Below are 57,671 nucleotides of genomic sequence, written 5' to 3'. Positions count from 1 at the left end.
AGATAGCATCTTTTGTAAGGTTGTAAACAGAGGATAACGTGTTTAAACCTAATTTCATTTTTATTAAGCAGCAGAAGAGAATTTCATCTCTTTTAAGTTCGGGAAAGGATTTAGCCAGGCGGACAGAAAAATGGTCGAAAGCTGCATCTGTATTCTTAACAATTGCCTCCCAATCTTCTTGTGTTAACCTGATATATCCTTCTTTTCCTTCCTGAACTGAAAGGAAAGGAAAAGTAATATTATTAAGTCTGCTAAAAAAGTCAGTGCGGAGTTCCATTTCTTTTTCCAACAACTCTTTTTCTTTTCGTATTCTTACCAGTTCGCTCTCTTGCAATCTGGCTTTTGCTATTTGTGACTCTTCTTTTTCTTTCTGAACTACTAATTCCAATTCACGAGTCTGTCGTTCTTTACGACTCCTGTATAATAAAAGGATACTAGCCAACAAAGACAAAATACCTAAAGAGATGGCACTAATTAAATAAAGAACCATCTTTTGCTGATTTTTCTCCAAAGTAAGGTATTGTATTTTCTCAACAGACTTTTTATGTTGATAAATATTTTGCATCTTTATAATCATATCAGCATGTAATTTGCTTTCTATAGAGTCTCTATAATTTAAATAAGAATCATTATAAAACAACGCCTTATTTATATCTCCACGATTTCTTTCTAGTTTAGATAGTTTATTATAGCTTTCAGTTTTTGTATAAAGGTCTAGGCTATGTGTCGTTTTATTATAAAAATAAGAAGCTGAATCATATTGATGCGTATTAGAATAAATCTCTGCTTTAACAAAATAGTTATATAGCAATTTAGCACTATCCTGATTTATACTAATAGCTTTATTAACCGTTTTAAGCGCAAGAGAATAGTCCTTTAAATGATTATATTGGATACCCATTTCATTAAACAATATAGCAAGCGCACTAACATCCGATTTTGGAAGGATATTTAATACTTTAAAATAATATTTTAAAGCATTGCGATGTTCTTTTTTACCTGAATATGCGAAAGCAATACTTCTAAGAGCATAGGCCATATAGCCTTTATTATTAAGAAGTTGTGAATAATAAAAGGCCTGACGATTCGATTTCAAAGCAGAATCAAAAAGTCCTTCATTTAAATAAAGATCCCCTAAATAATAATAAATCAGATACTTTAATTTATAATCTTTACTATCTTCTAAGAAATCCGCTGCTTTTAGAAAATATTCCATCGCTTGCTTAGCATTCTGCATATCCTGATTTACGCGACCTGCATAAAAATAAGTTTTTGCTTTGGTATCAAGATCTTTTTTATCATTAAAGTATTCAACGGCAACGCTGATCAACGAATCTGAAGTCAACGGCAGGCCATTTTTGTCTCTCGCCTGAGTCATGAGTAGACAATAACGTGCATATTCTCCAGTTGACAAATCTTTTGGAGTTATTTTATTCAGAAAAATTAAAGCGCTGTCTGGATATTGATCCAACAAAGATTCTGCATGCTCCAAATAATCATCCGACTGTCGATCTGAACGGCAGGAAGAAAGGATGCAAGCAATAAATAACATAAAAACGATATAATGAATGATGCTTCTCATACAATGATTTCACTAGTTTGGCAAATTTAACCATTAATATCAAAATCAAAAAGAATTTAGTGTTTATAATTAGCTATTTTTAGAAACAAGAACAAATATTTAAAGTAAATACAATAACGCATCAATTTTTATCATAACAAATTTAAAAGTTTTTGAAATGAGTATCAATAAACATTATATTTCATATTAATCATTTATGATACTTTTTTCGTTATTTGAGCAATTAATCCCTAATTTTGCATCAGTTTTTAATAGGATACATTATGATACGTCAGTGCTTTATTTTGTTTGGTTGCTTGGCATTAGGTGAATTAACCGTCTATCTCACAGAGATAAAACTCCCATCAAGTATAATTGGGATGTTGTTACTTACACTTTTTCTAAAACTAGGCTGGGTAAAATTGAAATGGGTAAAAGGAATGTCTGATTTCCTGGTTGCTAATTTAGGATTCTTTTTTGTGCCCCCCGGGGTTGCATTAATGCTTTACTTTGATATTATATCAGCTCAGTTCTGGCCGATTGCCATTGCATCAATAATCAGTACTATTCTGGTACTTGTAGTCACAGGATGGGTTCACCAATTAATGAGAAAAATAAAATGAATTATCTAGAAAACCCCTTATTCCTTTTAGCAATAACATTTGGAATCTATTTCTTTTCCAAATATATTCAGCAGAAGACTGGTTGGGTTTTGCTCAACCCCATATTACTTACAATTGCTGCATTAATTTTATTCTTAAGGTTGTGCAATATCAGTTACGAAACATACCATTTTGGTGGTCAATTTATTGAATTCTGGCTAAAGCCGGCAGTTGTAGCACTTGGAGTTCCTTTATATCTCCAACTGGAGAAAATAAAAAAGCAACTGTGGCCTATTTTATTCTCGCAACTAGCCGGTTGCATAATTGGAGTAATTTCAGTAGTTTTAATTGCTAAGTTACTAGGTGGCAGTAAAGAAGTCATTTTGTCGCTTGCTGCCAAATCTGTCACAACTCCAATTGCTATGGAAGTGACAAAAACAATTGGAGGAATACCATCGTTAACTGCAGCAGTAGTGGTATGCGTTGGATTATTCGGAGCCATATTCGGATTTCAGATATTGTCTCTTTTAAAAATAGAAAGTCCCATAGCACAAGGGCTTTCAATGGGAACCGCAGCACATGCCGTTGGCACATCAACGGCTATGGACGTAAGCGGGAAGTATGGTGCATATGCAAGTTTAGGACTTACTTTAAACGGTATTTTCACAGCACTTTTCACTCCTACTATATTGAGATTGTTAGACTTATTATAAAATGGCAAATAATTTGTTGGTGATATCATATGATAAAATTCAAAGATATAACACTCGAAGATAAAGAGGCTATTACCTCTATTACAATGAATAGCGAAAGAAAGAATTGCGATCTTTCGTTCTCTAATTTATGTAGCTGGCGATTTATGTATGATACAAAGTTTGCCATAGTTGATGGATTCTTGTTATTCAAATTCCACATGAATAATGAGCTAGCCTATATGATGCCGGTTGGCGAAGGAGATTTAAAAAAGATTCTTGAGGCTATTATAGATGATGCCGCAAGTGAGGGAAAATCTTTTTTGATGTATGGCGTTTGCAATAATATGAAAGATGAAATAGAAAAACTAATGCCTGGCAAGTTCGACTTTTCATCAAACAGAGATTATGTAGATTACATTTACCTCCGCACCGATTTAGCCGAATTAAAAGGGAAAAAATTTCAGCCGAAACGAAATCATGCAAATAAGTTCTATAAAACATATACCGATTATGAATATGTGTCTATTACAGCCGATCGTATAAGTGAATGTTTGAGGTTGGAAGAAGAATGGTGCAAGGCTAACGACTGTGGGCAACAAAATGGATTAGGCAATGAACGTAAATCTCTGACTTATGCATTAAATCACTTTGACGAATTAGGTTTAACCGGAGGTATACTTTACGTTAACGGCAAAATTGCTGCATTCACTTTTGGGATGCCTATTAATCATGAAACTTTTGGAGTTCATGTGGAAAAAGCTGACACAGAGATTGAAGGAGCATATAATGTTATAAACCAAGAATTCGCCAAACATATACCAGAACAGTTTGTTTACTTGAACCGTGAGGAAGATTTGGGCATAGAAGGATTGAGAAAAGCTAAGCTGTCTTATCAGCCAGCCATACTTTTAGAGAAAAATATAGCCCGATTAAAAGGATAAAATGCAATGAAGGAGGAAGTCAAAAAGCTATGGAATCTTTGTTTCGGAGATGACGAAGCATTTACTGAACTGTATTTTTCTAAAAGATACAGTGACGAGGTAAATCTTGCCATAGAGGAAAATGGAAACGTTATTTCTGCTTTACAGCTTCTTCCTTATCCGATGACTTTCTGTGGGGAAATAATCTCTACTGGATACATATCCGGAGCTTGCACACATCCTGATCATAGAGAAAAAGGAGCGATGAAAAGGCTCCTTTTGAAGTCATTTACCCGAATGCAAGATAATGAAGTCCCTTTAACAACGCTCATTCCTGCAGAAGATTGGCTTTTTAGCTATTATTCAAAAATGGGGTATACTCCTATTTTTGAATATTCAAATAAAACCTTCAGAGTTGAAGAATTAAAACCTTCTTCTGAATTCACTGTATCCAAATATATTTCACAGTCTTTTTCAGAAAAAGAAGTTTACTCTTTCTTCGATGAAAAGATGAAAAAACGTCCATGCTGCATACAACATTCTTATGATGATTTTTTAGTTATCATGGACGATCTAAAACTCGGAAGTGGAGAATTACTAATAGTCAAGTCAAAAGAAGAAATCAAAGGGCTTTTATTTTGTTATGTAAAAGATAATACCCTTCATGTACCCGAGCTATTCTTTGATGACAATTCGGTAAGAGACACACTTCTGTTTACTGCTGCAGAACAATTTCAAGTTAAAGACATATCTTGTATTATACCTCCAAACGATGAAATGGGGAATATTCTAGGAATGGCACGAATTATTGATGCAGAAAAGCTGCTTAAGATTTATGCGATTCAGCACCCTGAACTTGAAGTCTCCTTTAATATAAGTGATGAGTCTATTGAAAAGAACAATGCTTTTTATTCGATAAAATCGGGCAAATTAGAGATAGCAGAAATAAATAAGGATTTCAAATCTTTCAGTATTCAGGAACTCACACAAGCTTTAATGGGATATAAAACAGAATTATTACCAAAAGAGTTTCAAATATTTGAGCGTCAGAAACCTTACATGAGTCTGATGCTAAATTAATCTTCTTTGGTTAATATACTCTCCAATTCCTCTGCACTAAGCCTTAAATAGAATTGTCCATGATATGCAACCGAAATAAAACCGGTTTCTTCGCTGACAATCACAGCATGAGCATCCGTTATCTGTGAAATTCCCATAGCTGCACGATGGCGAAGCCCCAATTCCTTCGGGATATCCAGATTATGTGATACAGGCAAAATACAACCGGCAGCTTTTATACGTTTTTTGCTGATTACCATTGCGCCATCATGCAAAGGACTGTTCTTGAAAAAAATATTCTCTATTAATCGTTGATTTACATTTGCATCAATAATCTCGCCCGTACGAATAGTATCATAAAGAGGAACATTTTTTTCTACTACAATTAATGCACCAATTCGCTGTTTACTCATATTAAGGCATGCCAAAACAATAGGAACAATATCACTTTTATCCATTTGTTCTTTCTTGCTTCCAGAGAGGAACCTTGCCAGGATGCTAGTTCGTTGATGCGAACCCAAAGTAAGTAAAAAATGCCGGATCTCATCCTGGAAAAGAACAATTAAAGCAAGCACACCCACGCTTACCAGTTTATCAAAAATAGATCCCAGCAAACGCATTTCCAGAATCTGCGATACAACAAGCCATATAAGAATAAAAACAAGTATACCAATAAACACATTAATAGAACCTGACGCTTTCATCAGCTTATATGTGTAGTATAGCAAGAATGCTACTAACAGTATATCAATAAAGTCTTTTACTCCAAATTCTATAGGCATGCTACTATTCTTTATAGATTTCTACATTTCTGAACAATCTTAACGGCTTGAACGGTCTCCTTTACATCGTGAACTCGAATAATGTCCGCACCTTTCATGAGAGCTATTGTATTGGTAACAGTAGTTCCATTTAATGCTTCAGTTGTAGGAATATCCAATAATTTGGTAATCATCGATTTCCGCGACAATCCAACGAGTATAGGGAGTTCAAATATTTTAAATTCTTCCAAATGACTAAGTAATTCATAATTATGATCCAACGTTTTGCCAAAACCAAAGCCGGGATCAAGGATAATATCATTAAGTCCTCTATCATGCAGCATCTGGATTTTTTCAGAGAAATAAAGGAAAGTCTCCCTCATCAGATTATCATAATGAGGAGAATCTTGCATATTCTGAGGAGTGCCTTGCATGTGTTGCATAATATATGGAACCTGTAAATCTATAACGGTATCGAACATATTTTTATCCATTTCACCGCCTGAAATATCATTTATAATAGCAACTCCATATTCTTTCACGCAGACTTCTGCCACGCTTGCACGAAATGTATCGACAGATATAATCGCATCGGGATGAACTTCATTCAAAATCTTCAATGCATATCGCAACCTGTTCAATTCTTCCTCGGGAGATATATCTACACAATTGGGACGCGATGAGTAGGCTCCGATATCTATAATAGAAGCGCCCTCCTCCAAAATCTGTCGGGCACGGTCAGCAATAGCTTCATCTGTTTGCGCACGGCATCCTGAATAAAAAGAGTCGGGAGTTACATTAAGAACGCCCATCACTTGCGGAGTTGAAAGATCTAAAAGTCTTCCATTCACATTTATATATTTCGAAAGAGACTGACTAATCATTGTTGTTTACTACAATTTGTTTATGGCAAAAATACATAATATTTTTCATTCTTCTTTTTAAATCGTTATATCTTTTCCACAATAATAAGTTTATACTATCTAGCATTCCCTGATAAACTAATCATTTAATCAAGAAGTCTTTTGCCAATCATGTACATGTTCGCCTCCAATCATGTACATGTTTGAGTTCAATCTTGTACATGTTTGAACCAAAAGCTGGTCAATAAATTACTAGTTCATCCTCAAGGCTATAATAGTTTATAAGCAAAGAAAAGGTAAATTGAAGTATTTTTTATTGCTCGCACTTATTAATAACAATATTTTGTCTAATTTTGCATACAGAAATTTCCAAATATTATTGATATGACAATAGCTGCTCTTTACCAAATTTATCTGCAATACCCGGTTGTGACAACCGATAGTCGCAACTGCCCTGACGATTCTATTTTTTTCGCTCTGAAAGGCGACAATTTCAATGGTAATTCTTTTGCAAAAAAGGCTTTAACAGAAGGCTGTGCTTATGCAGTTGTGGACGAAGCTGAATATGCTGATCCGGATAACAATCATATTATCTTAGTTGACGATTGTTTGAAAACTCTTCAGCAACTTGCCAACTATCACCGTAAGAAACTAGGAACTAAAGTTATAGGGATTACCGGAACCAACGGTAAAACAACGACTAAAGAGTTGATAGCTGCCGTACTTTCCGAAGTTCACAATGTACTTTATACTCAGGGAAATCTGAACAATCATATCGGAGTGCCAATTACTCTATTAAAACTCCGCGGTCATCATGATTTGGCTGTTATTGAAATGGGAGCTAATCACCCCGGTGAGATAAAGACTTTAGTTGATATTGCTGAACCTGATTATGGCATTATTACTAATGTGGGCAAGGCTCATTTGGAAGGTTTTGGTTCTTTTGAAGGCGTAATTAAAACAAAAGGAGAACTTTACGATTTCTTACGTCAAAAAGAGAATTCGATTGTATTTATTCAGAATGAGAATCCTTTCCTGATGGATATTGCTGAAGGATTAAATCTTATCAATTACGGAACAACAGAGAATCTTTATGTGAACGGAAAGGTCACTTCATGCTCTCCGTACCTTGCTTTTGACTGGAAAGCAGGAAAAGATGGAAATATTCATCACATTCAAACCAAGCTAATTGGTGAATATAATTTTGATAATGCATTGGCAGCAGTGGCTATTGGTCGCTTCTTCGGCGTTGAACCTGCCAAGATTGATCATGCATTAACAAACTATACACCTCAAAACAACCGCTCGCAGTTAAAAGAAACTGAGGACAACAAACTTATCATTGATGCTTACAATGCTAATCCTACAAGTATGATGGCGGCCTTGAAGAATTTCAAAAAAATGGAAGCTAAGCACAAGATCGTTATCCTTGGAGATATGAAAGAATTAGGAGACACAAGCATTGAAGAACACCAAAAAATAGTCGATTTCATCGATACTTGCGAGTTTGAAAAGGTTATTCTTGTGGGAGATCAGTTCGAACAGACAACGCACTCCTATGATTGCTTTACAAACATTTCGGATGTAGTAAAAGTTATCAAGGATGATAAGCCTAAAGGATGCTATATTCTTATCAAAGGCTCTAACAGCATGAAGATGGGACAAATTGTTGAAGACTTATAGCAGAGCAAACTTTTTATAAAAAGTATCTCGGTCTGACAAAGAAATATGCAATAACTCCTGCAAGAATAACGCCAACAGAATTAGCTGTAAAGTCCAGCCAATCGCCTCCTCTATACGAGGTGCAATATTCTTGCAGGAGTTCAATACAACCACTAAATACTATTGGAAAAATCACAGCACTTATAAAAATATGCATGAATTTAAACCGACTTCGATGGCTTCTCATGTATTCAAGCCAAAACACACCAGACATACCAAAATACATGCAGACATGAACTACCTTATCAATATTAGAAATCTGATCTAAAGGAGTGCTTGGCGGCTTAAAAAATGACAGATAGACTACGGTCAGCACAATGAATATAGATAATGGATATTTCCGAATAAGATTTATCATAATCAATTGATTTTGAAGACATGCAAAATTACAAAACATTTTATATTTCTCATTATTCGGGAAAATAAATCTAACTAAAAACCCTCTAAGAAAAACGCAAGATGTGGAAAGACTTTTTCTACTTTACAAAGACAGAACGTATTGGATTCTATACACTTATCATTTTAATTTTTGTAGCATTACTAGTTTATTGGTCAGTTCCATATATTAATCCATCAGCACAGATTAACGGTGAAATGGATGAAGAAGCATATAATAGATTTATCACATCAGTACATCAAAGAGAGAAAAACTGGGATTTCAATGACTATTACATACATAGGAAAAAAGAAATAATTCTTGCCCCATTCGACCCTAATACAGCCGATTCTGTTACATTTACCCGTTTAGGATTGCAACCTTATATTGCAAGAAACATTCTTCGTTACAGAGCTAAGGGTGGCAAGTTTCGAACTCTGGAATCTTTTGCTAAAGTTTATGGTCTTTCGCCCGACCAGTACAAATTGCTCGCACCATATATTTATATTGGCAATAACTTTTTAAAGAAGAAGGACTCTCTTCAGCAATTCTCTGCTAAAGCAGATCGTGATACGCTGAAATTTTATAAATATCCCGAAGGTACAGTTATTAGTCTGGATGAAGCAGATACTACTGAACTCAAAAAAATTCCTGGAATCGGGATTGGAACTGCCAAACGAATTATTGCTTACCGGGAACTTTTAGGAGGTTTCTACAAGGTAAGTCAGCTGCAAGAAATATCGCATATTACGCCCGAACTAAACAAATGGTTTACTATCAGAAAAGGGCCAATCCATCGATTAAACTTAAACAAGTTTAGCATTGAGCGTTTAACTGCTCATCCTTATATCAACTTCTATCAGGCAAAAGTAATAACAGAGTATAGAAAGAAAAAAGGAGCTATAAAAAGTCTAAAGGATTTATCTTTATATGAAGAATTCAGTTCAAAAGACTTTGAGCGATTAGCCCCTTATATCTGTTTCTAAATAATCTGTCCGTCTATCATGTGAATAGTTCTATCGGTAATCTTAGCAAGTCCTTCGTCATGAGTAACGATTACAAATGTTTGCTCAAACTTATCGCGAAGATCAAAAAACAGTTGATGCAATTCGTCTTTGTTGTGTGTATCCAGACTTCCGGAAGGCTCATCGGCTAAAATTACGGAAGGATTATTAATCAAGGCACGAGCAACAGCCACACGCTGCTTCTCTCCTCCTGAAAGTTCGTTTGGTTTGTGAGACGAACGTTCAGTCAGCCCCATGAAGTTTAAAATTTCTTTTGCTCTTTTTGTTGCTTCTTTAGTAGAAGTTCCGGCAATAAATGCGGGAATCATCACATTTTCAAGAGCTGTAAACTCAGGTAACAACTGATGAAACTGAAAAACAAATCCTATATGCTTATTACGGAAAACAGCAAGATCTCTATCTTTCATCCGGTTTATCTCCTGACCATTCATATTGATCGTTCCCGCATCCGGTTTATCCAAAGTTCCCATAATCTGAAGCAGAGTTGTTTTTCCCGCCCCACTTGGTCCAACAATACTTACTACCTCACCTTTGGAAATCTCGAGGTCAATTCCTTTTAAGACCTGCAAATCGCCAAAACTTTTTGTAATTCCTTCTAATTTTATCATCGTTTAAATTCGTTTAATTACGTATTCAGCCAGATAACACCCAAAAACGGCTGGCATATAACTTACAATTCCAGTTGTAGACTTTTTATTCTGCTCGGTATCAGTTAAGAGAATTGCATTGGAATCGGCTTGTTCCGTACTGAAAACAACAGGCAGTTTCCGTTTCATACCCATTTTTTGTAACCGTTTCCTAACAGCCTTACTTAAACCACAATGGTAAGTATTCCAAAGATCGGCAAAACAAACTTTAGTGATATCGCTTTTTGCTCCTGCTCCCATACTGGAAACAATTTTCAGTCCACGCTTCATTGAATTGAATATCAAAAAGCACTTTGGACTAATCGTATCAATGGCATCCACTACAAAATCAAACTTTGCAGAATCTAATAGTTCAGGTATATTTTCATCCTTAAGATATATGGGATATACCGTGAGCTTTAAGTCGGGATTGATATCTTTCAATCTGGCAGCCATAACATCCGCTTTTAGTTTCCCTATTGTGGAATTTAAAGCTGGAAGTTGACGATTAATATTCGACGGTTGAATAACATCAGCATCAACAATAGTCATTTGTCCCACACCCGCACGACAAATCATTTCTGCAGCATAAGCACCAACACCACCTAATCCAACAACCAATACATGGGCATTGCGCAAACGATTCATTTTATCCTCGCCCAGTAAGAGCTGAGTTCGCTGTTCTCTTTCTTCCATCAATTCTTCTTAAACCATTTATAAAACCACTGCCCCATTTTGTCATAATTCAAAGACTCATTATGTCCACGAGGATCAGAGAATGTAACATTATCCTGAGGTTCTCCATACTGATCAGGATAAACAACCAGTAAACTATTATTCGAAAAATATTTAGAGAGTTGAGATGGTAATCTTTCAAATGAAGTATCATAAGATATTGAACCCTTACGGGCACTTATAATAACTAGTAGATGGTCGAAGTTAACCTGTCCGGTTAACAATAGTAAATCATCCCAATCAACCAGTTCCGAAAACTCACTTCTCAAACCTTTAAACTTCTTGCTGATTAGAACTTTTAGGCGATCCAGTGTCTCGGGATGCGCAAAGAAATGCACTCTACACCCCAACTGCTCTCCCATTCGACACAACTGATTTACCCATTTAGTAAATCCCGCTTCATATTCAGCCTTCTGAGGAACAGCTACTATAATCCGGCGAAGTGTATTAACAGGCATTAAGCATTTTGCGATCATAATCTGACGATGAGTACCTTTTAGCAAGCTTTCTGCAGTTCCACCCCAGAAAGAATCCACTAAGTTTATCTTCCGATGAAGACCTATCACCACATCAGAAACATTATATTCTTTAATTGTATGGATTATTCCCGCAGCTATATTTAAATCATACCGGCTTACAGTGTGCATTTCTACATCAGCGGCAGCAGATATCATTGCCGATTTCTCAAGATATTTCTCGCCTTGAGCCTGCTTTACAGTAGACCCATGATCGTCATTCACAACATTTAGAGAAACCAATCCGTCTTTCCTTTTTGGATTCTTAATAATCAAAGCAAGATTCACCAGATTTACAATATTATCCGGATTAGATATTGGAATCAATATATTTTCTTCACCTTTTGTTTCTCCAACTTTTTCTTGTGCCTCATTATTGATCGCTATTTTCCTTGATGCACGTTCGGTTACAAATGAACTGACAATAGTCGTTATTAGAATCATCAATATGGTTCCATTCAAAACATCATCATTTAGCAAACGTTCTCCATTATTCATAATAATATCATGCCCAATCAGAACTGCAGCTAGAGATGCTGCAACCTTTGCACTACTCAATCCGAATATGATTCTTCTTTCGTTAGAGTTCATTCTATAAAGCTTCTGAGTAATAAAAGCTGCAATCCACTTGCTTACTAAAGGAACCAAAGTCATAACAATTGCCACTTCAAATGCTTTGCCTTCCATGAAGAAGCTTTTCACATCAATAATCATCCCCACTCCAATAAGGAAATAAGGTATAAAGAGAGCATTACCTACAAATTCCACATGATTCATTAGCGGAGAAACATGAGGAATCAAGCGATTGAACACTAATCCAACCAGGAATGCACCCAAAATTCCTTCCAATCCGGCTAATTCCATAATACCAGCACCGAGAAAAAGCATGGCAAGAACAAAAACGAACTGCATCACATTATCCTGATACTGTCGAAAAAACCATCGACCTATGCGAGGGAAGAAGAAAATAATAACAAAACAAGCCAAGGCTATTTTAGCAATAAGTAAGAACCAAAAAAGCTGATCTACTTCGGTTTTAAACATTCCGGCTATTATTACCAACACAAATAATGCAAGAATTACAGTTATAGCAGTTCCACCAACCGTAATATTTACGCTCTTTTGCCGGCTAAGTCCATAACGACTGATAATTGGATATGAAACCAAAGTATGTGAAGCAAACATACTGGCCAATAATATGGAAGTTACTATTCCATAATTCAATATCGTCATATTGCTAAATATTCCCAATACAGTTGGTATGGTAAAAGATATTAAGCCAAAAATAAATGCTTTTTTCTTATTTTTCTTAAAATCAGCCATGTCCATTTCAAGACCGGCAAGGAACATAATATAATATAGACCAACTTTTCCAAACAACTCAAAACTGCTATCACGTTCCAAAATATTAAAACCGTGTCCTCCAATTAATACTCCAGCCAAAATCATGCCAATAATATGTGGTATATGCAATCTATCCAGTAATATTGGGGCAAAAAGGATTATTGCCAGTACTAAAAAGAAGATCCAGGTGGGGTCTGTTATGGGTAATTGTAAGCTAAAGTCAAACAAATACATAAGGTAGATATTATTAAATTCACAATCCTCGCACAAAAAAACAAAAAAAAGAGGAGATTACAAAAAAGAGTTAGTAAAAAGAATCACACATGCCTATTTCTGATGATAAGAGCAATGCGCTTTATCTTACCACAGCGAAAGGAAGTTTATACTTTCTTATAGCGCCAGCTAAACTATGCATCTCAACGTACGCAATATATAAACCTACCCGGCAAGTGCTTTTATCTTCTTGTTTTCCGTCCCATTCAATCATTCCTTCAGCTGAGAGTTCTATATTTTTGCCTAAAGAACAAACCTCACGACCTGATGCTTCAAAAATTTTAATATTAGCAACAGTTCTCTCTTCAGAAAGCAGATAGCGAATCTGCAATTTATTGCTTTCACTACTTTCTGGTGAAAAAGATTTCTTTTCTAGCCAAAACTCAGCATCAGTCTTATCATTGTTACTTATAGTACATTTATTCGGAGCACCAGGAGTTCCATATCCAGAAGAAAAAGAAGCAGACATCCAGTTTGAAGGTTCGGAAGAAAGTAATTCCGGACTTTTCTTTTCCAGAGCAACACCACTTCTATCCGTCAATGATGTAGTGTGCATTGATTCAGAATAAGTCATTTCATCGAGAAAATCTCCTTTTGCTGAAATCAAAAACAATTTTCCTTCTTTGTTGGGTAAATCTGGCAGATTTGCTATTTGTATACCTTTAGAGATATCACATTTATATTGAGATGAAACCTTATCAATCTTATTAGTAAAGAAGATTTCTGTATGTGGGATGAAACTTTCAGATGTACAATTCAAAGAGATCGGTTCAGAACGAGTTCCATCCTCTTTTTGGTAAGAAAGAAACAACTGATTAAAAGGCAACACTTTTTCTGAGACATTGCTCAATTCAATATATGGAACACCTCCTGAGCGAGGATTAAAAAGCACCTCATTAAAGAACACATCACCTGTTTCAATTTGTTCAGGAATAGAAAGTTTAAATGTAATAGGAGACGTAAGAGTATTACCTGAAACATCAATCAAATTATGCAACTTAATTTCTACTTTTTCACCGGCTTTTAAAGAACTGTTTAGAATCAATTTCACATTCCTTCCGCAAGGATAATCAGGAATAACTTTATTAAAAGAAATGGCAGAGTTTAAACTAGTATAATTATCTAGTCGACCAAGTGAGATAACATTCATTGGTTTACTAAAATTTATCACTAGTGTATCTGACGATTGAATAAAAGAAGAAAGAACATCTATCTTTGCTTTATCAGGCAAACTCTTTTTTAGAGAATTAGCCTTCCCAGGAGTTCCCCCTTTAAAATCATTTGTTGCACACCAGTTTGCTGCATCATTAGAAAGATTATCGGGATCAATACATTCTAAAGAATATCCCCCATCCTTCTTTTCATTATCCTTATACCAGGAATCTGTATATTCCACCCAGGAGATAAGATTATCATATTCATCTTCCAGCCAAAGAAGCTTACCCGTATTTAACAAAGCTGGGAATGAAGATACTCCGGTAACTGAAATTCCTTTTGCAGTCCATAAATCCTTGTACTTTTGATTACAAAGAACAATATAGTTTTTAGCATCAATTGTTATATCCGGCAAAAGATATTTTTTGCCTCCATAATTCAGAGTGCATTTTTTAAGAGAAATAACATTATCTGTTCTGTTGTACAGCTCAATATATTCCGATTCGGGTAGTCCGCTTATTCCCTTTGGATTAGCCATTATTTCATTGAAGATAATAGAACCAAATTCTATAGTATTTGCCTCACAAACAGCGGTTTTATTTAAAATTTCATTAAAAAAAAGCTTGTTCGCGAATACAAAACAACAAAAAGAGTATAAAAAACAAATAATAAATGCAATTCTTTTCATTTTATCTCATCTAATATTGCAAAATGTTATATTTTTGCAGCTGAATTCATACCAGCTGTAAAGGTATGATAAAAAAGGTATTAATTACAACTAAAGAAAAGAAAAGATGAAAGTAGCTATCGTTGGTGTAAGCGGCGCAGTAGGTCAAGAGTTCCTACGAGTCCTCGATGAAAGAAATTTCCCTATGGATGAGTTAGTATTGTTCGGTTCCAAACGTAGTGCCGGAAGTAAATACACTTTCCGCGGTAAACAGATCGAGGTCAAACTATTACAACACAACGACGACTTTAAAGGTGTAGATATAGCCTTTACTTCTGCCGGTGGGGGTACTTCATTAGAATTTGCAGAAACTATAACTAAATATGGTGCTGTGATGATTGATAACTCCAGCGCTTTCCGTATGGAAAAAGATGTTCCTTTAGTAGTTCCTGAAGTGAATCCGGAAGATGCAAAAGATCGTCCACGTGGCATTATTGCAAATCCAAACTGTACAACAATTCAGATGGTAGTAGCTCTAAAAGCTATTGAGAAGATCTCTCATATTAAAAAAGTACATGTATCTACTTACCAGGCTGCAAGTGGTGCCGGTGCTGCTGCTATGGACGAACTATACGAACAATATCGTCAGGTATTAGCTGGTGAAGAAGTTACAGTTGATAAATTTGCATATCAGTTGGCATTCAACTTGATTCCTCAGGTTGATGTATTTACAGACAATGGATATACTAAGGAAGAAATGAAGATGTATAATGAAACCCGCAAGATTATGCACTCTGATATAGAGGTAAGTGCAACTTGTGTTCGTGTACCTTCTTTAAGAGCTCACTCTGAAAGTACATGGATTGAAACAGAACGTCCTATTTCAATTGAAGAAGCACGCGAAGCATTTGCAAATGGAGAAGGTTTGGTATTACAAGACAACCCTGCAAAGAAAGAATATCCTATGCCTTTATTTATTGCAGGAAAAGATCCAGTATATGTAGGCCGTATCCGCAAAGATCTGACAAATGAAAACGGTCTAACTTTCTGGACAGTAAGTGATCAGATTAAAAAAGGTGCTGCTTTGAATGCTGTACAAATTGCCGAATATCTAATTAAGGAAAAAAATATTTAATTGATTATCAGGCACAAAAGTGTCATTTTTATGATTAAAAACATCAGAAATTTGTGTAAAAAGGTCAATCCTTCTACACAAATTTCTTTTTTTTCTGCATACATTTGCATCTAAAGACCGCCATAAATGTCTTTGTAAAAATAACGGTCTTACTAATTAATTAATCATATTTTCAAGTAAACATGGAAAACAAAAACAAGATTTCCGGGGAAATACACTCACATACCGGCGTAGAAGTTGCGCGCTGTTATCAATGTGGTAAGTGTACAGCCGGGTGTGTTCTTGCTTCAGAAATGAACTTTCCGCCAAGTTATTTGATGCGACTGTTGCAGACAGGAACAGAGGAAAACTATGACAGAATACTTCGTTCCAATACGATTTGGCTTTGTCTGAACTGCGAAAACTGTTTAGGTCGATGTCCGATGGAAATCGATATTCCTAAAATTATGGATTATCTTCGTGAGCAATCGCTCAACAAGAAAAAAATTAATCGCGATGCAAATCCGATTATTTCTTTTCACAAGTCATTCCTTGATTCCATTAAGTACACCGGGCGGCTTTATGAGATTGGTTTAATTGGAGCGTTTAAAGCTCGCACTTTCCGTCTCACTCAAGACGTAAAATTAGCTCCTAAGATGTATTTGAATGGAAAATTAAATCTAATGCCAGAAATGATAAAAGACAAGAAAGGTATTAGAGAAATTTTTTCTAAGACGATTGATAACCCTAAGACTAAAAATAAATGAAAATAGGTTTTTATCCGGGTTGCTCACTCAAAGGATCATCCCGCGAATACAATGAATCGGTAGTAGCGATTGCCAAAGCTTTAGACATTGAATTAGTGGAAATTAAAGACTGGAACTGCTGTGGTGCAACAGCTGCCCATTCAATGAACGAAGAACTCTCACTTTCACTTCCTGCCAGAATATTAGCTCTTGCCGAAGCACAGGGATTAAAAGAAGTAGTTGTACCATGTGCTGCTTGCTATAACCGATTAATGGTTACTCAGCATGAACTGAAAGATAATAATAAAAGAGAACGAGTTACTGATATTATCAAGATGCCATATAGTGGGGATCTTAAAATAATCAATGTATTGCAAATGTTGGAAACTTATGCAATGGACAAAATCCAGGAGAAAGTAACCAAACCATTTGCTCACAAAGTAGCTTGTTATTATGGATGCTTATTGATACGTCCACATAAAATATTACAATTTGACCGCGTAGAAGATCCACAAAGCATGGATGCTATGGTTAAACTAATAGGTGGAACTCCTATTAGCTGGGCTTTCAAAACTGAATGTTGTGGTGCTGGATTATCGGTTTCACGCACTGACCTTGTTGCAAAACTATCTGGAAATATTCTGAAAGATGCAGCAGAACGCGATGCAAAGGCTATTATTGTAGCTTGTCCTATGTGCCAGTCTAATCTGGATATGCGCCGCGGAGCTATCAACGAAACTTTAAGTAACCCTTCTGACATTCCTGTAATCTTTATCACTCAGGCTATTGGTCTTGCGTTAGGCCTCAGCCCGAAAGAATTAGGATTGGAACGTCATTTTGTAAATGTAAAATTGTAATAGTATGTCAAAGATAGGAGTTTTTATCTGCCACTGCGGTGAAAATATCAGTGCTACCGTCGATTGCGAGAAAGTAGCACAGGAAATCGGTAAGGTGGAAGGCGTAGAATATGCCATTGACTATAAATATATGTGTTCCGATCCGGGACAGACCCTGATCAAGGATGCTATCAAAGAACATAACCTTGACGGTGTGGTTGTTGGTTCTTGTTCACCTCGTATGCACGAGCCTACTTTCAGAAAGGCATGTGCCGAAGCCGGACTTAACCCTTATTTATGTGAAATAGCCAATCTTCGTGAACACTGTTCATGGGTGCACGAAAAGAGTGAAGCTACAACAGAGAAAGCATTTGACCTTGTAAAAATGCTAGTAGAAAAGGTTAAGCGCAATAAACCATTAGATTCCATTAAAGTGCCTATCACAAAGAAGGCTTTGGTTATTGGTGGTGGTATTGCTGGTATCCAGGCCAGTCTTGATATTGCAAATGCAGGTCACAAGGTTATTTTAATTGAAAAAGATCCGTCAATCGGAGGTCACATGTCTCAGTTATCTGAAACATTCCCTACCCTTGACTGTTCTCAATGTATCCTTACTCCACGTATGGTGGAAGTTGCTCAGCATCCTAATATTACATTATATACTTATGCCGAGCTAGATAGTCTTGAAGGATTTATCGGTAATTTTACTGCTAAAATCAGATTAAAGGCTAAAAGCGTAGATCATAGTAAATGTACTGGTTGTGGCGCTTGTCTGCAAAAATGTCCTCAGAAAAGAATTCCTAGTGAATTCAATGCCGGACTTGGTACACGTACTGCTATTTATGTTCCATTCCCACAGGCTGTTCCTAACAAGCCTGTAATTGACCGTGAACATTGTAACTATTATAAACGCGGTAAATGTAAGATTTGTGAAGCAACTTGTCCTACCGGAGCTATTGAATGGGATAAAGAAGATGAAATCCTAACAGAACAAGTAGGTGCAATTGTTATCACAACAGGGTTCAATGTAAAAGGTACCGACTTCTTCCCAGAATATGGTTACGGACAATACAAAGATGTGATCACTGGTTTGCAGTTCGAACGTCTAGCATCGGCTTCTGGACCAACTTTAGGAGAAATTCGTCGTCCATCAGATGGTACAATTCCTAAGAAGATTGTCTTCATAGCTTGTGCCGGATCACGTGACGAAGCCAAAGGTATTCCTTATTGCTCTAAGATTTGCTGTATGTATACAGCTAAGCATGCAATGCTTTATCAACACAAAGTACATGATGGTGAATCAACCGTATTCTATATGGATATTCGTGCCGCCGGTAAAAACTATGAAGAGTTTGTTCGCCGTGCCATCGAAGAAGATCACGTAAACTATGTTCGCGGACGTGTTGCCAGAGTATATGAAAAGAATGGTAAATTAATTGTTAAAGGTGTAGATACACTACTTAGCGGACAGCAAGTGGAAATTGAAGCCGATATGGTTGTGCTTGCCACTGCCGGTGTTGCCAATTGCGGCGCAGAACAGCTGGCTCAGAAGATGCACGTTTCTTATGACCCATATCACTTCTTCGCAGAAGCTCACCCAAAATTGAAACCTGTTGAAACAAATACTGCGGGTATCTTCCTTGCCGGAGCTTGTCAGGCACCAAAGGATATTCCTGAAACAGTAGGTATGGCATCGGGTGCAGCAGTAAAAGTTGCCGGACTATTCTCAAACAATGATTTGGTTCGTGAACCACTTATTGCCGTGGTTAACCGTTGTGCTCCTCCACAGTTCAGTACTTGTGTGGGTTGCTTCATGTGCCAGACTGCTTGTCCGTACAATGCAATTGAGCGCGAAGAGATCAAAGGTAGAGATGGAAAAGTAATTAAAACAGTTGCCAAGGTTAACCCGGGACTTTGTCAGGGTTGCGGAACCTGTGTTGCTTTCTGCCGTTCTAAATCAATCGATATCCAAGGTTACTCAAACGAACAGATGTTCGCTGAAGTGATGTCTTTATTGAATCATTAACAGAAAAACCATGAACAATAATAATTCAGAATTTGAACCCAAGATCGTAGCTTTTGTATGCAACTGGTGTACTTATGCAGGAGCCGACTTAACGGGTACAAGCCGATTAAAATATGCTACGAACGTGAAAATCGTTCGTTTCCCATGTACCGGACGTATTGACTTTATGCTCCTTCTTAAAGCATTTGCTCAGGGAGCCGACGGGGTAATCGTTTCCGGCTGTCACCCTAACGACTGTCACTATACAAGTGGTAACTTCCACGCGCGCCGTCGTTGGATTACATTCCGCGGATTGCTTGACTTTATGGGTATCGACGTACGTAGAATCCAATACTCATGGGTTTCAGCTGCCGAAGGTGCAAAATGGGCCGATGTAGTTAATACTACCGTTGCCAATATCCGTGAGCTGGGTCCTTACACAGAATATCAAAAAGTTGCTGACTATTTAGATAAGGAGGAATACAATGGATAAGTTGAGAGAAAAAGCCGCCGCATTACTTGCCGACGGAACCGTAAGTTTGGTTTTAGGTTACGAAGAAGGAACCAATAAACCCCGTCCTGTATTCTGTCACACAGCCGAGCAAGCTTCTAAACTGGTATATAGCAGCCAATGTATAAACAACTTAGCCGTTTATCTCACTAAGAAAGATATTATGGGAGCTGGTAAGGTAGCTGTTATTGCAACTATCCCAACTCTTAGAAGTATTCTTCAATTATCTGTTGAGAACCAGTTAAACGAAGATAACCTTATAGTTATAACTGTAACGGATAAAGACGAGGTAAAACAGTTTGCAAACTTCGCAGAGATCGAAGCGTATATTGCCGATTTCCAGTTGAAACTTGAAGGCAAAGAACAGGAAATTATTAACAAGCTCGAAGGCATGAGCCGTGAAGAACGTTTCAAGTTCTGGATGGAAGAGATGTCTCACTGCTTTAAATGTTATGCCTGTCGTGCAGCTTGTCCACTTTGCTACTGTACAAAATGTATTGTTGAAGAGAACCGTCCACAATGGATTAATCCATGGGCTGCTCCTTTGGCAAATATGGAATGGCAGATTAACCGTGCAATGCACATGGCCGGACGTTGTACCGGTTGCGGAGCATGTGGTGATGCTTGTCCGGTAGGTATTCCTATCCATTTGCTTACCCGCAAGATGATAGAAGACCTTGCACCGGAATTTGGTTTCACACCGGGTCAGCCATCTAAGAATGGAAACGCTCTTTCCACATGGAAAGCAGACGATAAAGAAAACTTTATACGATAAGGAGCCATGGAAACAAAATATATCAGTAAAAACGGACTGAATGAATGGTTCAGCCAGATTGTAAAAAGCGGAAAACGTGTTTATGCACCGGTTGAAGAGCGCGGAAAAGTAGAATTTAAGAAAGTTCAGGCTCTCAGCGAAGTTGCCGAAGAATATATTCAGACTACACAGTCTATAAAATCGGCTGTATTCCCTCGTGCCGAAGTTTTATTTTCATACGAGAAAGAAAATGGCAATGTAAAGGTAGAGGACTTTAATCCTGATACAGTAAAAGAAACTGTTCTCTGGAAAGTTCATCCATGCGATGCAGCAGGATTTAAACCATTGACTGCTATCTTTAACTGGGATTACACAGATAAATTATACAACGCCCACCTGGAGAAAACTACTCTGGTTACATTCAGTTGTGCTAAAGCAGACAAGAGCTGCTTCTGTACAAGTGTGAATGGTGGACCGGGTAATACTTCAGGAAGCGATGTTCTACTGACTATGCTTCCAGACGGAGGAGCCATCGTTGAGATTCTTACTCCTAAAGGCGAAGCATTGGTGCAACTTGCAGCCTCAGCATTTGAGAACGATAGAGGCGAAGATAAATCCAAATATTTGGCCGATGTGCCTGTGGCATTCAATCTTGAAGAAGTAAGAGCTCGTCTTGCCACTGCATTCGACAGTCCGGTATGGAAAGAGCAGTCAGAACGTTGTCTTGGTTGCGGTGCCTGCGCATTTGTTTGTCCAACCTGTGCTTGTTTCGATATTCAGGAAGATGCCCATGGTTCTAAAGGAAAGCGCATTCGTTGTTGGGATTCATGTGGATTCTCATTATTCACTTTGCACACATCAGGACACAATCCTCGTGCCGTACAAAGTCAACGCTGGCGTCAACGCATCTTGCACAAGTTCTCTTACATGCCCGATCGCCTCAGCGTATTTGGTTGTACAGGCTGTGGACGTTGTTCACGTGCTTGCCCTGTAGATATGAATATACTTGAACATATAACTTCAATTTCAAAAAAATGAGCGAACAAAATATATATCTTCCACACCTGATGACTATTGAAAAGATCACCAATGAAGCTCCGGGTGTGAAAACATTTAAACTGAAATTTCAGAATGAAGAAGATGCCAATGCTTTTAGCTTTAAAGCCGGACAATTTGGAGAATATTCTGCATTCGGAGAAGGAGAATCTACTTTTTGTATAGCTTCATCTCCTATGCGCAAGGGGTATATTGAGTGTACCTTCCGTGTGGCTGGAAAGAATACAACCGGACTTGCTGCTTTGGAAGAAGGAAGTACCATGGGATTCCGTGGCCCTTTCGGAAATACATTCCCAATTGACGAATGGAAAGGAAAGAACCTTTTATTCATTGCTGGAGGTATCGCCTTGCCACCTATGCGCTGCGTAATTTGGAATGCACTCGACCTTCGTGAAAACTTCAAGGATATTACCATAGTCTATGGAGCTAAATCGGTAAACGACCTCGTTTATAAGCACGAATTAAAAGAATGGGAAGAGCGTCCAGACGTAAAGCTGGTAACAACTGTAGACCCAGGAGGCGAAACACCTGATTGGAAAGGTGAAATCGGCTTTGTTCCTTCTGTAGTTGAAAAAACTGCTCCATCTCCAGAGAATACCATTGCTATTGTATGTGGTCCTCCTATTATGATTAAGTTTACCTTCCCTGTATTAGAGAAATTAGGCTTTAAAGACGATCAGATTTACACTACATTGGAAAACCGTATGAAGTGCGGCGTAGGTAAATGCGGCCGTTGTAATGTAGGCAAACTTTACGTATGCAAAGACGGACCTGTATTCAGCAAAGAGCAATTAAATAACATTCCTGCTGAAGAATATTAATCGTATTACGATTCCTAATAAGCAACAAAGCGGAGACAGTGCTAAACATTGTTTCCGCTTTTTGTTTTTACACTCTAAACGTATCATATTACAGTTTAAAAGATAAAATAATTTTTGTATAAAATTATCAAGTAAATTAATCTACTATAATTAAAATATATATAACTTTGATTCGAAAAATAAAATGCACACAGGAATAAACAATAAAAAGCTGATTATTAATCAACTAATCAAAAATAAACATCTACAAATACTACAATTATGAATGAATCAAACATAAAAGATTTAAGAAAAAAAGATAAAAGACCAAGAAAAAAAATAACTACTATTGCAATCTACACCATAATAACAATAATAGTTTCATTGATTGCAATTGACATTTATAACAGTAGAGACGACATTGTTGCCGGTTTTAAAGATGGTTATCAAGAGGGTTTAAATATGAAATAGAAAAAAGAAGTGACCTTACCATATGATATATACCGATAAAACAAAAAGCTTCTCAATAAAAAAAGTAAATAAATACATAAGAGATTCCAGGGCTGTTTCTTCTATACTAATTGTTGGATCAATTTTAAGTTCTATATATTTCATAGTATGGTTTATTTCATACAAAATTCTAAACGGTTGGGATATAGTTCTCGACGGTGACCCCAACGCTTCGCTTTTGAAAGGACCACTTTACATAACAGTTTTAGAAGCCATGATTATTGGCCCTATAATAGAAACATTAATTTTTCAAAAGTTTCTCTATTTTATCGCCACATTATTCAGTTGGTTCAGGCATAATAAATGTAGAATTGTAATATTGGGCGCTTTCATTTTTGGCTTAGCACATTTTTTCACTCTATTATATATTATCACAACAGTAATAACCGGAGCTTTCTTTATGTATTTGTATGTCATAAAACAAAATAAAAATGCGTATTGGAGTGTTGTTATTCTTCATTCAATGATAAATGGAGTTGCTATTTTTCTTAGCTATTTTGAATAACAATCGAAATAAAATAAACTACTATATATCAATAAAATACATAATATTAGTCAACCGAAGTTAGAGATTAAGATATAACCAGTCAACTACAAACTGGGATAAGAACCTATTTAATCAATCTTTATCAGACTATAACATTACCAATTATAGAATTCTCCGTACACCCGGATGTACAGACCTCCTACACCCGGATCTACCCAAAAGGTACACCCGGGTGGACACTCTTTTTACACCCGGGTGGAGATATACATTTCCGAGCTACTTTCCTGTATAACAAACACTTGTTTTGAAATAATAATATCAGAAATACAAAAGTGCTAGATTGCCAGATCACCGCTAGATCAATTTGGATTGATCTAGCAGCTATACTCTACTCATTTACAATCCATTAAATGGATACTGCTAGATCGCTAGATCATTTTCCTGTTTCTTATTTTTCTGAGAGAAAATCCGGGGGATAAAATTGCTTGTAGTATGGCAATATATTAAAAATTAACAGACCGTTTTAAGTTAAAAAAGACCTGTTGAAAACTTACTGAAATATTTTTCTTAAAAAAAGTGGGGAATTGTGGAGAAATGTGTAATTTTACAATCTCAAACTATATAGTACACTTGATGGATCGATTTTTGGGTAATATTGAAGCCAAAGCGGATGTAAAAGGTCGCCTTTTTATTCCCGCTTTATTCAGGAAACAGCTCCAAGCTGCCGCCGAAGAAAGGCTGATTATGCGCAAAGATACCTATCAGGACTGTTTGGTTCTTTACCCCGAAAGTGTTTGGAATGAAGAACTTAACGAATTACGCGGACGCCTCAACAAGTGGAATCCTACTCACCAGCAAATATTCAGGCAGTTTGTTTCCGATGTAGAAATTATTACACCAGACAGTAACGGACGAATTCTTATTCCAAAACGTTACATGCAAATGGCCGGCATCACAATCGATGTCAGATTTATTGGAGTGGACAATACTATTGAAATATGGGCGAAAGCAAAGGCGGATAAACCGTTTATGAATCCCGAAGAGTTCAGCCGGGAGCTTGAAAAAGTAATGAACAATAAAGTTATTAACGAATTAAAACCACCAACAACAGAATGAACGAAGAAATAACATACCATGTACCGGTGCTCCTCAAAGAGAGTGTAGACGGGATGAATATCCAGCCCGGAGGGACGTATGTAGACGTAACTTTCGGTGGTGGCGGACATTCAAAAGAAATTTTAAGTCGCCTTGGTAAGAGCGGCACACTCCTGGGATTTGATCAGGATGAGGATGCAGAAAAGAATATTGTGGATGATAAACGTTTCATCTTTGTGCGCAGTAACTTTCGTTACCTACATAATTTTCTGCGATATCACAACATTGACAAGGTAAACTCTATCCTTGCCGATCTGGGCGTTTCTTCTCATCACTTTGACGACAGTGAAAGAGGTTTTTCTTTCCGTTTCGACGGGAAACTGGATATGCGAATGAACAAGCGTGCCGGAATTACTGCGGCCGAACTGGTCAACACTTACGAAGAGGAACGTTTAGCCGATATTTTCTACTTATACGGTGAACTGAAAAACAGTCGTAAACTGGCTTCGGTTATTGTAAAATCTCGTGCATCAAAGCATATCGAAACCATTGAAGATTTTCTTTCAATTATAAAACCTCTTTTCGGAAGAGAAAGAGAAAAAAAAGAACTGGCAAAGGTTTTCCAAGCTTTGCGTATTGAAGTTAATCAGGAGATGGAAGCATTGAAAGAGATGCTACTTGCTGCTACCGAAGCATTAAAACCGGGCGGAAGACTGGTGGTAATTACTTATCATTCATTAGAAGACCGAATGGTTAAAAATATAATGAAGACTGGCAATGTAGAAGGTAAACAGGATCAGGATTTCTTCGGAAACCTGAATACGCCTTTCAAACTTGTAAACAACAAGGTAATTGTACCAGACGAAGACGAGATTGTACGCAATCCACGTTCCAGAAGTGCCAAACTAAGAATTGCAGAAAAGAAATAGGAATTATGAACGAGAACGAAGAGATTAAAACAGAACAGACTCAGGAAAATGGCAACCGTAAGGATGCCAAGGCTAAGGGTATGTCTCTAAAAAGTATTCTTGGAGGTGATATCCTGGCCAATGACTTTTTTCGTCGCCAGACAAAATTACTGGTTCTTATCATGGTTTTTGTGATTTTCTATATCAGTAACCGTTACTCGTGCCAGCAACAGTTGATTGAAATTGACCGTTTGGAACAGCAGCTTACTGATATTAAATACGATGCACTGACTCGTTCTTCCGAATTAATGGAAAAAAGCAGGCAATCGAGAATAGAAGAATATGTATCAACTCAGGAAAGTGAACTTCAAACAGCCACTAATCCTCCATATTTAATTAAGAAATAAAAAATGGCTGTTGATAAAAGAAGCATAATGACTCGTTACTTCTTCATCATTTTATTGATGGGGCTGGTTGGTGTTGCCATTGTTGTAAAGGCAGGTATTATTATGTTTGCCGAAAGACAATACTGGAAAGATGTGGCCGATCGTTTTGTTAAGGAGAATGTAATAGTTCATCCTAGCCGGGGAAATATTATTTCTGCTGATGGCAAATTAATGGCCAGCAGCTTGCCGGAATATAAAATTTACATGGACTTTAAAGCTGGTGGAGAGGTAAAAGACAGCATTCTAAGAGACAGCATGAAAGTGATTTGTCAGGGACTTCACAAGATATTCCCCGACATGTCGGCTGCCGAATTTAAATCTCATCTTCAGAAAGGAAGAAAAAAAGGAAGCAGAAGTTACCTTATCTATCCTAAACGAATCTCTTATATACAATATAAAGAGGTAAAGAGGTTACCGGTTTTCAACATGAACAAGTATAAAGGTGGTTTCCACGAATTAGCTTTCAACCAACGTAAAAAGCCTTTCGGTTCACTGGCAACCCGTACTTTGGGAGATGTTTTTGCTGATACTGCTCAAGGTGCAAAGAATGGACTGGAACTTGCTTACGATACTATCCTGAAAGGTAAAAACGGAATAACTCACCGCCAGAAGGTGATGAATAAATACCTGAACATTACTGATGTTGCCCCTCAGGACGGACTAGACATTGTTACTACCATTGATGTGGGAATGCAGGATATTGCAGAAAAAGCATTAATAGACAAACTGAAAGAAATTGATGCTACTGTGGGTGTTGCAGTACTAATGGAAGTTGCCACAGGAGAAGTAAAGGCTATTGTAAACATGACTAAATGCAGTGATGGCAATTACCGCGAAATAAAGAATAATGCTGTATCTGATATGATGGAACCTGGTTCTACATTCAAAACAGCATCTATCATGGTTGCATTGGAAGATGGGAAAATAACTCCTGACGATGGAGTAGATACAGGTAACGGTCAAAAGTTAATGCATGGACGCGTAATGAAGGATCACAATTGGGCAAGAGGTGGATATCAGTATCTAACTGTTCCTGAAATATTGATGGTTTCTTCAAATATTGGAGTTTCCAGTATAATTGACAATGCTTATTTTAATAACCCCAAAAAGTTTGTTCAGGGATTATACAAAGTAGGTATCAATGCAGATCTTCATATTCCAATAAAAGGTGCAGGAAAGGCTTTTATCCGTATTCCAAACAAGGACAACTGGTCTAACACAGCTTTAGCATGGATGTCTATTGGTTACGAGAGTCAAATACCTCCTATCAATACACTTGCATTCTATAATGCAATTGCTAATAATGGCGTAATGATAGCTCCTAAATTTGTAAAGGGAGTAATGAAGAATGGAGAAATGATTCAGGAATTTCCTACTGAAGTAATTAAACAATCCATTTGCTCTGAAAGAACTCTGAAACAAATTCAGTCTATCTTGCAGAGAGTAGTTAGTGAAGGATTGGCTAAGCCAGCCGGTTCTAAACAGTTCCACGTTTCTGGGAAAACAGGTACAGCTCAGATCTCTCAGGGAAAAGGAGGATACAAATCTGGAAAAGTAAGTTATCTGGTTAGTTTCTGTGGATATTTCCCTTCGGAATCGCCTAAGTATAGTTGCATCGTTGCTATACAGAAACCCGGCCTTCCAGCATCAGGTGGTTTGATGGCAGGTAGTGTATTCAGTAAAATTGCAGAAAGAGTTTATGCTAAAAACCTGAGTACGGACTTATCTTTAGCTGTTGATTCGAACTCTGTAGTAATACCGAACGTAAAATCAGGTGAAATAAATGAAACAAAATATGTACTCGATGCTTTGAAAGTGCAAAACCGGGAACAGTTCACTCCTATTGGCTTTGGAAGAAAAGCATGGGGAACAGCTCAGCAAAGTTCTAACTCCGTTATTATTACAGAGAGAATGACTCTTAAAAACTTTATGCCTAGTGTTATAGGTATGGGTGCAAAAGATGCCGTATATTTGCTGGAAAGTAAAGGGCTTAAAGTTGCTCTGTCCGGAATGGGCAAAGTACAATCTCAAAGTATTCCGCAAGGAACAAGAATAGTAAAAGGACAAACAGTAACCATACAATTGAATTAAATAATAATTATGAAATTAGATCAAGTAATAAAGAATATACAAGTGACTAACCTTATTGGTCACTCAGATATTGATCTGAAAGGAATTAACTCTGATTCCAGAAAAGTGGAATCCGGTCATCTATTTGTTGCAGTAAAAGGTACACAAACTGATGGACACTCTTATATATCAACAGCTATAGAAAAAGGAGCAATCGCAGTTTTGTGCGAAGAACTTCCAACTGAGCTTTCCGAGAATGTTACATATATTCAGGTAAAGGATACTGAAGATGCTGTTGGTAAAGCTGCTACTGCATTTTATGGCGACCCAACTTCTAAATTAGAGTTAGTTGGTGTTACCGGAACAAACGGAAAAACCACAATTGCTACATTATTATACGATATATTCCGTCACTTTGGATACAAAGTAGGATTACTTTCTACTGTTTGCAACTATATTGATGATGAAGCTGTACCTGCAACTCATACCACCCCCGACCCTATTAGCTTAAATGAGTTATTGGGAAGAATGGCAGATGCTGGCTGCAAATATGTATTTATGGAAGTCAGCTCACACTCTATCGATCAAAAAAGAATCAGCGGGCTTCGTTATGCCGGAGGTATTTTTACCAATCTGACAAGAGACCATTTAGATTATCACAAAACAGTAGAAAATTATCTGAAAGCAAAGAAAAAATTCTTTGACGATCTTCCAAAGGATGCATTTGCTTTGACTAATGTTGATGATAAGAACGGAATGGTGATGTTACAGAACACAAAAGCCAAAACATATACTTATTCATTAAGAAGTCTTTGTGATTTTAAAGGCAAAATCCTTGAAAACCACTTTGAAGGAATGCTGCTTAGTTTCAACGAAAAAGAGCTTGCAGTACAATTTATCGGTAAGTTCAATGCGTCTAACTTATTAGCTGTATTTGGAGCAGCTTGCTTGTTAGGCAAGAAAGAAGAAGATGTTTTACTGGCGCTTAGTACACTTCGTCCGGTAGCCGGCCGTTTCGATTCACTTCGTTCTCCACAGGGATACACAGCTATTGTAGATTATGCTCATACCCCAGATGCGTTGGTAAATGTATTGAGTGCTATTCATGAAATACTCGAAGGCAAAGGGAAAATTATCACTGTAGTTGGTGCCGGAGGTAACAGGGATAAAGGTAAACGTCCTATCATGGCTCAGGAATCAGTAAAAGCAAGTGATAAAGTAATTATCACATCTGATAATCCACGTAACGAAGAACCACAGGATATTATAAATGATATGCTTGCAGGATTGAATGCTGAAGAGCGTAAAAATGTAATCACTATTGTTGATCGCAAAGAAGCTATTCGCACAGCTTGTATGTTGGCACAACCCGGAGATGTAATCCTTGTTGCGGGTAAAGGTCACGAAAATTATCAGGAAATTAAAGGTGTGAAACATCACTTTGATGATAAAGAAGTTCTTAGAGAAGTTTTCGGAAACTAATAAGTTAATACATTAAAGCTTATGTTATACTATTTATTTGAATATCTACATAAATTCGGTTTTCCGGGAGCAGGAGTATTTGGTTATATCTCTTTCCGTGCATTGATGGCTCTTATTCTATCATTGCTTATCTCCTCTATTTACGGAAATAAGTTTATCGATACATTGAAACGTAAACAAATATCGGAAACTCAAAGAGATGCAAGCATTGATCCGTTTAATATAAACAAAGTTGGAGTACCAAGTATGGGTGGTGTTATCATTATTGTTGCCATACTTATTCCTTGCTTGTTACTTGGTAAGCTTACCAATGTATATATGTTGCTGATGCTGGTAACAACAGTTTGGCTTGGAACTCTTGGATTTCTGGATGACTATATTAAAATATTCAAAAAAGATAAAGAAGGACTTCACGGAAGATTTAAAATTGTAGGCCAGATTGGTCTGGGATTAATTGTAGGACTGACTCTTTATTACAGTCCGCAAGTAGTTATCCGCGAAAACATTGAAATAAAACAAGGAAAGCATATTGTAGATGTTATTCATACTAAAAGCAATATAAAATCTACCCAGACAACAATTCCATTCTTTAAAGAGAATAACTTTGATTATGCAGATTTAGTAGGTTTTCTGGGAGAAAAAGCTCAGCCAGTGGGATGGATTATATTCGTATTGGTAACAATCTTTGTTGTAACGGCTGTATCCAACGGAGCTAACCTGAACGACGGAATGGACGGGATGGCCGCGGGAAACTCGGCAATTATAGGACTCACGCTGGGAATACTGGCTTACGTGTCCAGTCACTTGGAGTTCGCAAGTTATCTGAATATTATGTATATTCCCGGATGCGAAGAACTTGTAATCTTTATTTGTGCATTCATAGGTGCATTAATCGGTTTCTTATGGTATAATGCATATCCGGCACAAGTCTTTATGGGAGATACTGGTAGCTTAACCATTGGAGGTATTATTGCCGTATTCGCTATTATTATTCACAAAGAATTATTAATTCCTATATTATGTGGTGTGTTCCTCTGCGAAAATTTCTCTGTCATTATGCAGGTTAGCTATTTCAAAAGAGGAAAGAAAAAAGGAGTTCGCCAAAGAATATTCAAACGTACTCCAATACACGACCATTTCCGTACAACGATAGCTCAGCTTGACCCAACTTGTACGTACAAATTCACTAAACCAGCCAATGTATATCATGAATCAAAAATAACTATCCGTTTTTGGATTGTTACAATTTTATTGGCTGCCATAACAATAATAACTTTAAAGATAAGATAACATGCCTAAAAGAATTGTCATATTAGGAGCTGGAGAAAGCGGAGCTGGTGCAGCCGTTTTAGCTAAGAAAGAAGGATTCGATGTTTTTGTATCGGATATGTCTATCATTAAAGACCAGTATAAGGAGCTTTTAGACTCAAAAGGTATTCAATGGGAAGAAGGACAACATACAGAAGAATTGATTCTGAATGCAGACGAGATTATTAAAAGCCCTGGAATTCCTAATGAGGCTCCACTGATTCAGAAGTTAATAGAAAAAGGTACCCCAATTATTTCTGAGATAGAATTTGCAGGAAGATATACAAATGCAAAGATGATCTGTATTACCGGAAGCAATGGAAAGACTACTACAACTTCTTTGATTTATCACATCTTTAAGAGTGCAGGACTAAACGTAGGTTTAGCTGGAAATATTGGTCAAAGTCTGGCTCTTCAGGTTGCTGAATGTAATTATGACTATTATATTATAGAGCTTAGCAGTTTCCAACTAGACAACATGTATCAGTTCAGGGCTAATATCGCTATTCTAATGAATATCACCCCTGATCACTTGGATCGATATGATCATAACATGCAGAATTATATAGATTCTAAATTCCGCATCACTCAAAATCAGACAGATGAAGATGCATTTATTTTCTGGAATGATGATCCAATTATACAAGAACAACTAAAGAAACATGGCATACATGCTCACCTGTACCCATTCTCTATAGAAAAGGAAGAAGGAGTTAAGGCTTATGTTGATAAAGATAAAGTTGTATTCAGTGAGCCAATAGCTTTCAACATGGAGCAGGAAGAGTTAGCTCTTACCGGAACACATAACCTTTATAATTCTATGGCCGCTGGTATTTCTGCTAATCTTGCGGGAATAAAGAAGGAATATATAAGAGCTGCTTTGAGTGACTTTAAGGAAGTTGAACATCGTTTGGAAAAAGTAGCTCGTGTTCGTGGAGTTGACTTTATAAATGACTCGAAAGCTACCAATGTAAATTCTTGCTGGTATGCTTTGGAAAGCATGAAAACCAAAGTGGTTCTTATTCTTGGAGGAAAAGATAAAGGAAACGACTATACAGAAATTGAACAGCTTGTAAAGGATAAAGTTTCTGCTTTAGTTTTTCTTGGACTGGACAATAGTAAACTTCACGATTTCTTTGATGGTAAAGTCGAAAAGATCGTAGACGTTACTTCAATGAAAGATTGTGTTGAACAAGCTTACAATCTGGCTAAGAAAGGAGAAACTGTATTACTATCTCCATGCTGTGCAAGCTTCGACTTATTTAAAAGCTACGAAGACCGCGGCCGTCAATTTAAAGAATGCGTCAACAATTTATAAATTAGTATATGGATCTGTTAAAGAACTTATTCAAAGGAGACAAGGTAATCTGGATTATCTTCCTGTTCCTTTGTGTAATCTCTGTCGTTGAGGTTTTTAGTGCCGCCAGCACATTAACCTACAAAACAGGAGATCACTGGGCTCCTATTACACAACACACGGTTATTTTATTGGTCGGCGTGTTGGTTGTATGGATTACCCATAAAGTTAATTACAGATATTTTCAGGCTATTCCAGTCTTCCTGGTACCTATATCGGTAATTCTGCTGGTTTTGGTAGTTGCAACAGGAGCCATGACCAACGGCGCTGCCCGCTGGATGAATATTTTCGGGCTTCAGTTTCAACCGTCGGAACTTGCTAAAATGGCTGTAATTATAGCTGTATCATATATCTTAGCAAAGAATCAGGAAGAAGACGAAGCTAACCCGAGAGCATTTAAGTATATTATGTGGATAACAGGACTGATCTGTGCTTTAATTGCCCCTGAAAACTTGTCTACTGCAGCTCTTCTATTCGGAGTCGTTTTTTTGATGATGATTATTGGACGAATCCCATTCCGAAAACTAGCTATTCTGGTAGGAAGTATTGCCGCCATCGGTATCTTTACAATTGGGGTTACAATGCTTGTACCTGATAATACAAACATTAAGTTCCTACATCGTATGACTACATGGAAAAATCGTGTTTTCGAATTTGCAAGTCCAAAGAAGGATATTCCTGCTGCTAAATTTGATATAGACGGGGATGCACAGGTAGCTCATGCCAATATCGCCATTGCAACAAGTAATATTATTGGTAAAATGCCGGGTAACAGTGTTGAAAGAGATTTCCTTTCACAAGCTTTTTCGGATTTTATCTTTGCTATTATCATTGAAGAATTAGGATTGATTGGTGGTGGATTTGTAGTAATTCTATATATCTGGCTGTTAATACGAGCGGGACGAATAGCGCAAAAGGCAAAAGGGAACTTTGCTACTTTCCTGGTAATGGGAATTTCCCTTTTACTGGTATCTCAGGCAATTATGAACATGTGTGTGGCAGTAGGACTAATTCCGGTAACCGGACAACCGCTTCCACTGATCAGTAAAGGAGGTACTTCTACTTTGATTAATTGCGTATACGTTGGTATGATATTAAGCGTAAGCAGATACACTGCAAAACTGGAAGAAAATAGTAGTTCAATAGATACAAAGGTAGAAGACACTACCATTAATAAAGAAGAAATTATAGCTGAAGAAAGTTTAGCTTAAAAAAAGTTTATTCATATATTTGTTGGTAATCAACAAGATTGAGATTATGGAAGAGAAATTAAGAATAATAATTAGCGGAGGAGGAACAGGAGGACATATCTTTCCGGCTGTTTCTATAGCCAATGCGATAAAAGAACAGCATCCTGAAGCTGAAATTCTCTTTGTTGGAGCTGAAGGAAGAATGGAAATGCAACGGGTACCTGCTGCAGGATATGAAATAAAAGGTTTACCTGTAAGTGGTTTCAACCGCAAGAACTTATTTAAGAATTTTGAAGTACTATATAAATTGGCTAAAAGCCAATTCAAAGCATATAGCATTATAAAACAATTTAAACCTCATGCAGCTGTTGGTGTTGGTGGATACGCAAGTGGCCCTACACTGAAGATGGCTGGGATGATGGGGGTGCCGACTCTTATACAGGAGCAGAATTCATATGCAGGAGTTACAAATAAGCTTCTGGCTAAAAAAGCAAAAAAGATATGTGTTGCCTACGAAGGAATGGAGAAGTTCTTTGAGAAAGACAAAATCATTCTGACTGGTAATCCTGTTCGTCAGGGACTTGTGAATAATAAAATATCCCGTGAAGAAGGTATAAACTTCTTCCACTTAGATCCGGCGAAAAAAACAATCCTGGTTATCGGAGGAAGCCTTGGTGCCCGTACCGTTAATCAATGTATAATGAATAATCTGGATAAGATTAAAAATTCGGATGTTCAGTTTGTTTGGCAAACAGGAAAGATATATTACGAACAAGCTTTGCAGGAGGTTAAGAAAGCAGGCGAACTACCATTGTTTGTGACCGATTTTATTTCGAGCATGGAACATGCATACGCTGCCGCCGACTTAGTAATATCTCGTGCCGGAGCCGGTTCAATATCCGAGTTCTGCATACTTGGTAAAGCAGTAATCCTGGTTCCATCTCCAAATGTAGCCGAAGATCATCAAACAAAAAATGCTTTGGCATTGGTTGATAAATCAGCAGCTTTATACGTAAAAGACAATGAAGCAGAAAACAAATTGGTAGATATTGCTATTGAAACAATTCATCAGGATAGTGTTTTAAATGATCTTAGTATGAATATCAAAAAGCTTGCTTTCACCAACTCGGCAAGTGTTATTGCGGAAGAAGTTGTTAAGTTGGCAAATGAATATAGAAAGAATCATGGAAATTAATCAGATAAAATCCGTTTATTTTATTGGTGCTGGTGGTATAGGCATGAGTGCTTTAGTACGTTATTTCCTTTCCAAAGGAAAAAATGTAGCAGGTTATGACCGTACTCCTAGCGAACTCACAGAAAAACTCATTGAAGAAGGAGCAAAAATACATTATTCAGAAGATATAAAGTTAATTCCGGAAGAATGTCTCGACAAGAATTCAACTCTTGTTGTTCTTACTCCGGCAATTCCGAAAGAACATGCTGAACTAAACTTCTTTATTGATAACAATTTTGAAATTCAGAAACGTGCTCAGGTTCTGGGAACTATTACAAGAGCAAGCAAAGGATTGTGTGTAGCCGGAACTCATGGAAAGACAACAACTTCCACAATGACGGCTCACATTCTGCATCAGTCAAAGGTTGATTGCACAGCTTTCCTTGGAGGAATATCAAAGAATTATAAGAGTAATCTGATTCTATCTGATAAAAGTGACTTTACTGTTATTGAAGCCGATGAATTCGATCGCTCATTCCATTGGTTGCACCCATATATGTCTGTTATAACTTCTACAGACCCCGACCATCTTGATATCTACGGAACAGAAGAAGCTTATTTGGAAAGCTTTGAGAAGTATACTTCACTGATACAACCTGGTGGATGCCTGATAATCCGTAAAGGAGTCTCTTTACAGCCAAAAGTTCAGGAAGGTGTTAAAGTGTATACTTACTCAAAAGAAGAAGGAGATTTCCATGCAGAAAATATCCGTATTGGCAACGGAGAAATATTCATAGACTTTGTAACTCCAGATGAAGTAATAAAAGATATTCAGCTGGGTGTTCCGGTTAGCATCAATATTGAAAATGGAGTTGCAGCAATGGCTCTATGTTGGCTAAACGGAGTAACAGCCGAAGAGATAAAGAGTGGAATGGCTAGTTTCGGAGGAGTAGACAGACGATTTGATTTTAAAATAAAAAATGATAAAGTTGTCTACCTGAGCGATTATGCACATCATCCATCTGAAATTAAGCAAAGTATAATCTCTGTACGCGATTTGTACAACGATAAAAAAATTACAGGTATATTCCAACCTCACTTATATACTCGTACACGCGATTTCTATAAAGATTTTGCTGACAGCTTATCACTACTGGACGAAGTTATCTTGCTTGATATTTATCCGGCTCGTGAACTCCCTATTCCTGGTGTTACAAGCAAACTGATTTTCGATAATATTCGTGAAGGAGTGGAAAAGAGTATGTGCACTAAAGAAAATATGCTATCTGTATTGAAAGATAAAAAAATAGAGGTACTTATAACTCTAGGTGCAGGTGATATTGAAGATTACACAACCGACATTCAAAATTTACTGAATAACAAATGATAAAGAAAATTCTGCTACTGATCGTTATGCTGCTCATTATCGCATATCTTATAACAGCGATAACAGCTTTCAATAACAAGTCTGATAATAAGACTTGCAAGGATATTGAATTGATCATTAAGGACAGTATAAATGCAGGATTTATCACAGAAAGAGAGATAGCTTCTTTGCTTAAGGATGAAGGCATTTATCCTGTTGGAAAAAAGATGGAAAGAATCCAGACAAGACAACTGGAGGCAGAGCTTACAAAGCATCCGTTGATAGACAAGGCTGAGTGTTACAAAACACCGGGTGGGAAAGTTTGCATGGAGATTTCGCAACGTCTTCCTATTCTTCGGGTTATGAATTACAAGGGGGAGAGTTTTTATTTAGATAATCAAGGTAAAATAATACCTCCTGAAGCCAAATGCACAGCACATTTAGCTATTGTAACAGGATATGCAGAAAAGTCCTTTGCTATGAGGAGCTTATATAGATTTGGTGTATTTTTGCAAAATGATAAGTTTTGGAATGCTCAGATTGAGCAAATAAACGTAACACCAACCAGAGAAATTGAGTTGGTTCCACGAGTTGGAGATCACGTCGTATTCCTTGGGAAAATAGATAATTTTGAAGAAAAACTTGGACGACTAAAAATTTTCTATGAAAAAGCTTTGAATAAAGTGGGATGGAATAAATACGAACGCATCAACTTAGAGTTTAGCAACCAAATAATTTGCACAAAAAGAGAAGAAACTAATAAGCCAGTGTAACTAAGAACTAATCTATTAGAACAACATTCTAAAAGATTAGTACATTGACTATTAAAAATTAGAAAGATATGGCAGAAACAGATTTTATCGTAGCTATAGAGCTGGGATCATCTAAGATTACCGGGATAGCAGGGAGAAAAGAAAGTGACGGAAGTATTCATGTCCTTGCTTATGCCAAGGAGGAATCTTCTTCGTTCATCAGAAAAGGAGTAATCTATAACATAGATAAAACAGCTCAAAGCCTGACCTCTATCATAAATAAGCTAGAGAGTGCATTAGACAATGAAATTTCAAAAGTATATGTAGGCATCGGCGGACAATCCATCCGTACGGTTAAAAATATAGTAGCCCGTCATTTAGCTACTGAGGAGATTATTACAGACGAACTTGTTGATTCCATCAAAGATGAAAATCGTCAGATTCCATTGATTGATATGGATATACTTGACGAAGTTCCACAGGAATACAAGATTGGCATCAACTTACAAGTCGACCCGGTTGGTGTACTTGGAAGTAACATCGAAGGACGCTTCCTCAATATAGTAGCCCGATCTTCAATAAAAAAGAACCTGCAACGATGCTTCGAACTTGCAAAAATTGAAGTTGCAGATTATTATATTTCTCCATTAGCTGCAGCCGATGTGATTCTCACTGATACTGAAAAGCGTACAGGCTGTGCATTAGTAGATTTTGGAGCCGACACAACAACCATTGCTGTTTATAAGAACAATATTCTTCGTTACCTTTCAGTTCTGCCATTGGGAGGTAATAATATTACTCGTGATATTTGTGCATTGCAATTGGAAGAAGACGAAGCTGAAAATCTGAAAGTGAAATATGGCAACGCTATTTTTGAAATAAATGATGACGAAGGACCAAAAACATACCTTTTGGAGGACGAAAAACGTACAATAGAAAGAAAGGTCTTAAACGAAATTATTGAAGCACGTGTTGAAGAAATCATTGCTAACGTATGGAATCAGATTGAACTTTCCGGTTATCAAGGAGATTTAATGGCCGGAGTTATAATCACAGGAGGATGTTCCAATTTGAAAAATCTGGATGAAGCAATTAAAAGTAGAACAAAAATAAACAATGTAAAAATTGCAAAGTTTGTTCGAACCGGAATCAGATCTAACGGACCAGATTTATTGATAAAAGACGGAACTCAAAATACGATTATCGGCTTATTGAATGCTGGAAAAGAAAATTGTTGCTTACTTGAAAATGCTAAGCCGGTTGAAACATCAATCAAATATGATGCTCCTGAACAGACACTCTTCCCGGAAGATGATGACGAGCAAGAAGAATATGATGAAAAAGACGCTCTAAGAACAGAAGAAGAAAGACTAAGAAGAGAAGAGGAGAAAAAAAGAAGAGAAGAGGCCGAATTAGAGAGAAAAAGACTGGAACAAAAGCGAAAAGAAGAAAAAGCCGCGGCGAAAGCTGCTGCAAAAGCTGCTAAAAAAGCAGAGCCCAGTAAGATCAAGACCATGTTTGAGAGACTTACAAAGGACATGTTCAGCGATGAAGGCGAATAACATAAATAGCAATATAGTAATTACATCACATAAATAACATATAGTTATGACAGACGATATAATGCCATTTGAATTCCCAACAGACACCCCAAGTATTATCAAGGTGATCGGTGTGGGTGGCGGCGGTGGAAATGCTGTTAATCACATGTATAAGGAAGGCATACATGATGTAACATTCGTTCTGTGCAACACAGACAACCAGGCTCTTGCAGAATCTCCGGTTCCTGTTAAGTTACAATTAGGACGTTCCATAACCGAAGGACTGGGAGCTGGGAATAAGCCTGAACGCGCCTCAGCTGCAGCTGAAGAAAGCATCGAAGATATTAAAACACTTCTGAGCGATGGAACCAAGATGGTATTCATTACAGCAGGTATGGGTGGAGGAACCGGAACCGGTGCTGCCCCTGTTATTGCTAAGACAGCCAAGGAAATGGATATTCTGACTGTAGGGATTGTCACTATTCCATTCCTTTTCGAAGGTGAAAAGAAAATTATTCAGGCACTTGATGGTGTCGAACAGATAAGCAGACATGTAGATGCACTACTTGTTATCAATAATGAAAGGTTAAGAGAGATTTATTCTGATTTAACCTTCATGAATGCTTTCGGCAAAGCAGATGATACTCTTTCAATCGCAGCAAAAAGTATTGCTGAGATTATTACCATGCGAGGTAAGGTTAATCTTGACTTTGCAGATGTAAATACCATTCTGAAGAACGGTGGAGTGGCTATTATGAGTACCGGCTTAGGTGAAGGCGAAAACCGTGTGAGCAAAGCAATTGAAGATGCGCTTCACTCTCCATTACTGAATAACAATGACATCTTTAACGCAAAGAAAGTATTGCTTAATGTTTCTTTCTGCGAACAATCTGAGCTTATGATGGAAGAAATGAACGAAGTTCACGAGTTCATGAGTAAGTTCGATAAAGGTGTAGAAGTTATCTGGGGTGTTGCTGTTGACGATGCACTTGGGAATAAAGTCAAAATTACAGTTCTTGCTACAGGCTTCGGCATGACAAGTATACCCGGTATGGATGAAGTTATCAGCAAAAGAACTCAAGAAGAGGAAGAACGCCTTGCACAACTGGAAGAAAAAGAAGAAGAAAATCGCCGACGCATTGTTATTGCTTATGGTGAGGAAGCACTTAAAGGGGGTGCTAAAGCACATAAAAGACGACGTCATGTCTACATTTTCAATCCAGAAGATTTAGATAACGATGAAATAATTGCTTCTGTTGAAAACTCTCCTACCTATCAACGAGACAAAGCTACTTTAGAAAAAATCAAAACCAAGGCTACAGCTGTAGAAACAGTTGCTACTCCGGAAACGGAAGATGGTAGTAATATTATAAGTTTTAATTAAAAAAAGATCTATTATGAGTATATTTGACAAAGTCAGCGATGACATTAAAGAGGCTATGAAAGCCAAAGATAAAGTAAAACTGGAAGCTTTAAGAAATATAAAAAAATACTTTATTGAAGCTAAAACAGCTCCAGGTGCAAATGATACATTATCAGATGAAGCTGCCACTAAAATTATTCAGAAACTGGTAAAACAAGGAAAAGACTCTGCTGAAATTTATATCGGTCAGAATCGTCAGGACCTTGCCGACGGAGAATTAGCCCAAGTTAAAGCAATGGAAGTTTACCTTCCAAAACAAATGAGTGCAGAAGAACTGGAAACTGCAATTAAAGAAATTATTGCAGAAACTGGTGCTACCAGTGCCAAAGATATGGGTAAAGTAATGGGCGCAGCAACAAAGAAGCTTTCCGGATTAGCTGAAGGACGCGCTATATCTGCTCTAGTTAAAGAATTGCTGGCATAAGTTTAGTCAGTCTTATCATATAAAGGAAATGGGGTTATTCGCTTTGGATAACCCCATTTTTCATATCCTTCCTTCAGGTCTATATCTAAGATCGTTTTCCAGAAATTCAATTCTCAGAGACTTAATATCATTCTAAACCACCTAGTCTTTATATCAAGCCAATCGCTAATCAAATAGTTCTTTTAAAACATCCAATGATTTTAATGGTGGGAATTCAGGCAAATGAAGACGATAATAATCAATAATTATAAGTAAACAGCGGTTCCGCTCTACCCTACTCATTGCAAACAGATGCATTGTTTCATAGTTCATACGCATTAAATTAACTAACCTGGAAGCATCATCAGACTGAATAAAAGAACTATGAAACGGTTTCTTTGCTGTAAAACAAGCATTCAGTAAATCGAAATAATCGCCATTATTGTAGTTCTCCAGGTTTGGATAGAGACCAAGAAAACGAGAAAGCCGCATAAGAAATACTAAATGAAAATTTGCAAATCCTTTACTCTGCTCATCCAGCCATTGAATAGAATGGAGTAAATATGCAAACAGAGGCTTATTCTCAACCTCTTCACGAACCGCACGATATAAAAACTCTGCAATAAAAAGAGCAATAGCCGATTTATATGGATCATAAGGAAGTGAAGAAAAAGGATAAAAAGATTTAGCCTCCTTCATCTTATGAAGATTTGAAGTTGGACGATAATCAGCTTCGAACTCAATAATTGATAGCGGTTGAAAAAGCACTGATTTTACAGTTGCTTTCTTTGAACGCGGTAGTTTTACCAAAAAAGACGCTCTTCCTGAGCGCTCAGTATAAATATCTACAATATTAGAAACATCGTTGTATTTTATAGAATGAAGAACAATTCCAAAAGATTTTTGTAGCATAAATTACTCCAATTCCTTATTTGTGACTTTTAGTAACAAAGCTACAAAAAAAGAATATAACCGCAAATTTATAGATGAAAGTATAATCATCCGAATAAAAAAAGAAAAAAACAACGTGCGTTATCCTATTGATAATCAAACAATAAAATAACAACAACAGAAGTTTTAAGATAAATCTCGAAAAAAATTTGCCGGAATATTTTGGTAATTCAAAAATAGCATCTATCTTTGCATCCGCAATCAGGGAATAACACGATTGCAAAAACAAAAAGACACCACAATGGCCCGTTCGTCTATCGGTTAGGACGCAAGATTTTCATTCTTGAAAGGGGGGTTCGACTCCCCCACGGGCTACAAAGTTAAAATATAAATTCAAAGAATTAAAAGATTAGTCGAAAAGATGGCAAATCACAAATCATCAATCAAGAGAATTAGACAAGCTGAGACAAAAAGACTTCACAACAGATACTATGGTAAAACCATGAGAAATGCTGTTAGAAAGTTGCGTTCTACTTCTGACAAATCAGAAGCTACAGCTATGTACCCTGGCATTACTAAAATGATCGATAAGTTAGCAAAAACTAACGTTATTCACAAGAATAAAGCTAACAACTTGAAGTCTAAGTTAGCAATCTACGTTAACAAGCTTGCTTAATACAAAGAACTGAAGTACATTCTTTATATAATAAGGTCGGATTATTTAATCCGGCCTTTTGTGTTTATAGCTATTCAAAATTAAGCACTATAAAAAAGTGCAACGATATGAAATTTAGGCAAATTAAAGTGTTCAGAACCAATTAAAATCACTATATTTGCTTTGTTTAAATAATTACAAATTAAATATGACTGAAGAACAAATAGCGAATAATGATTCAATGTATTCCGCGGACAGTATTCAGGTACTAGAGGGATTAGAGGCTGTTAGAAAGCGTCCTGCAATGTACATTGGAGATACTGGCGTAAAAGGTTTGCACCATTTAGTATATGAGGTTGTTGATAACTCAATCGACGAAGCCTTAGCCGGCTATTGTGACCACATAGAAGTTACTATCAACGAGGACAACTCAATTACCGTTCAGGATAACGGACGAGGTATTCCTGTTGATTTCCACGAGAAAGAACAGAAATCAGCACTTGAAGTTGTAATGACTGTACTTCATGCTGGTGGTAAGTTTGATAAAGGCTCTTACAAAGTATCCGGAGGTTTGCACGGTGTAGGTGTATCTTGTGTGAACGCTCTTTCAACATTGTTAGTTGCTCAGGTTGCAAGAGACGGAGAATTATTCCAACAAGAATATTCCTGCGGTATACCTAAAGAAGCTGTTAAGGTTGTAGGAACAACAGACAAGACCGGAACATACATAACCTTCCATCCTGATGGCTCAATCTTCACCACAACAGAATATAAATATGATATCCTGGCAACTCGTATGCGTGAGCTTGCTTATCTGAATGCAGGACTTACAATCTCTTTAACCGACCGTCGTGTAAAAAATGAAGCGGGTGAAGTTAAAAAAGAGACTTTCCATTCAGAAGAAGGTTTAAAAGAATTTGTTCGTTTTGTCGATTCATCTCGTGAAAAGCTTATCAATGATGTAATTTACATCAATACAGAGAAGCAAGGTACTCCTGTAGAAGTAGCAATTATGTATAATACTTCCTATACAGAGAATATCCACTCATACGTTAACAATATCAACACAATAGAAGGAGGAACTCACCTTGCTGGTTTCCGTCGTGCACTGACTCGTACACTAAAAAAATACGCTGAAGATGCTAAAATGCTGGAAAAAGTTAAGGTTGAGATTGCCGGTGATGACTTCCGCGAAGGTTTAACTGCTGTTATTTCTATCAAAGTAGCAGAGCCTCAGTTTGAAGGACAGACCAAAACCAAGTTAGGTAATAACGAGGTTATGGGAGCTGTTGACCAGGCTGTTGGAGAAGCCTTGACAAATTACCTGGAAGAGCATCCAAAAGAAGCCAAGATGATTGTTGACAAGGTTGTATTAGCTGCAACAGCTCGCCACGCAGCCCGCAAAGCTCGTGAAATGGTACAACGCAAATCGCCAATGTCTGGTGGTGGACTTCCCGGAAAGTTAGCCGACTGCTCTGATAAAGATCCTGAAAGATGTGAGATATTCCTTGTCGAAGGAGACTCTGCAGGTGGTACAGCCAAGCAAGGCCGTAACCGTGCGTTTCAGGCAATTCTCCCTCTCCGTGGTAAGATTCTTAATGTGGAGAAGGCTATGCGTCACAAAGCTTACGAAAGTGAAGAAATTCGCAATATCTATACAGCATTAGGAGTAACTATCGGAACTGAAGATGACTCACAGGAAGCAAATATTGAGAAACTACGTTATAAGAAGATTATCATCATGACCGATGCCGACGTCGATGGTGCTCACATCGACACACTTATCATGACTTTCTTCTTCCGCTTCATGCCTCAGATTATTCAGAATGGTTACCTTTATATTGCCAACCCACCACTCTACTTATGTAAAAAAGGAAAAGTGGAAGAATATTGCTGGACAGAGGCTCAACGCCAACGCTTTATTGAGACTTATGGTGGTGGTTCTGAAAACGCTATTCACACTCAACGATACAAAGGTTTGGGAGAAATGAACGCCCAACAGCTTTGGGACACAACAATGGACCCTGAAAATCGTACTTTGCGTCAGGTTACTATTGACAATGCTGCCGAAGTTGATTATGTATTTTCAATGTTAATGGGTGAAGATGTAGGACCTCGTAGAGAGTTTATTGAAGAAAATGCTACTTATGCAAATATTGATGCATAAACAAAACATTATATTATAAAAAGAGAGGCTGTGTAAAACTACACAGCCTCTCTTTTTATATATAGCAATCAATGATTTTAAAAAGAATCTTTTTCCAAATTATATCCAGATTCAACCTACAAAAGCGTCTCTGTGACTGGCAAGCTATCTTCTTTTAATTGTCTGCATCCCTTTTTCTGCCATCTCTTTGGCATATTCCTCACGCCCCATAGCTTTTATCCTATCAATGCAGGCATTTCTATCCGAGTTGAAAAAGAAGCCAAACAGCTTACTTACAACGTTTGTAAACTTCTTGCAATCGCCCACATCTGTTGAGCACTCTGCGCAGGTTTTATACCCTTTTTCCATGCAACAAGTACGTGTTTTGCACCAGGTTGCTTTTTCGTTTTTCAGGCAGCCCATACAGCCTCCCTTCAAATATTGCCGGCAAGCACCGCAATAGAGACCACATACAGCAATCAGTTCCTGATTAATTTCAATCGTTTTTTCCATGCTTTAAAGTATTAAAAGAATCAGTGTCTTACTATTCAGGAAAACATTTCAACTTAACATTTTCTGTACGAAATGATCTATTTCCTGTTCATTGATATTTGAAACAGAAGAAGTTGTTTTCATAATCTTCTTAACAGCAAATTTCTCGAGCATATTCATCTTTTCAAACTGAATTTCACCACCCATAAACCCTCTTGCTTTGGAATGACGAAGTAATTCCTCCGGAAACGAACGAACCATTTCCTCCTTTTGCTTTATTTCATCTGGTTCCATTCCACAAAGGAAGAGCCCAACTTCTTTAACAGCAAATAAAGAAACATGATTCTTCAAACAAAACTCTCTGAATTTCTTCTTAGCAGAGCCTACATAAACAGAACTTCCTACAATAATACGTTCATAAGAAGAGAGATCCGGAGAAATATCTACGCTTAAATCAATCATAGTCACATCATCATCCATCAAACGTTCCTTAATCATACCGGCAACCTTTTTAGTGGTGCCATATTTAGAAAGATACACAATAGCTGTTTTCATAGGCCTGTAATATTTAGATTAGATAATTCCTCTATTCTTCATTTCCTCTGCTGCAATCTCAAGTTCAGTATACCAATCCTCTCCAAATTTACGGACAAGTGGCTCTTTCAGGAACTTATAAATAGGCATATCCTCTTTTTCTCCAAGAAGAACAGCCGCTTTACATACGCTCCAGCGGTGATAATTTACAGCTTTAAATTCAGAATACTTCTGCACACGAATAGGATAAAGATGACAGGAAACCGGCTTATAGAAGTCCACTTTCCTTTCTCGATAAGCTTTCTCAATGGCACAATAACAACATCCTTTTTCATCATAGCAGGTAAAAACACAATCCTTACCATTCACAATGGAAGTAACCAGGTCACCATCCTCATCTTTATAACAAACGCCTTGCTTTTCAATTACAGCCTGTGCTTCAGAAGAAAGGTCCTCCCAGATAACCGGAAGGACCTTCTTTAGTTGTTCAACTTCTTCTTCTTCCAATGGCGCACCGGCATCACCCTCAATACAACACTCCCCTTTGCAGGCATCCAGGTTGCATAAGAATTTTTCCTTGAACACATCAAGACTGATGATGGTATCGTCTATTTGAATCATCCGAATATTATTTAATTAATACGTTGCCAGTCATTTCTTTTGGCGCTTCCAATCCCATAATTTTAAGGATAGTTGGAGCAATATCAGCCAAACGACCTTCAGCAACCTGAGCATCTTTATTTTCTGTTACATAAACACATGGAACAGGGTTCAAAGAGTGAGCTGTGTTAACAGAACCATCTTCGTTTACAGCATTATCAGCATTACCATGATCGGCAATAATAATGGCTTCATAACCGTTTGCCTTAGCAGCTTCAATAGTTTCTTTCACACAAGTATCAACAGCAATTACTGCTTTTTCGATAGCTTCGTATACACCAGTGTGTCCAACCATATCACCATTAGCAAAGTTTACTACGATAAAGTCGAACTTGTTCTTGTTAATTTCAGCAACTAAAGCATCTTTTACTTCGTAAGCACTCATTTCAGGCTTCAAGTCGTAAGTAGCCACTTTAGGAGAATTAATCAGGATACGTTCTTCACCTTCGTATGGAGCCTCACGTCCACCGTTAAAGAAGAATGTAACGTGAGCATATTTTTCAGTTTCAGCAATGTGAAGCTGAGTTTTCTTCTGAGAAGAAAGATATTCGCCCAATGTATTTTCAACATTGTCTTTATCAAAGATGATATGAACACCCTTGAAAGAAGAATCATAAGGAGTCATGCAATAATATTGCAATCCCGGTACAATCTTCATTCCTTCTTCAGGCATATCTTTCTGAGTAAGAACCACAGTAAGTTCCTTAGCACGGTCGTTACGGTAGTTGAAGAAGATAACAACATCACCTTCCTTAATTCTTCCGTCTACACCAGCATTCACAATTGGTTTGATGAATTCGTCAGTAACATCTGCATCATAAGATTCCTGCATTGCAGTAACCATGCAATCAGCCTTTTTACCAGTTCCATTAACCAACAAATCATAAGCCTCTTTCACACGAGCCCAACGTTTGTCGCGGTCCATTGCATAGTAGCGACCAATAATTGTAGCAACCTTAGCAGTAGTTTTCTTGCATTGAGCATCAAGTTGTTCAATAAAACCTTTACCACTTCTAGGGTCGGTATCACGACCATCCATGAAACAATGGATAAATGTATTTTCAATTGCATATTCCTTAGCGATTTCAGTCAACTTGAAAAGGTGATCAAGAGAACTGTGCACACCACCGTCTGAAGTCAACCCCATAAGGTGAACAGACTTACCTGTTTCCTTTGCATAAGTGAAAGCAGAAACAATTTCCGGATTTTGCATGATTGTATTTTCGCGACAAGCCTTGTTGATTTTTACCAAATCCTGGTAAACAACGCGTCCTGCACCAATATTTAAGTGACCGACTTCAGAGTTACCCATCTGACCATCAGGTAAACCAACATTTTCTCCACTAGCCTGAAGCTGTGAGTTTGGATATGTTTTTACCAGGTAATCCCAGTAAGGAGTTGGAGTGTTAAAGATAACATCTGCTTTAGAATGGTTCCCTATTCCCCATCCATCAAGAATCATTAAAAGAGCTTTCTTAGCCATACTATTAATTGTTTAATTACTCATCATTTTACGAGTGCAAAGGTACGAAAAAAAGCAATAAGATGGTGAGTTTTAGTACTCATTCACATTATAATACAAGAATTCTCCTTATTCATTCTTTCGAGCTTTAAAAAGTCACTTTTGCACTACTGCTAATATACAACTTAAAACCTTCTTTTAACATAATAATATCAAAGATTATTATTTACAGATCACTCTCATATTTTTTACAAGCGCAATATTTTCACTTTTATTCGGATCAAATTCACCTAAGCTATTGCATATTCTAATATCCTTCAAACAACCTAGTTTATAATTCATTTTGCCATCATTCTCATATAAAAAAATCGAATCACCTTGCAAAACCTTTTTGTAAAATATATAATTTTTATCTCTATGTGCAAGTTCACGATCATCATAAGGATACTTTTCCTTATAATCAATTATTTCATGTTTCAGATCTTCGAATTTTTTATTCTGTCTTATTCGAAAAGTTGTTGATAAATTAAATTCTACCATACTATTTCTTGTCTTAAAAACAAGTTGTTCTAAAGACTTCTTATGTCCATTTCTAAGATAATAAGAATACTCCATAATTGTATCATTATAAAAATATCTCTCAGTATAAAAAGGAACAGTATCACATAATGTTGTAAAATAGAGTTTAGGATCTACCTGATCCTTAATTATACTATACCAATATCCACCTTTGTTTTGATAATAAATATATTTATCTTTCTCTTTACCATTACTATAACATATTCTTACAGTTATGGCACTATCGTTTTTTATGATTGCAACATAAGGTTTTTGAGGTTTCTCATCATTACTATTCACTCCTTTCATGGAATATTCATCAAATGTTTGATATAAAACATAACCATCCGATAATTGGGATTTATGGGGATTGCAACTTGTTAATACCATAATAAGTAGTAGATATAAACATTTTATCACTTTCATCGTATTTTTTTTTGCCGAACCGATATCAATTGACCATTCTTAATAAGCAATACAGACCTATCCTTATAATATTCATATGTAGGACGTTGGCAAAAGTTTCTACTATTAAAAAACAAGGTTAAATTCAGACTATCTGGTAACGCAGTATTTTTAAAGGTTAAAATTCTATTTGTTATATCCTTAAAACCATAAATAGAAACGCTATCAAAATCTGCTTTTTTAAACTTAATTTCTCCTTCTTTGTCGGTTAAGAGAATGCCATATTTTAAAGCTGCCTTAACAGGTATGTCTTTTTTAAAACCTACAACTTCTAAGTTCTCTATTGGTTCATTGTTTTGGTTCAGAGTTTTAAGTACAAAAAACTGACTTTTATTCCCTTTCAGTGAATATTTTAGAACCATGTTTAATTTCTCTACTGGCGTATAGCTTAAGATTAAAGAATCTTTTTTGATTTTCCATTTTCCTATTGAAAAGTACAGTCGAGCTTCACATCCGGCCCGTTTAAAGAATGTTGAATCTTCAAATAGATCTAATTGAGAATAACAGAAATTATTCTCCCAAGTAAATGATTCTTTTAATTGAGATTTCACAAACAATTTCTTCTCTGAAAATCCAAGTCTTTGGGATACATTGATTGAATCTGAAATAAATTGCTTTTGCTTCTTAGTACAACTAAAAGTCAGTAAAACAATTATCAGAACTAAATAATATCTATTTATCTTTATCAACATACATATATTTCTTTCAAATCACCCAATTAACCCCCAATAAATAATTATGCCCTTCTTCTCGTTTATACATATGTTATTTGAATATCATTTTTTTCAATTGTTCTTAATCCAAACAGGCAAACAAGTTCCTAACCATAAGCCGAGTAAAAGGAAGAATATCGATGATAAAATTATATTTATCTTCACATTTAAGATATATAAAACTAACATAACAGAAAAATATCCCCAAAACAGATAAAATACTATTATATTAAAATAAATATATAGATTATACAATAATCTCATTTTCATCTTTTAATCCGATTTACTAATTCTAAAATAATAATTAAAATCACCAGGATAGCAGAAAAAACACCTGTCCTCAAATATAAAGGTACATATTCTTCAAAAAAGAAAGAGGACACTAACTTAAGGAATCCAATTACATATAAAAACACCAATATATTTTTCATTAGCATAATTCAATATCTGGTTGGAGTATAAATATCCTTAATTAGCATTGACTGATTATCCATAATTTACAATTAGTTATTTATCGACTGCGTGATATCTTGAATATTTAGATACACTAAAGATATTAAAAGAGCCGGAATAATCATCAAATACAGACAAATAGTTGTTGATAAATAAAAAATAGAATATCGAATTTCTTTGATTCTCAGTAAAACCCTTTTTTAAAACATATTCACCCGTTCCATAACTCTTACAATATAAATGCATAAAGTCGGCAAGATTTTTACTTTGATATTCTTTATCCACATCTTTATCTATATTAAAAGTATAAACACTTATATTAGATTGAAGTTTTATTTGCTGATTTAAGACTTTTCTTAAGAAAGACAAATAATCCATTTCAAATGCTCCTTCATTATATAGTATCCTCAAATCTCGGGATTCAATTCGTATAATTTTACCACCTTCTCCTTGACAATAAAATGGAATTCCCATAAATAAAGATGGTCTAACATCATTAGATATTAATAATATTAAATTATTATCAATAGATATATTCTGCTTTTTATTACATGAAATTATGGCAAATATGCAACAGCAAAACATAAACATTAATTTGGAAATTTTCATAAGTTCAACCTTTGCAAATATTATCACATCTATTTACTCATAGCATTATAAAAAAAGAGAAACGCCTGATCGACCTAACAATAATAAGACGCTCTAAGGCATTCTTTTAAGTAAATAATATCACATCTGGCAAATTTAGCTATTTGTATTGAATATTTATTATTGTTTCAATAATTAAATTAAAATAAAAACTCCAATCATATATAACATGTATATCAATATTTAAGCAAAGACAACATCCCATCTTATTAATAAATCAATAATAGATTCTCATTTGGTGGCAGCAGTGGCAGGAAAAAAGCCATTTTTACCTTTCCAGAAATAAACTTTTGAAAAAACTGCAAATTGCAGAATTCTCAGATTTTTATTTTCAGAACCGGAAAAAGTATTATTTTGCTGCCACTGCTGCCACCAGCAAAAACATATATACTTATTATTCAATGCATTGCAAAATACAGTAAGACTATCGGGGTGGACAGGGTGGAGTAAAAAAGAGTGTTTTCGGTTTCCAGAAAATTAATTTTGAGAATTCCGCAAAATGCAGAATTATCAAAATTTTATTTCTCAGAACGAAAAAAGAACAATTTCTCTCCACCCTCTCCACCCCAGCGAAACGGATTAGTCTATCATTCAACACTTTACAAAATAATAGAAATGAATTCAGGTGACTAAAGAAAATATTAATGATTAACCGCAATCAAACTAATGCAGTTCTCAGCAGACATTAATCATTTATTGGCGGGAGGTTGAAGCAAACATGTACATGTTCGGAGCCAATCATGTACAAGATTGAACTCAAACATGTACATGATTGGAAAAAGGTAACCTTTTGTTTTTATTAGTTTAGAGCGGGATATTTATTAAACACCTTAATAAAGATGTTTTCTTATCAGAAGTTGAGTGATAATTGTCCGTCGCCCAGTAAATTGAAAGTCATTCTGTGATAAGGAGTTGTGCCGTGAAGAGCTATTGCCGCACGGTGTTTCTTTGTGGGGTAGCCTTTATTGTGATCCCAATCATATACAGGGAATTCTTCGTGCAGACAGTTCATATAATCGTCCCTATAGGTCTTTGCCAGAATGGAGGCTGCTGCTATAGACAGGTATTTACCATCACCTTTCACAACTGTGGTGTGAGGTATTTCTTTATACTTTTTGAATCGGTTTCCGTCAATAAGCAGATGTTCAGGGATAGCTTTAAGTTGATCTACCGCGCGGTGCATGGCAAGAATTGAAGCATTGAGAATATTGATTTTATCAATTTCTTCGGGTGTAACAATACCCACTGCCCATGTCACTGCTTCCATTTCAATAACTTCACGAAGGGCATATCGTTGCTTTTCTGTGAGCTGTTTGGAGTCATTCAGCAATTCGTTCTTAAAATCGTGAGGAAGAATTACGGCAGCGGCAAAGACTGAACCTGCCAGGCAACCGCGTCCAGCCTCATCACATCCAGCTTCTATAAGGTCTTTATTGAGATATGGTAATAGCATAATTTCTAATTTATGTGGAACAAAGATAGAGTTTTATAGAACAAAATGTTCTCCCCTACCAAAAATTACTAAAAAAACGCCAAATAATGAACTTCCTAAGTTTTAAAAACAGCTTATTTTGTTTCATTGCGAAACGTAAAAACGAAATGCTAAAGTTAATATGATTCTCATTATCAGATTTGAGTACATTTCATATTTCATTTCGTTTATGTAAGAAATAACCTTAACAAGAAAGACATGAAAAAAACATTACTTTTATCGTGCTTCACATTGGCTTTCGCCTTAAATGCCACTGCACAAAAGATTGACTTCAATCTGCCAGGCAGACAGCCGGAACAAGTTACCGAAAACGGCTTCACTCCGTGGGCCATTACTACAGGAGTAAAAGACACTCTGGTAATAGACGAAACAAGCGGATTAAAAATCGTTGTTGCCAACGGCCCTAACTCGGCGGGCAAAATATTGAAAGCCAACTGGTGGAAAGACGGAGTAAGCAAATATTCAAAACTTATAGGAGACGGTATCGCCATATATGACTTTGTTGACAACAACACACCGCAGCTGCAGTCAGGTTCGGCAGAACTCACCGTCACAATCAGCGGCCTCACGGCAGGCAAACATTCCATTCTTGCATACCACAACAACACCGACGGATTCACAGCTCCGCCAGTAGATGTATATGTGGACAATGTGAAAATGGTTTCAGGAGTGCTACAGACCAACAGAGCACAGAAACCTTCAAATAGTGGACAGTCGTATATTACGTTCAACGCAGAGACTGGCAAGGATGTGGTTATATCTTACCGCACTGTTCCCGACCCATCGGTGAACTATACCGCTCAATATTTCACAACCACAGTGTTTGTCAATGCCATCATTCTGGACGAGCCTAATCCACTAACAACGGCATTGAATCCAACCCCGGACAATCGTGATATGCACACCGATGCCGACAATGGTACATACACGCTGAAGTGGTCACCTGCAGTAACAGCAGTGAAACACCATCTCTATATGGGAACATCCGAAGGTGCTATGAGCGAAATTGCTATCCAAACAGATACGTTCTATGTAATGAAAGATGCGTATTCACTGAACACGTACTATTGGCGAGTAGATGAGGAAGACGCAACAGGAAACACATATAAAGGCGAGACATGGTCATTCCGTCCGCGACATCTTGCTTTTCCTGGTGCAGAGGGCTATGGCCGCTATGCCACCGGAGGAAGAGGCGGCACGGTTTATCATGTAACATCGCTTGCTGACGATGCGTTGGCACCACAACCTGGAACTTTCCGTTATGGGATTAGTAAAGTAAGCGGACCACGTACCATCGTGTTCGATGTTGGCGGAACTATCCAGTTAAAAAGCCGCCTTACCTGTAGCGACCCCTATGTCACCATTGCAGGACAAACTGCCCCTGGCAACGGAATCATGTTCCGCTCGTGCCCGTTCGGCATGGCGTCCGAAGGCATCACCCGCTTCCTGCACATGTTTCTCGGTCATGATGCTGCAACATCCGAGACTGGATGCGACGGACTGGGAATGGCCGGAAACAATCACGCTATCATGGACCATTGTTCCATAAGCTGGACTATAGACGAAGCTTTCAGTAGTCGTAATGCAAAGAACGTTACATTGCAGCGCACCATGATATCAGAAGCATTGAACGTTGCCAACCATCCTAACTACCCTTCAGGTACAGCGCATGGTTATGCGGGTACGATAGGTGGAGACACCGGATCATACCATCACAATCTGCTGGCTCACAACGAAGGCAGAAACTGGAGTCTCTCTGGCGCTCTGGACGGAAGCGGCGCATATGCTGGTCACCACGACGTATTCAATAACGTGTGCTACAACTGGTGTGGACGTGCTACAGACGGTGGAACTCACGAGGGAAACTTTGTAGGCAACTACTACAAAATGGGACCATCTACAAAGATGCTGCAACTACTCAACGCACAACTCGAAGGTACTGGCACCGGCTCACAGAGTTATTACGTGAATGGAAATATCCGTGAAAATCTTGACGGAAGTAAGACTCAGGACAAACTTAATGATACTTATAAATATACTCTATCAAACGGGCAGGTGTTGAACTGGACTGTATTCCTTGACAAGCCATTCTTTGAATCATACGCCACCATCGAGACAGCTGATGCTGCTTACAAAAATGTATTGTCCGACGTAGGCTGCAATATGCCAATGCTCGACAACCACGACATACGTATGGTGAACGAAACTCTTAAAGGTATCACCACAACCGTAGGTAGCAGATCGGGGAAGAAAGGTCTTATCGACTCTGAAGAAGATGAAAATTGTGAAGGCTTCAACGGCATCAACATCAATGAAGCACACAGAGCAAGCGATTTCGACACCGACAATGACGGTATGCCGGATTGGTGGGAAAAGGCGAAAGGACTGAATCCTGCTGAAGCTGACAATAATGCCGATCCGGATAAAGATGGTTACACCGTTCTGGAAGATTATCTTAACTGGCTGGCAGAGCCTCACTTCACTATTAATAAAAGCATAAGCATAAACTTGAAAGAATATTTCGCAGGCTACGACAACAATCCTTCATTCGAAATTATCGGAAGTTCGGATATGTCCTACGATAGCAACGAAGGAATCTGTACATTCACCCCTGCAACATCGTTTACCGGTTTCCTGAGCATAAAGGTAAAGGCAACAGATGATGACAATGTAGGTTCGCTGACACGTAACTTCAACTTCTATGTATCGAGTGAAGCGACTGGCATCAATAACGTTCAGACCGACAACGCTTCGACCGCAAGCGATATCTATAACGTTTCCGGAATAAAAGTTCGCTCAAATGTCAGCAGCACTGATATATCTAACCTTGCTCCCGGTATTTACATCATAAAGAAGCTGAACGACAAAACGGTAACAAAGAAAATAGTAATAAAATAACTATCAACGGGCAGAAAAACATTAAATTAATAAAATCATGAAAAAACATTTTATTTGTATCATCTTAATAATGACGATGGCAGTGCCTCTATTTGCACAGCAACAACTCAACCCAAAAGATTATGAATACTCATCAAGAGAGTGGAAAAGAATTGTAAGGGGAAGCCCGGATGCTTTCTTCAAGACAGAAGAAGCAAAACGAATTGCTGATAACGTATTAGCATATCAACGGGAAACAGGTGGATGGCCTAAGAATCTTCCAATTCATCGTCCGCTTGGCGACGAACTGGATGTTGTGTTGAGCGACAAGAAGAAACGCAATGACTCTACGACCGACAACGATGCAACTATTCTGGAAATGACTTATCTGGCCAGACTTTACAAACAACAACCGGAAGAACGCTACAAAAAAGCATTCTTGCAAGGTGTGGAGTTTTTGCTCAGTGGACAGTACAATAATGGTGGCTGGCCACAATTCTGGCCTGAGAATCATGGATACCAGGTACAGATTACTTATAACGACAATGCAATGGTGCAGACTTTAATGGTTATCCGCAACCTGCGCAACGGCGTGGCACCGTTTGATTCATTGGTGGATGATGCAATGAAAGTTCGTTTAACAAAAGCTTTTGATAAGGGAATAGAATGTATACTCAACACACAAATTATTGTAAACGGCGAACCAACTGTATGGTGCCAGCAGCACGATTACAAGACTTTAAAACCCACTTCTGCCCGTGCTTATGAATTGGCTTCTTTCTGTTCGGCAGAAAGCGCTTCATTGGTGCGCCTGTTGATGGAACTTCCCAATCCCGACAAACGGATTAAAGCTGCCGTTAACGGAGCTATGAAATGGTTCGAAGCTCATAAACTGACTGGTATCAGGGTAGAACGTTTCACTAACGAAAACGGCAAGTCGGATACACGTGTGGTAAATGACGAAAAAGCCGAACCAATATGGGCTCGCGATTATGACTTAGAGCAAGGAAAGCCTCTGTTTTGCGACCGAAACGGTGTGCCAGTTAAAACATTGGCAGAAGTAGGTCACGAAAGACGCAATGGTTACAGTTGGTATAATAGTGCACCGGCAAGCCTCTACAAGCAATATGAAAAATGGAAAAAGAAGTATATGTAAGTTATCTTTCAGTCAAAAAATAAATAATAAGTATAACTCCAAATGAAAAAAATAGTATTGTTCATTGCCCTTTCATTTTATGCGGTATTTGGTTCAGCACAAGTTGTAATGTCCAAAGCTATAGAGAATGGTAGAACCGGAGCTAATATAACAACCACTGCCAATTCAAATAGTGCTCCCCATTCAAAACTCTATAATGCAATTGTTTCTAATGGAGAAAGCATACAGGCTGCTATTGAAGCTGCTCCTCAACAACCCACGGAGCCTTATATTATACTGATAAAGAGCGGAACATACAATGAAAAAGTTATTATTGACCGACCAAATATCGTACTTCTAGGAGAAGATAGGGAAAAGACCCGGTTAGTATATGCCGAACTTTCAAGCAAACGAAAGATTCATGAATATAAAGGGCAGCCTGTGGGTAATGGGGTGATTGTTTTGCAGAAAGGTGCAGACGATTGTATAATAAGTGGTTTGACTGTTTACAACAATTATGGTAGTACAGTAGAAGCTACGACTTCACATCAGATGTCAATTTTTGGACGTGCCACTCGTACAATCATTATAAACTGCAATGTATGGGCAGATGGAAATGATGCTTTATCATTATGGGCTTCGGAGGATGGAATGTATTACCATGCCGATCTCAATTTAAGATGTCCCGGGGTAGATTTTCTTTGCCCACGTGGTTGGTGTTATGCCACTCGTTGTACATTCTATGGAGATGGACGCGCTTTAATCTGGCATGACGGACGTGGTGATTATGACAAGAAACTTGTTATAACTGATTCACATTTTGATTCTAAAAGTCCTGTCACCCTTGGCCGTTATCATCACGACTCTCAATTCTTCTTGCTGAATTGTACTATGACCAACAAGATTATTGATAATCCTATTGGATATGCTTATTCAGACAAGGTACTTGATACATGTCCTTGGGGAAAACGGGTTTATATGTATAACATAAAACGTGAAGGTGGGAACTTTGCATGGATGAAAAATAATCTTGAAGAAGCCAAAGGATCGCCCAAACCAGAAGAAATTAATGCCCGCTGGACATTTGGAGGTAAATGGGATCCGGAAGCAAAAATTAAATCTTTGTGGAATGTTCTTGCTTACTAATCTGGTTTTCTTAGAATATTGCAAAATACTCATTCACGACTTTACCTATATCCTCAGATTGAGGTAAAGATAAATATGAGCTGCCTGTACAACAGATGATACTTTATTTGTTGTACAGGCAAACTAAAAACATAGACAACAAGTTGGCTATGTTCGTTTTATAAATCTTCAACTTTCCAATAACCGGTTCTATTTGTCCCCCGTCTAGACAGCATTCCTTTATTCTTTAAATCAGCAATAATACGTTCACATTGGCGTTTGCTCAGATTTAAAATATTGGCAATATCTTTGGCAGTAATCTTAGGTTCTTTTCGAATAAGATTAATTAATTGCATTTCTCTATCGTTCATGTCATTGCCGACATCATTGCCGACATTTGCATTATAATTCATTTTCACAAACTGTACTTGAAACGATAATCCAACTTCGCTTTCTTGTAGGCCACCTTACTCTAAAAGCTATTAAAAAGAAATCATTGATTGATCAATCTTAACCCAACAGGATGCTCTGTAACTTGAATAAATGGAACTTGAGAAAGTATTAAAACAACACCAGAAGACGCTCTACCAACATAATTCTGATTTATTTCTTCTCTAGTAATAAATCCTTCATTCAATAGTTTATTGTATGTTTGTTTAAAGATCTCTATTTTTATTTTCCCCTTATTTCCATTAGAGGTTATTCTTTCTATACCTCCCCAATCAACTTTAACAACTCTATTTTCTCTGCCCGATTTTACCAATATCTTTCCTTCAAGAGGCATTATATGTTTTTCCCACATATAATCAAAACTCAGACGTTTTAAAGGCGTACGAATTATTATATCATTCTCTATAGTAGACTGATCAAAATATAATATTTCAATCCTTAATTTTTTAGCTACTTCAATAGCATCTGGGCGTACACGCCCATCCGTTGCAACAATAGCTTTTGTACAATCAAAATAAGATTTTGCACCATAAAGTTCCATGATCATTTGTCTATTGACCTCTCTAGTTGAATTACCATACATTTTTACCTGGATGGCTATTTTCTCTTTATCTTTAATAGCAAAGACATCTATACCATAATCACCACTATAATCAGTCACATCAGCATTATAACCATTCTT

At 37.1% G+C, this 57,671-nt stretch carries 52 protein-coding genes, 1 tRNA gene and 1 pseudogene (2 of these 54 cut by a window edge); 35 read left to right on the top strand and 19 right to left on the bottom strand.

Annotation, left to right across the window (positions count from 1 at the left end):
* Positions 1 to 1,474 carry the 5' portion of a tetratricopeptide repeat protein gene (locus tag BUC21_RS07525; protein WP_139261326.1) on the bottom strand. Its footprint begins 83 nt before the window's first position, so 1,474 of the gene's 1,557 nt are visible here — the first part of the coding sequence; the start codon lies at positions 1,472 to 1,474; its stop codon lies off the left edge, out of view.
* A 371-nt stretch (positions 1,475 to 1,845) separates the two neighbouring features.
* Here BUC21_RS07525 and BUC21_RS07520 point away from each other — a divergent pair, with 371 nt between their 5' ends.
* From BUC21_RS07520 to BUC21_RS07505, 4 genes are read left to right on the top strand one after another with little or no spacing between them, the layout of a single operon-like run.
* Positions 1,846 to 2,184, top strand: a complete 339-nt coding sequence (locus tag BUC21_RS07520; protein WP_073400822.1) for a CidA/LrgA family protein — start codon at positions 1,846 to 1,848, stop codon at positions 2,182 to 2,184.
* Positions 2,181 to 2,876 (top strand): LrgB family protein, encoded by a 696-nt coding sequence (locus tag BUC21_RS07515; protein ID WP_073400944.1) that lies wholly within the window; start codon positions 2,181 to 2,183, stop codon positions 2,874 to 2,876. Before BUC21_RS07520 ends, BUC21_RS07515 begins: the two co-directional genes overlap by 4 nt.
* A 29-nt stretch (positions 2,877 to 2,905) precedes the next feature.
* The gene (locus BUC21_RS07510; protein WP_073400820.1) at positions 2,906 to 3,799 is read left to right on the top strand and encodes a DUF2156 domain-containing protein; all 894 of its coding nucleotides are present in this window, start codon (positions 2,906 to 2,908) and stop codon (positions 3,797 to 3,799) included.
* A 6-nt stretch (positions 3,800 to 3,805) separates the two neighbouring features.
* Positions 3,806 to 4,858 carry a GNAT family N-acetyltransferase gene (locus tag BUC21_RS07505; protein ID WP_073400818.1) on the top strand — a complete coding sequence of 351 codons (1,053 nt, stop codon included), beginning with the start codon at positions 3,806 to 3,808 and terminating at the stop codon, positions 4,856 to 4,858.
* Here BUC21_RS07505 and cdaA read toward each other — a convergent pair.
* Together cdaA and folP are read right to left on the bottom strand one after the other, a co-directional pair.
* Positions 4,855 to 5,619, bottom strand: a complete 765-nt coding sequence (cdaA, locus tag BUC21_RS07500; protein ID WP_073400816.1) for a diadenylate cyclase CdaA — start codon at positions 5,617 to 5,619, stop codon at positions 4,855 to 4,857. The two genes, BUC21_RS07505 and cdaA, sit on opposite strands and share 4 nt — an antisense overlap.
* An 11-nt stretch (positions 5,620 to 5,630) precedes the next feature.
* Positions 5,631 to 6,482 (bottom strand): dihydropteroate synthase, encoded by an 852-nt coding sequence (gene folP / locus BUC21_RS07495; RefSeq protein ID WP_073400815.1) that lies wholly within the window; start codon positions 6,480 to 6,482, stop codon positions 5,631 to 5,633.
* A gap of 363 nt (positions 6,483 to 6,845) precedes the next feature.
* Between folP and BUC21_RS07490 the strand changes: the two genes are divergently transcribed.
* Positions 6,846 to 8,144, top strand: a complete 1,299-nt coding sequence (locus tag BUC21_RS07490; RefSeq protein WP_073400813.1) for a UDP-N-acetylmuramoyl-tripeptide--D-alanyl-D-alanine ligase — start codon at positions 6,846 to 6,848, stop codon at positions 8,142 to 8,144.
* Between the two features lie 13 nt (positions 8,145 to 8,157).
* Here the strand turns inward: BUC21_RS07490 and BUC21_RS07485 are convergent, their stop codons facing one another.
* On the bottom strand, positions 8,158 to 8,541 hold the full coding sequence (locus tag BUC21_RS07485; RefSeq protein WP_083547636.1) for a VanZ family protein: 384 nt from the start codon (positions 8,539 to 8,541) through the stop codon (positions 8,158 to 8,160).
* Between the two features lie 101 nt (positions 8,542 to 8,642).
* Between BUC21_RS07485 and BUC21_RS07480 the strand changes: the two genes are divergently transcribed.
* On the top strand, positions 8,643 to 9,545 hold the full coding sequence (locus BUC21_RS07480) for a ComEA family DNA-binding protein (RefSeq protein ID WP_073400809.1): 903 nt from the start codon (positions 8,643 to 8,645) through the stop codon (positions 9,543 to 9,545).
* Here the strand turns inward: BUC21_RS07480 and BUC21_RS07475 are convergent.
* The 4 genes from BUC21_RS07475 to BUC21_RS07460 form a co-directional block, all read right to left on the bottom strand.
* Positions 9,542 to 10,192: an ABC transporter ATP-binding protein gene (locus tag BUC21_RS07475; RefSeq protein ID WP_073400806.1), complete on the bottom strand. Its 651-nt coding sequence runs from the start codon at positions 10,190 to 10,192 to the stop codon at positions 9,542 to 9,544. The two genes, BUC21_RS07480 and BUC21_RS07475, sit on opposite strands and share 4 nt — an antisense overlap.
* Positions 10,193 to 10,195: 3 nt before the next feature.
* Positions 10,196 to 10,906: a tRNA threonylcarbamoyladenosine dehydratase gene (locus BUC21_RS07470; protein WP_073400804.1), complete on the bottom strand. Its 711-nt coding sequence runs from the start codon at positions 10,904 to 10,906 to the stop codon at positions 10,196 to 10,198.
* Entirely contained in the window at positions 10,906 to 13,038 is a 2,133-nt protein-coding gene (locus tag BUC21_RS07465; protein ID WP_073400802.1) for a cation:proton antiporter, read from the bottom strand. The genes BUC21_RS07470 and BUC21_RS07465 overlap by 1 nt, the downstream gene beginning before the upstream one ends.
* Positions 13,039 to 13,159: 121 nt before the next feature.
* The gene (locus BUC21_RS07460; RefSeq protein WP_073400800.1) at positions 13,160 to 14,920 is read right to left on the bottom strand and encodes a lamin tail domain-containing protein; all 1,761 of its coding nucleotides are present in this window, start codon (positions 14,918 to 14,920) and stop codon (positions 13,160 to 13,162) included.
* A 106-nt stretch (positions 14,921 to 15,026) separates the two neighbouring features.
* On the opposite strand from BUC21_RS07460, the gene BUC21_RS07455 reads away from it, so the two are divergent.
* The 24 genes from BUC21_RS07455 to BUC21_RS07340 all read left to right on the top strand — a co-directional run bounded on the left by BUC21_RS07455 (position 15,027) and on the right by BUC21_RS07340 (position 40,254).
* Entirely contained in the window at positions 15,027 to 16,034 is a 1,008-nt protein-coding gene (locus tag BUC21_RS07455; protein WP_073400798.1) for an aspartate-semialdehyde dehydrogenase, read from the top strand.
* A 182-nt stretch (positions 16,035 to 16,216) separates the two neighbouring features.
* Positions 16,217 to 16,780 carry a 4Fe-4S dicluster domain-containing protein gene (locus tag BUC21_RS07450; protein ID WP_073400796.1) on the top strand — a complete coding sequence of 188 codons (564 nt, stop codon included), beginning with the start codon at positions 16,217 to 16,219 and terminating at the stop codon, positions 16,778 to 16,780.
* On the top strand, positions 16,777 to 17,616 hold the full coding sequence (locus BUC21_RS07445) for a CoB--CoM heterodisulfide reductase iron-sulfur subunit B family protein (protein ID WP_073400794.1): 840 nt from the start codon (positions 16,777 to 16,779) through the stop codon (positions 17,614 to 17,616). The genes BUC21_RS07450 and BUC21_RS07445 overlap by 4 nt, the downstream gene beginning before the upstream one ends.
* Positions 17,617 to 17,620: 4 nt before the next feature.
* Positions 17,621 to 19,621 (top strand): CoB--CoM heterodisulfide reductase iron-sulfur subunit A family protein, encoded by a 2,001-nt coding sequence (locus BUC21_RS07440; RefSeq protein ID WP_073400792.1) that lies wholly within the window; start codon positions 17,621 to 17,623, stop codon positions 19,619 to 19,621.
* A 10-nt stretch (positions 19,622 to 19,631) separates the two neighbouring features.
* Complete coding sequence (locus tag BUC21_RS07435; protein ID WP_073400790.1) at positions 19,632 to 20,093, top strand: hydrogenase iron-sulfur subunit; 462 nt, start codon at positions 19,632 to 19,634, stop codon at positions 20,091 to 20,093.
* Entirely contained in the window at positions 20,086 to 20,886 is an 801-nt protein-coding gene (locus tag BUC21_RS07430) for a 4Fe-4S dicluster domain-containing protein (RefSeq protein ID WP_073400788.1), read from the top strand. The genes BUC21_RS07435 and BUC21_RS07430 overlap by 8 nt, the downstream gene beginning before the upstream one ends.
* Positions 20,887 to 20,892: 6 nt before the next feature.
* The gene (locus BUC21_RS07425; protein ID WP_073400786.1) at positions 20,893 to 21,903 is read left to right on the top strand and encodes a 4Fe-4S dicluster domain-containing protein; all 1,011 of its coding nucleotides are present in this window, start codon (positions 20,893 to 20,895) and stop codon (positions 21,901 to 21,903) included.
* On the top strand, positions 21,900 to 22,742 hold the full coding sequence (locus BUC21_RS07420; protein WP_073400784.1) for an FAD/NAD(P)-binding protein: 843 nt from the start codon (positions 21,900 to 21,902) through the stop codon (positions 22,740 to 22,742). The genes BUC21_RS07425 and BUC21_RS07420 overlap by 4 nt, the downstream gene beginning before the upstream one ends.
* Positions 22,743 to 23,003: 261 nt before the next feature.
* Positions 23,004 to 23,192 (top strand): hypothetical protein, encoded by a 189-nt coding sequence (locus BUC21_RS07415; protein ID WP_073400782.1) that lies wholly within the window; start codon positions 23,004 to 23,006, stop codon positions 23,190 to 23,192.
* A 22-nt stretch (positions 23,193 to 23,214) separates the two neighbouring features.
* Complete coding sequence (locus tag BUC21_RS07410; protein ID WP_073400780.1) at positions 23,215 to 23,736, top strand: CPBP family intramembrane glutamic endopeptidase; 522 nt, start codon at positions 23,215 to 23,217, stop codon at positions 23,734 to 23,736.
* A gap of 615 nt (positions 23,737 to 24,351) precedes the next feature.
* On the top strand, positions 24,352 to 24,834 hold the full coding sequence (mraZ, locus tag BUC21_RS07405) for a division/cell wall cluster transcriptional repressor MraZ (protein WP_073400778.1): 483 nt from the start codon (positions 24,352 to 24,354) through the stop codon (positions 24,832 to 24,834).
* Positions 24,831 to 25,742 carry a 16S rRNA (cytosine(1402)-N(4))-methyltransferase RsmH gene (gene rsmH, locus BUC21_RS07400; protein ID WP_073400776.1) on the top strand — a complete coding sequence of 304 codons (912 nt, stop codon included), beginning with the start codon at positions 24,831 to 24,833 and terminating at the stop codon, positions 25,740 to 25,742. Before mraZ ends, rsmH begins: the two co-directional genes overlap by 4 nt.
* A gap of 80 nt (positions 25,743 to 25,822) precedes the next feature.
* Positions 25,823 to 26,128, top strand: a complete 306-nt coding sequence (locus tag BUC21_RS07395) for an FtsL-like putative cell division protein (protein WP_139261332.1) — start codon at positions 25,823 to 25,825, stop codon at positions 26,126 to 26,128.
* A 3-nt stretch (positions 26,129 to 26,131) separates the two neighbouring features.
* The gene (locus tag BUC21_RS07390; protein ID WP_139261324.1) at positions 26,132 to 28,258 is read left to right on the top strand and encodes a penicillin-binding protein; all 2,127 of its coding nucleotides are present in this window, start codon (positions 26,132 to 26,134) and stop codon (positions 28,256 to 28,258) included.
* A 9-nt stretch (positions 28,259 to 28,267) separates the two neighbouring features.
* A complete protein-coding gene (locus BUC21_RS07385) occupies positions 28,268 to 29,719 on the top strand; it encodes a UDP-N-acetylmuramoyl-L-alanyl-D-glutamate--2,6-diaminopimelate ligase (protein ID WP_073400772.1) in 1,452 nt (483 codons plus the stop codon).
* A 21-nt stretch (positions 29,720 to 29,740) separates the two neighbouring features.
* Positions 29,741 to 31,009: a phospho-N-acetylmuramoyl-pentapeptide-transferase gene (mraY, locus tag BUC21_RS07380; RefSeq protein ID WP_073400770.1), complete on the top strand. Its 1,269-nt coding sequence runs from the start codon at positions 29,741 to 29,743 to the stop codon at positions 31,007 to 31,009.
* Between the two features lies 1 nt (position 31,010).
* Entirely contained in the window at positions 31,011 to 32,345 is a 1,335-nt protein-coding gene (murD, locus tag BUC21_RS07375) for a UDP-N-acetylmuramoyl-L-alanine--D-glutamate ligase (RefSeq protein WP_073400768.1), read from the top strand.
* A gap of 8 nt (positions 32,346 to 32,353) precedes the next feature.
* Positions 32,354 to 33,595 carry an FtsW/RodA/SpoVE family cell cycle protein gene (locus BUC21_RS07370; protein WP_073400766.1) on the top strand — a complete coding sequence of 414 codons (1,242 nt, stop codon included), beginning with the start codon at positions 32,354 to 32,356 and terminating at the stop codon, positions 33,593 to 33,595.
* A gap of 46 nt (positions 33,596 to 33,641) precedes the next feature.
* Positions 33,642 to 34,769 (top strand): undecaprenyldiphospho-muramoylpentapeptide beta-N-acetylglucosaminyltransferase, encoded by a 1,128-nt coding sequence (gene murG, locus BUC21_RS07365; RefSeq protein WP_073400764.1) that lies wholly within the window; start codon positions 33,642 to 33,644, stop codon positions 34,767 to 34,769.
* Entirely contained in the window at positions 34,759 to 36,135 is a 1,377-nt protein-coding gene (gene murC, locus BUC21_RS07360; protein WP_073400940.1) for a UDP-N-acetylmuramate--L-alanine ligase, read from the top strand. The genes murG and murC overlap by 11 nt, the downstream gene beginning before the upstream one ends.
* Positions 36,132 to 36,887 (top strand): cell division protein FtsQ/DivIB, encoded by a 756-nt coding sequence (locus BUC21_RS07355; RefSeq protein ID WP_073400762.1) that lies wholly within the window; start codon positions 36,132 to 36,134, stop codon positions 36,885 to 36,887. The genes murC and BUC21_RS07355 overlap by 4 nt, the downstream gene beginning before the upstream one ends.
* Positions 36,888 to 36,955: 68 nt before the next feature.
* On the top strand, positions 36,956 to 38,428 hold the full coding sequence (gene ftsA / locus BUC21_RS07350; protein ID WP_073400760.1) for a cell division protein FtsA: 1,473 nt from the start codon (positions 36,956 to 36,958) through the stop codon (positions 38,426 to 38,428).
* Between the two features lie 46 nt (positions 38,429 to 38,474).
* Positions 38,475 to 39,791: a cell division protein FtsZ gene (gene ftsZ / locus BUC21_RS07345; protein ID WP_073400758.1), complete on the top strand. Its 1,317-nt coding sequence runs from the start codon at positions 38,475 to 38,477 to the stop codon at positions 39,789 to 39,791.
* Positions 39,792 to 39,804: 13 nt separating this feature from the next.
* The gene (locus tag BUC21_RS07340) at positions 39,805 to 40,254 is read left to right on the top strand and encodes a GatB/YqeY domain-containing protein (RefSeq protein ID WP_073400756.1); all 450 of its coding nucleotides are present in this window, start codon (positions 39,805 to 39,807) and stop codon (positions 40,252 to 40,254) included.
* A gap of 165 nt (positions 40,255 to 40,419) precedes the next feature.
* Here the strand turns inward: BUC21_RS07340 and recO are convergent, their stop codons facing one another.
* Positions 40,420 to 41,145 carry a DNA repair protein RecO gene (gene recO, locus BUC21_RS07335; RefSeq protein WP_073400753.1) on the bottom strand — a complete coding sequence of 242 codons (726 nt, stop codon included), beginning with the start codon at positions 41,143 to 41,145 and terminating at the stop codon, positions 40,420 to 40,422.
* Positions 41,146 to 41,427: 282 nt separating this feature from the next.
* On the opposite strand from recO, the gene BUC21_RS07330 reads away from it, so the two are divergent.
* The 3 genes from BUC21_RS07330 (at position 41,428) to gyrB (ending at position 43,946) form a co-directional block, all read left to right on the top strand.
* Positions 41,428 to 41,499: transfer RNA gene (locus BUC21_RS07330), tRNA-Glu, on the top strand.
* A gap of 46 nt (positions 41,500 to 41,545) precedes the next feature.
* Positions 41,546 to 41,800 (top strand): 30S ribosomal protein S20, encoded by a 255-nt coding sequence (rpsT, locus tag BUC21_RS07325; protein ID WP_073400751.1) that lies wholly within the window; start codon positions 41,546 to 41,548, stop codon positions 41,798 to 41,800.
* A gap of 187 nt (positions 41,801 to 41,987) precedes the next feature.
* On the top strand, positions 41,988 to 43,946 hold the full coding sequence (gene gyrB / locus BUC21_RS07320) for a DNA topoisomerase (ATP-hydrolyzing) subunit B (protein WP_073400748.1): 1,959 nt from the start codon (positions 41,988 to 41,990) through the stop codon (positions 43,944 to 43,946).
* 144 nt (positions 43,947 to 44,090) lie between these two features.
* Here gyrB and BUC21_RS07315 read toward each other — a convergent pair whose 3' ends face one another.
* The 8 genes from BUC21_RS07315 to BUC21_RS07280 form a co-directional block, all read right to left on the bottom strand.
* Entirely contained in the window at positions 44,091 to 44,438 is a 348-nt protein-coding gene (locus tag BUC21_RS07315; protein ID WP_073400746.1) for a DUF3795 domain-containing protein, read from the bottom strand.
* A 48-nt stretch (positions 44,439 to 44,486) separates the two neighbouring features.
* On the bottom strand, positions 44,487 to 44,972 hold the full coding sequence (locus BUC21_RS07310; RefSeq protein WP_073400744.1) for a flavodoxin domain-containing protein: 486 nt from the start codon (positions 44,970 to 44,972) through the stop codon (positions 44,487 to 44,489).
* A gap of 18 nt (positions 44,973 to 44,990) precedes the next feature.
* Entirely contained in the window at positions 44,991 to 45,572 is a 582-nt protein-coding gene (locus BUC21_RS07305) for a DUF3109 family protein (RefSeq protein WP_073400742.1), read from the bottom strand.
* A gap of 7 nt (positions 45,573 to 45,579) precedes the next feature.
* Positions 45,580 to 47,094 carry a 2,3-bisphosphoglycerate-independent phosphoglycerate mutase gene (gene gpmI / locus BUC21_RS07300; protein WP_073400740.1) on the bottom strand — a complete coding sequence of 505 codons (1,515 nt, stop codon included), beginning with the start codon at positions 47,092 to 47,094 and terminating at the stop codon, positions 45,580 to 45,582.
* A 201-nt stretch (positions 47,095 to 47,295) separates the two neighbouring features.
* Positions 47,296 to 48,021: a hypothetical protein gene (locus BUC21_RS07295; RefSeq protein WP_139261322.1), complete on the bottom strand. Its 726-nt coding sequence runs from the start codon at positions 48,019 to 48,021 to the stop codon at positions 47,296 to 47,298.
* Positions 48,022 to 48,053: 32 nt separating this feature from the next.
* The gene (locus BUC21_RS07290; protein WP_073400736.1) at positions 48,054 to 48,788 is read right to left on the bottom strand and encodes a hypothetical protein; all 735 of its coding nucleotides are present in this window, start codon (positions 48,786 to 48,788) and stop codon (positions 48,054 to 48,056) included.
* A 528-nt stretch (positions 48,789 to 49,316) separates the two neighbouring features.
* Positions 49,317 to 49,871 carry a hypothetical protein gene (locus tag BUC21_RS07285; RefSeq protein WP_175550492.1) on the bottom strand — a complete coding sequence of 185 codons (555 nt, stop codon included), beginning with the start codon at positions 49,869 to 49,871 and terminating at the stop codon, positions 49,317 to 49,319.
* 889 nt (positions 49,872 to 50,760) lie between these two features.
* Positions 50,761 to 51,363 (bottom strand): ribonuclease HII, encoded by a 603-nt coding sequence (locus tag BUC21_RS07280; protein WP_073400734.1) that lies wholly within the window; start codon positions 51,361 to 51,363, stop codon positions 50,761 to 50,763.
* A 237-nt stretch (positions 51,364 to 51,600) separates the two neighbouring features.
* Here BUC21_RS07280 and BUC21_RS07275 point away from each other — a divergent pair, with 237 nt between their 5' ends.
* Positions 51,601 to 54,300 carry a T9SS type A sorting domain-containing protein gene (locus tag BUC21_RS07275; RefSeq protein ID WP_073400733.1) on the top strand — a complete coding sequence of 900 codons (2,700 nt, stop codon included), beginning with the start codon at positions 51,601 to 51,603 and terminating at the stop codon, positions 54,298 to 54,300.
* A gap of 37 nt (positions 54,301 to 54,337) precedes the next feature.
* Positions 54,338 to 56,560: pseudogene (gene pelA, locus BUC21_RS16765) on the top strand (pectate lyase).
* 158 nt (positions 56,561 to 56,718) lie between these two features.
* On the opposite strand, the gene BUC21_RS07260 reads toward pelA, so the two are convergent.
* Positions 56,719 to 56,952, bottom strand: coding sequence for a winged helix-turn-helix transcriptional regulator (locus tag BUC21_RS07260; RefSeq protein WP_073400731.1), 234 nt, complete (start codon positions 56,950 to 56,952; stop codon positions 56,719 to 56,721).
* Positions 56,953 to 57,032: 80 nt separating this feature from the next.
* Positions 57,033 to 57,671: the 3' portion of a restriction endonuclease gene (locus tag BUC21_RS07255; RefSeq protein ID WP_073400730.1), read on the bottom strand. The gene runs 45 nt beyond the window's last position; the window shows 639 of its 684 coding nt (coding positions 46-684); its start codon lies beyond the right edge, outside the window — the gene reads right to left on this strand; it ends in the stop codon at positions 57,033 to 57,035.

Origin of the sequence: Bacteroides luti, assembly GCF_900128905.1 — a bacterium.
GTDB lineage: Bacteria > Bacteroidota > Bacteroidia > Bacteroidales > Bacteroidaceae > Bacteroides > Bacteroides luti.
Note: the sequence above shows the minus strand (reverse complement) of the source record. Positions and strands in the feature narration are given on the sequence as shown.

What these genes read in the sequence shown, in the direction of transcription:
- BUC21_RS07480 (WP_073400809.1), top strand. Translation starts at nt 8,643, where the DNA reads ATGTGGAAAGACTTTTTCTACTTTACAAAGACAGAACGTATTGGATTC.
- BUC21_RS07440 (WP_073400792.1), top strand. Translation starts at nt 17,621, where the DNA reads ATGTCAAAGATAGGAGTTTTTATCTGCCACTGCGGTGAAAATATCAGT.
- folP (WP_073400815.1), bottom strand. Translation starts at nt 6,482, where the DNA reads ATGATTAGTCAGTCTCTTTCGAAATATATAAATGTGAATGGAAGACTT.
- BUC21_RS07470 (WP_073400804.1), bottom strand. Translation starts at nt 10,906, where the DNA reads ATGGAAGAAAGAGAACAGCGAACTCAGCTCTTACTGGGCGAGGATAAA.
- BUC21_RS07460 (WP_073400800.1), bottom strand. Translation starts at nt 14,920, where the DNA reads ATGAAAAGAATTGCATTTATTATTTGTTTTTTATACTCTTTTTGTTGT.
- ftsZ (WP_073400758.1), top strand. Translation starts at nt 38,475, where the DNA reads ATGACAGACGATATAATGCCATTTGAATTCCCAACAGACACCCCAAGT.
- BUC21_RS07290 (WP_073400736.1), bottom strand. Translation starts at nt 48,788, where the DNA reads ATGTTGATAAAGATAAATAGATATTATTTAGTTCTGATAATTGTTTTA.
- BUC21_RS07295 (WP_139261322.1), bottom strand. Translation starts at nt 48,021, where the DNA reads ATGGTATTAACAAGTTGCAATCCCCATAAATCCCAATTATCGGATGGT.
- BUC21_RS07285 (WP_175550492.1), bottom strand. Translation starts at nt 49,871, where the DNA reads ATGAAAATTTCCAAATTAATGTTTATGTTTTGCTGTTGCATATTTGCC.
- BUC21_RS07355 (WP_073400762.1), top strand. Translation starts at nt 36,132, where the DNA reads ATGATAAAGAAAATTCTGCTACTGATCGTTATGCTGCTCATTATCGCA.
- BUC21_RS07505 (WP_073400818.1), top strand. Translation starts at nt 3,806, where the DNA reads ATGAAGGAGGAAGTCAAAAAGCTATGGAATCTTTGTTTCGGAGATGAC.
- BUC21_RS07310 (WP_073400744.1), bottom strand. Translation starts at nt 44,972, where the DNA reads ATGAAAACAGCTATTGTGTATCTTTCTAAATATGGCACCACTAAAAAG.
- murD (WP_073400768.1), top strand. Translation starts at nt 31,011, where the DNA reads ATGCCTAAAAGAATTGTCATATTAGGAGCTGGAGAAAGCGGAGCTGGT.
- BUC21_RS07390 (WP_139261324.1), top strand. Translation starts at nt 26,132, where the DNA reads ATGGCTGTTGATAAAAGAAGCATAATGACTCGTTACTTCTTCATCATT.
- murG (WP_073400764.1), top strand. Translation starts at nt 33,642, where the DNA reads ATGGAAGAGAAATTAAGAATAATAATTAGCGGAGGAGGAACAGGAGGA.
- BUC21_RS07485 (WP_083547636.1), bottom strand. Translation starts at nt 8,541, where the DNA reads ATGATAAATCTTATTCGGAAATATCCATTATCTATATTCATTGTGCTG.
- BUC21_RS07315 (WP_073400746.1), bottom strand. Translation starts at nt 44,438, where the DNA reads ATGGAAAAAACGATTGAAATTAATCAGGAACTGATTGCTGTATGTGGT.
- BUC21_RS07435 (WP_073400790.1), top strand. Translation starts at nt 19,632, where the DNA reads ATGAACAATAATAATTCAGAATTTGAACCCAAGATCGTAGCTTTTGTA.
- BUC21_RS07260 (WP_073400731.1), bottom strand. Translation starts at nt 56,952, where the DNA reads ATGAATTATAATGCAAATGTCGGCAATGATGTCGGCAATGACATGAAC.
- gpmI (WP_073400740.1), bottom strand. Translation starts at nt 47,094, where the DNA reads ATGGCTAAGAAAGCTCTTTTAATGATTCTTGATGGATGGGGAATAGGG.
- recO (WP_073400753.1), bottom strand. Translation starts at nt 41,145, where the DNA reads ATGCTACAAAAATCTTTTGGAATTGTTCTTCATTCTATAAAATACAAC.
- BUC21_RS07520 (WP_073400822.1), top strand. Translation starts at nt 1,846, where the DNA reads ATGATACGTCAGTGCTTTATTTTGTTTGGTTGCTTGGCATTAGGTGAA.
- BUC21_RS07415 (WP_073400782.1), top strand. Translation starts at nt 23,004, where the DNA reads ATGAATGAATCAAACATAAAAGATTTAAGAAAAAAAGATAAAAGACCA.
- mraZ (WP_073400778.1), top strand. Translation starts at nt 24,352, where the DNA reads ATGGATCGATTTTTGGGTAATATTGAAGCCAAAGCGGATGTAAAAGGT.
- rsmH (WP_073400776.1), top strand. Translation starts at nt 24,831, where the DNA reads ATGAACGAAGAAATAACATACCATGTACCGGTGCTCCTCAAAGAGAGT.
- BUC21_RS07475 (WP_073400806.1), bottom strand. Translation starts at nt 10,192, where the DNA reads ATGATAAAATTAGAAGGAATTACAAAAAGTTTTGGCGATTTGCAGGTC.
- BUC21_RS07275 (WP_073400733.1), top strand. Translation starts at nt 51,601, where the DNA reads ATGAAAAAAACATTACTTTTATCGTGCTTCACATTGGCTTTCGCCTTA.
- BUC21_RS07450 (WP_073400796.1), top strand. Translation starts at nt 16,217, where the DNA reads ATGGAAAACAAAAACAAGATTTCCGGGGAAATACACTCACATACCGGC.
- BUC21_RS07370 (WP_073400766.1), top strand. Translation starts at nt 32,354, where the DNA reads ATGGATCTGTTAAAGAACTTATTCAAAGGAGACAAGGTAATCTGGATT.
- BUC21_RS07425 (WP_073400786.1), top strand. Translation starts at nt 20,893, where the DNA reads ATGGAAACAAAATATATCAGTAAAAACGGACTGAATGAATGGTTCAGC.
- BUC21_RS07385 (WP_073400772.1), top strand. Translation starts at nt 28,268, where the DNA reads ATGAAATTAGATCAAGTAATAAAGAATATACAAGTGACTAACCTTATT.
- BUC21_RS07510 (WP_073400820.1), top strand. Translation starts at nt 2,906, where the DNA reads ATGATAAAATTCAAAGATATAACACTCGAAGATAAAGAGGCTATTACC.
- cdaA (WP_073400816.1), bottom strand. Translation starts at nt 5,619, where the DNA reads ATGCCTATAGAATTTGGAGTAAAAGACTTTATTGATATACTGTTAGTA.
- ftsA (WP_073400760.1), top strand. Translation starts at nt 36,956, where the DNA reads ATGGCAGAAACAGATTTTATCGTAGCTATAGAGCTGGGATCATCTAAG.
- gyrB (WP_073400748.1), top strand. Translation starts at nt 41,988, where the DNA reads ATGACTGAAGAACAAATAGCGAATAATGATTCAATGTATTCCGCGGAC.
- rpsT (WP_073400751.1), top strand. Translation starts at nt 41,546, where the DNA reads ATGGCAAATCACAAATCATCAATCAAGAGAATTAGACAAGCTGAGACA.
- BUC21_RS07455 (WP_073400798.1), top strand. Translation starts at nt 15,027, where the DNA reads ATGAAAGTAGCTATCGTTGGTGTAAGCGGCGCAGTAGGTCAAGAGTTC.
- BUC21_RS07430 (WP_073400788.1), top strand. Translation starts at nt 20,086, where the DNA reads ATGGATAAGTTGAGAGAAAAAGCCGCCGCATTACTTGCCGACGGAACC.
- BUC21_RS07280 (WP_073400734.1), bottom strand. Translation starts at nt 51,363, where the DNA reads ATGCTATTACCATATCTCAATAAAGACCTTATAGAAGCTGGATGTGAT.
- BUC21_RS07490 (WP_073400813.1), top strand. Translation starts at nt 6,846, where the DNA reads ATGACAATAGCTGCTCTTTACCAAATTTATCTGCAATACCCGGTTGTG.
- BUC21_RS07420 (WP_073400784.1), top strand. Translation starts at nt 21,900, where the DNA reads ATGAGCGAACAAAATATATATCTTCCACACCTGATGACTATTGAAAAG.
- BUC21_RS07395 (WP_139261332.1), top strand. Translation starts at nt 25,823, where the DNA reads ATGTCTCTAAAAAGTATTCTTGGAGGTGATATCCTGGCCAATGACTTT.
- BUC21_RS07515 (WP_073400944.1), top strand. Translation starts at nt 2,181, where the DNA reads ATGAATTATCTAGAAAACCCCTTATTCCTTTTAGCAATAACATTTGGA.
- BUC21_RS07305 (WP_073400742.1), bottom strand. Translation starts at nt 45,572, where the DNA reads ATGATTCAAATAGACGATACCATCATCAGTCTTGATGTGTTCAAGGAA.
- BUC21_RS07445 (WP_073400794.1), top strand. Translation starts at nt 16,777, where the DNA reads ATGAAAATAGGTTTTTATCCGGGTTGCTCACTCAAAGGATCATCCCGC.
- mraY (WP_073400770.1), top strand. Translation starts at nt 29,741, where the DNA reads ATGTTATACTATTTATTTGAATATCTACATAAATTCGGTTTTCCGGGA.
- BUC21_RS07340 (WP_073400756.1), top strand. Translation starts at nt 39,805, where the DNA reads ATGAGTATATTTGACAAAGTCAGCGATGACATTAAAGAGGCTATGAAA.
- murC (WP_073400940.1), top strand. Translation starts at nt 34,759, where the DNA reads ATGGAAATTAATCAGATAAAATCCGTTTATTTTATTGGTGCTGGTGGT.
- BUC21_RS07465 (WP_073400802.1), bottom strand. Translation starts at nt 13,038, where the DNA reads ATGTATTTGTTTGACTTTAGCTTACAATTACCCATAACAGACCCCACC.
- BUC21_RS07410 (WP_073400780.1), top strand. Translation starts at nt 23,215, where the DNA reads ATGATATATACCGATAAAACAAAAAGCTTCTCAATAAAAAAAGTAAAT.